Origin of the sequence: Pseudomonas sp. 37 R 15 (assembly GCF_900004865.1) — a bacterium.
GTDB classification, from domain to species: Bacteria; Pseudomonadota; Gammaproteobacteria; order Pseudomonadales; family Pseudomonadaceae; genus Aquipseudomonas; species Aquipseudomonas fluorescens_AM.
Window position 1 is genome coordinate 556,370 of sequence record NZ_CVTV01000049.1, and the last position, 56,252, is coordinate 612,621.

At 60.2% G+C, this 56,252-nt stretch carries 51 protein-coding genes and 2 pseudogenes (2 of these 53 running past the window's edge); 24 read left to right on the forward strand and 29 right to left on the reverse strand.

Translation table 11 applies throughout. From position 1 onward, the window contains the following. From kdsA to ispD, 4 genes are all read left to right on the forward strand, one after another. On the forward strand, nucleotides 1–652 hold the 3' portion of the coding sequence (gene kdsA / locus BFQ04_RS17900) for a 3-deoxy-8-phosphooctulonate synthase (RefSeq protein WP_065951945.1). It extends 194 nt beyond the left edge of the window; the window shows 652 of its 846 coding nt (coding positions 195–846); its start codon lies beyond the left edge, outside the window; its stop codon occupies nucleotides 650–652. 156 nt (nucleotides 653–808) lie between these two features. After that, nucleotides 809–2,098, forward strand: coding sequence for a phosphopyruvate hydratase (eno, locus tag BFQ04_RS17905; RefSeq protein WP_065951946.1), 1,290 nt, complete (start codon nucleotides 809–811; stop codon nucleotides 2,096–2,098). Between the two features lie 171 nt (nucleotides 2,099–2,269). Beyond that, complete coding sequence (ftsB, locus tag BFQ04_RS17910; protein WP_057723188.1) at nucleotides 2,270–2,548, forward strand: cell division protein FtsB; 279 nt, start codon at nucleotides 2,270–2,272, stop codon at nucleotides 2,546–2,548. Continuing rightward, nucleotides 2,545–3,255: a 2-C-methyl-D-erythritol 4-phosphate cytidylyltransferase gene (gene ispD, locus BFQ04_RS17915; RefSeq protein WP_065951947.1), complete on the forward strand. Its 711-nt coding sequence runs from the start codon at nucleotides 2,545–2,547 to the stop codon at nucleotides 3,253–3,255. Before ftsB ends, ispD begins: the two co-directional genes overlap by 4 nt. 260 nt (nucleotides 3,256–3,515) lie before the next feature. On the opposite strand, the gene BFQ04_RS17920 is transcribed toward ispD, so the two are convergent. Continuing rightward, nucleotides 3,516–6,299, reverse strand: a complete 2,784-nt coding sequence (locus BFQ04_RS17920; protein WP_256544588.1) for a membrane-targeted effector domain-containing toxin — start codon at nucleotides 6,297–6,299, stop codon at nucleotides 3,516–3,518. 68 nt (nucleotides 6,300–6,367) lie between these two features. Further along, nucleotides 6,368–7,264, reverse strand: coding sequence for a LysR substrate-binding domain-containing protein (locus BFQ04_RS17925; protein WP_065951948.1), 897 nt, complete (start codon nucleotides 7,262–7,264; stop codon nucleotides 6,368–6,370). Between the two features lie 109 nt (nucleotides 7,265–7,373). Between BFQ04_RS17925 and BFQ04_RS17930 the strand changes: the two genes are divergently transcribed. The 8 genes from BFQ04_RS17930 to rpoS all read left to right on the forward strand — a co-directional run bounded on the left by BFQ04_RS17930 (nucleotide 7,374) and on the right by rpoS (nucleotide 14,575). Then, nucleotides 7,374–8,486 (forward strand): S-(hydroxymethyl)glutathione dehydrogenase/class III alcohol dehydrogenase, encoded by a 1,113-nt coding sequence (locus tag BFQ04_RS17930; RefSeq protein WP_065951949.1) that lies wholly within the window; start codon nucleotides 7,374–7,376, stop codon nucleotides 8,484–8,486. 89 nt (nucleotides 8,487–8,575) lie between these two features. Next, nucleotides 8,576–9,421, forward strand: a complete 846-nt coding sequence (gene fghA, locus BFQ04_RS17935; protein WP_065951950.1) for an S-formylglutathione hydrolase — start codon at nucleotides 8,576–8,578, stop codon at nucleotides 9,419–9,421. Nucleotides 9,422–9,475: 54 nt separating this feature from the next. Beyond that, on the forward strand, nucleotides 9,476–9,949 hold the full coding sequence (gene ispF / locus BFQ04_RS17940; protein ID WP_065951951.1) for a 2-C-methyl-D-erythritol 2,4-cyclodiphosphate synthase: 474 nt from the start codon (nucleotides 9,476–9,478) through the stop codon (nucleotides 9,947–9,949). Further along, nucleotides 9,946–11,004 (forward strand): tRNA pseudouridine(13) synthase TruD, encoded by a 1,059-nt coding sequence (gene truD, locus BFQ04_RS17945; protein WP_065951952.1) that lies wholly within the window; start codon nucleotides 9,946–9,948, stop codon nucleotides 11,002–11,004. Before ispF ends, truD begins: the two co-directional genes overlap by 4 nt. After that, on the forward strand, nucleotides 10,992–11,741 hold the full coding sequence (gene surE, locus BFQ04_RS17950) for a 5'/3'-nucleotidase SurE (RefSeq protein WP_065951953.1): 750 nt from the start codon (nucleotides 10,992–10,994) through the stop codon (nucleotides 11,739–11,741). Before truD ends, surE begins: the two co-directional genes overlap by 13 nt. A 41-nt stretch (nucleotides 11,742–11,782) precedes the next feature. Then, nucleotides 11,783–12,418: a protein-L-isoaspartate(D-aspartate) O-methyltransferase gene (locus tag BFQ04_RS17955; protein WP_170827533.1), complete on the forward strand. Its 636-nt coding sequence runs from the start codon at nucleotides 11,783–11,785 to the stop codon at nucleotides 12,416–12,418. Nucleotides 12,419–12,625: 207 nt separating this feature from the next. Beyond that, nucleotides 12,626–13,462 carry a peptidoglycan DD-metalloendopeptidase family protein gene (locus tag BFQ04_RS17960; RefSeq protein ID WP_065951954.1) on the forward strand — a complete coding sequence of 279 codons (837 nt, stop codon included), beginning with the start codon at nucleotides 12,626–12,628 and terminating at the stop codon, nucleotides 13,460–13,462. A gap of 105 nt (nucleotides 13,463–13,567) precedes the next feature. Then, complete coding sequence (rpoS, locus tag BFQ04_RS17965; protein WP_065951955.1) at nucleotides 13,568–14,575, forward strand: RNA polymerase sigma factor RpoS; 1,008 nt, start codon at nucleotides 13,568–13,570, stop codon at nucleotides 14,573–14,575. Between the two features lie 220 nt (nucleotides 14,576–14,795). Here rpoS and BFQ04_RS17970 read toward each other — a convergent pair whose 3' ends face one another. Next, the gene (locus tag BFQ04_RS17970; RefSeq protein WP_002554837.1) at nucleotides 14,796–15,005 is read right to left on the reverse strand and encodes a cold-shock protein; all 210 of its coding nucleotides are present in this window, start codon (nucleotides 15,003–15,005) and stop codon (nucleotides 14,796–14,798) included. A 388-nt stretch (nucleotides 15,006–15,393) separates the two neighbouring features. Between BFQ04_RS17970 and dcd the strand changes: the two genes are divergently transcribed. Beyond that, nucleotides 15,394–15,960, forward strand: a complete 567-nt coding sequence (dcd, locus tag BFQ04_RS17975) for a dCTP deaminase (protein WP_003189215.1) — start codon at nucleotides 15,394–15,396, stop codon at nucleotides 15,958–15,960. Between the two features lie 108 nt (nucleotides 15,961–16,068). Further along, nucleotides 16,069–16,266 (forward strand): hypothetical protein, encoded by a 198-nt coding sequence (locus BFQ04_RS17980; RefSeq protein ID WP_065886112.1) that lies wholly within the window; start codon nucleotides 16,069–16,071, stop codon nucleotides 16,264–16,266. 22 nt (nucleotides 16,267–16,288) lie between these two features. Here BFQ04_RS17980 and pdeM read toward each other — a convergent pair whose 3' ends face one another. The 14 genes from pdeM to BFQ04_RS18050 form a co-directional block, all read right to left on the reverse strand. Then, nucleotides 16,289–16,939: a ligase-associated DNA damage response endonuclease PdeM gene (pdeM, locus tag BFQ04_RS17985; RefSeq protein WP_065951956.1), complete on the reverse strand. Its 651-nt coding sequence runs from the start codon at nucleotides 16,937–16,939 to the stop codon at nucleotides 16,289–16,291. Beyond that, nucleotides 16,939–19,419 carry a ligase-associated DNA damage response DEXH box helicase gene (locus BFQ04_RS17990; RefSeq protein WP_065951957.1) on the reverse strand — a complete coding sequence of 827 codons (2,481 nt, stop codon included), beginning with the start codon at nucleotides 19,417–19,419 and terminating at the stop codon, nucleotides 16,939–16,941. Before BFQ04_RS17990 ends, pdeM begins: the two co-directional genes overlap by 1 nt. Nucleotides 19,420–19,476: 57 nt before the next feature. Beyond that, on the reverse strand, nucleotides 19,477–20,241 hold the full coding sequence (locus BFQ04_RS17995) for an ABC transporter ATP-binding protein (protein ID WP_065951958.1): 765 nt from the start codon (nucleotides 20,239–20,241) through the stop codon (nucleotides 19,477–19,479). Between the two features lie 13 nt (nucleotides 20,242–20,254). Then, nucleotides 20,255–21,373, reverse strand: a complete 1,119-nt coding sequence (locus BFQ04_RS18000) for a succinylglutamate desuccinylase/aspartoacylase family protein (protein ID WP_065951959.1) — start codon at nucleotides 21,371–21,373, stop codon at nucleotides 20,255–20,257. Between the two features lie 9 nt (nucleotides 21,374–21,382). Next, on the reverse strand, nucleotides 21,383–22,093 hold the full coding sequence (locus BFQ04_RS18005; RefSeq protein WP_065951960.1) for an ABC transporter permease: 711 nt from the start codon (nucleotides 22,091–22,093) through the stop codon (nucleotides 21,383–21,385). Then, nucleotides 22,090–22,818 (reverse strand): ABC transporter permease, encoded by a 729-nt coding sequence (locus BFQ04_RS18010; RefSeq protein ID WP_065951961.1) that lies wholly within the window; start codon nucleotides 22,816–22,818, stop codon nucleotides 22,090–22,092. Before BFQ04_RS18010 ends, BFQ04_RS18005 begins: the two co-directional genes overlap by 4 nt. 56 nt (nucleotides 22,819–22,874) lie before the next feature. Next, a complete protein-coding gene (locus BFQ04_RS18015; protein WP_065951962.1) occupies nucleotides 22,875–23,654 on the reverse strand; it encodes a transporter substrate-binding domain-containing protein in 780 nt (259 codons plus the stop codon). Between the two features lie 249 nt (nucleotides 23,655–23,903). Beyond that, nucleotides 23,904–25,538: an ATP-dependent DNA ligase gene (locus BFQ04_RS18020; protein WP_065951963.1), complete on the reverse strand. Its 1,635-nt coding sequence runs from the start codon at nucleotides 25,536–25,538 to the stop codon at nucleotides 23,904–23,906. Further along, on the reverse strand, nucleotides 25,535–26,539 hold the full coding sequence (locus BFQ04_RS18025) for a ligase-associated DNA damage response exonuclease (RefSeq protein ID WP_065951964.1): 1,005 nt from the start codon (nucleotides 26,537–26,539) through the stop codon (nucleotides 25,535–25,537). The genes BFQ04_RS18020 and BFQ04_RS18025 overlap by 4 nt, the downstream gene beginning before the upstream one ends. Before the next feature lie 182 nt (nucleotides 26,540–26,721). Further along, entirely contained in the window at nucleotides 26,722–29,163 is a 2,442-nt protein-coding gene (locus BFQ04_RS18030; protein ID WP_065951965.1) for a penicillin acylase family protein, read from the reverse strand. A gap of 201 nt (nucleotides 29,164–29,364) precedes the next feature. Further along, complete coding sequence (locus BFQ04_RS18035) at nucleotides 29,365–29,571, reverse strand: SEC-C metal-binding domain-containing protein (RefSeq protein WP_065951966.1); 207 nt, start codon at nucleotides 29,569–29,571, stop codon at nucleotides 29,365–29,367. Next, nucleotides 29,568–30,050, reverse strand: coding sequence for an LEA type 2 family protein (locus tag BFQ04_RS18040; protein ID WP_065951967.1), 483 nt, complete (start codon nucleotides 30,048–30,050; stop codon nucleotides 29,568–29,570). The genes BFQ04_RS18035 and BFQ04_RS18040 overlap by 4 nt, the downstream gene beginning before the upstream one ends. Before the next feature lie 22 nt (nucleotides 30,051–30,072). Beyond that, nucleotides 30,073–30,543: a YchJ family protein gene (locus BFQ04_RS18045; protein WP_065951968.1), complete on the reverse strand. Its 471-nt coding sequence runs from the start codon at nucleotides 30,541–30,543 to the stop codon at nucleotides 30,073–30,075. Between the two features lie 4 nt (nucleotides 30,544–30,547). Then, a complete protein-coding gene (locus BFQ04_RS18050; protein ID WP_065951969.1) occupies nucleotides 30,548–31,045 on the reverse strand; it encodes a DUF6231 family protein in 498 nt (165 codons plus the stop codon). A 188-nt stretch (nucleotides 31,046–31,233) separates the two neighbouring features. Between BFQ04_RS18050 and BFQ04_RS18055 the strand changes: the two genes are divergently transcribed. Beyond that, nucleotides 31,234–31,992 (forward strand): collagen-like triple helix repeat-containing protein, encoded by a 759-nt coding sequence (locus tag BFQ04_RS18055; protein WP_065951970.1) that lies wholly within the window; start codon nucleotides 31,234–31,236, stop codon nucleotides 31,990–31,992. A gap of 102 nt (nucleotides 31,993–32,094) precedes the next feature. On the opposite strand, the gene BFQ04_RS18060 is transcribed toward BFQ04_RS18055, so the two are convergent. After that, nucleotides 32,095–32,559, reverse strand: a complete 465-nt coding sequence (locus tag BFQ04_RS18060) for a CopD family protein (RefSeq protein WP_065951971.1) — start codon at nucleotides 32,557–32,559, stop codon at nucleotides 32,095–32,097. Between the two features lie 99 nt (nucleotides 32,560–32,658). Here BFQ04_RS18060 and dinG point away from each other — a divergent pair, with 99 nt between their 5' ends. From dinG to BFQ04_RS18090, 6 genes are all read left to right on the forward strand, one after another. Next, nucleotides 32,659–34,803, forward strand: a complete 2,145-nt coding sequence (dinG, locus tag BFQ04_RS18065; protein ID WP_065951972.1) for an ATP-dependent DNA helicase DinG — start codon at nucleotides 32,659–32,661, stop codon at nucleotides 34,801–34,803. Between the two features lie 88 nt (nucleotides 34,804–34,891). Then, on the forward strand, nucleotides 34,892–37,189 hold the full coding sequence (locus tag BFQ04_RS18070) for a beta-galactosidase (protein WP_065951973.1): 2,298 nt from the start codon (nucleotides 34,892–34,894) through the stop codon (nucleotides 37,187–37,189). A gap of 83 nt (nucleotides 37,190–37,272) precedes the next feature. Further along, on the forward strand, nucleotides 37,273–38,418 hold the full coding sequence (locus BFQ04_RS18075) for a serine hydrolase domain-containing protein (RefSeq protein WP_065951974.1): 1,146 nt from the start codon (nucleotides 37,273–37,275) through the stop codon (nucleotides 38,416–38,418). Nucleotides 38,419–38,560: 142 nt separating this feature from the next. Then, a complete protein-coding gene (locus tag BFQ04_RS18080) occupies nucleotides 38,561–39,697 on the forward strand; it encodes an OmpA family protein (protein ID WP_065951975.1) in 1,137 nt (378 codons plus the stop codon). 27 nt (nucleotides 39,698–39,724) lie between these two features. Then, nucleotides 39,725–40,372 carry a pyridoxamine 5'-phosphate oxidase gene (gene pdxH, locus BFQ04_RS18085; protein ID WP_065951976.1) on the forward strand — a complete coding sequence of 216 codons (648 nt, stop codon included), beginning with the start codon at nucleotides 39,725–39,727 and terminating at the stop codon, nucleotides 40,370–40,372. Nucleotides 40,373–40,628: 256 nt separating this feature from the next. Beyond that, a complete protein-coding gene (locus BFQ04_RS18090) occupies nucleotides 40,629–41,093 on the forward strand; it encodes a glycine zipper 2TM domain-containing protein (protein ID WP_003189251.1) in 465 nt (154 codons plus the stop codon). A 729-nt stretch (nucleotides 41,094–41,822) separates the two neighbouring features. Here BFQ04_RS18090 and nhaA read toward each other — a convergent pair. After that, the gene (gene nhaA, locus BFQ04_RS18095; protein WP_065951977.1) at nucleotides 41,823–43,007 is read right to left on the reverse strand and encodes a Na+/H+ antiporter NhaA; all 1,185 of its coding nucleotides are present in this window, start codon (nucleotides 43,005–43,007) and stop codon (nucleotides 41,823–41,825) included. A gap of 216 nt (nucleotides 43,008–43,223) precedes the next feature. Between nhaA and BFQ04_RS18100 the strand changes: the two genes are divergently transcribed. Further along, nucleotides 43,224–44,318 (forward strand): PLP-dependent cysteine synthase family protein, encoded by a 1,095-nt coding sequence (locus tag BFQ04_RS18100; RefSeq protein WP_065951978.1) that lies wholly within the window; start codon nucleotides 43,224–43,226, stop codon nucleotides 44,316–44,318. Between the two features lie 61 nt (nucleotides 44,319–44,379). On the opposite strand, the gene BFQ04_RS18105 is transcribed toward BFQ04_RS18100, so the two are convergent. From BFQ04_RS18105 to BFQ04_RS18145, 10 genes and pseudogenes are all read right to left on the reverse strand, one after another. Next, nucleotides 44,380–45,993 carry an NAD(P)/FAD-dependent oxidoreductase gene (locus tag BFQ04_RS18105; RefSeq protein WP_065951979.1) on the reverse strand — a complete coding sequence of 538 codons (1,614 nt, stop codon included), beginning with the start codon at nucleotides 45,991–45,993 and terminating at the stop codon, nucleotides 44,380–44,382. A 105-nt stretch (nucleotides 45,994–46,098) separates the two neighbouring features. Continuing rightward, the gene (locus BFQ04_RS18110) at nucleotides 46,099–46,770 is read right to left on the reverse strand and encodes a COG3650 family protein (RefSeq protein WP_065951980.1); all 672 of its coding nucleotides are present in this window, start codon (nucleotides 46,768–46,770) and stop codon (nucleotides 46,099–46,101) included. Between the two features lie 95 nt (nucleotides 46,771–46,865). Beyond that, a pseudogene (locus BFQ04_RS28700) lies at nucleotides 46,866–47,018 on the reverse strand (short chain dehydrogenase); the annotation flags it as partial. Continuing rightward, nucleotides 47,014–47,226: pseudogene (locus BFQ04_RS28705) on the reverse strand (DUF692 family multinuclear iron-containing protein); the annotation flags it as partial. The pseudogenes BFQ04_RS28705 and BFQ04_RS28700, both read right to left, overlap by 5 nt. A gap of 22 nt (nucleotides 47,227–47,248) precedes the next feature. Further along, nucleotides 47,249–47,545, reverse strand: a complete 297-nt coding sequence (locus tag BFQ04_RS18120; RefSeq protein WP_065932827.1) for a BufA1 family periplasmic bufferin-type metallophore — start codon at nucleotides 47,543–47,545, stop codon at nucleotides 47,249–47,251. Nucleotides 47,546–47,785: 240 nt separating this feature from the next. Next, nucleotides 47,786–48,487: an ABC transporter ATP-binding protein gene (locus BFQ04_RS18125; RefSeq protein ID WP_065932826.1), complete on the reverse strand. Its 702-nt coding sequence runs from the start codon at nucleotides 48,485–48,487 to the stop codon at nucleotides 47,786–47,788. A 1-nt stretch (nucleotide 48,488) separates the two neighbouring features. Next, nucleotides 48,489–49,256: a high-affinity branched-chain amino acid ABC transporter ATP-binding protein LivG gene (gene livG, locus BFQ04_RS18130; protein WP_065893410.1), complete on the reverse strand. Its 768-nt coding sequence runs from the start codon at nucleotides 49,254–49,256 to the stop codon at nucleotides 48,489–48,491. Then, a complete protein-coding gene (locus BFQ04_RS18135; RefSeq protein ID WP_065886144.1) occupies nucleotides 49,253–50,506 on the reverse strand; it encodes a high-affinity branched-chain amino acid ABC transporter permease LivM in 1,254 nt (417 codons plus the stop codon). Before BFQ04_RS18135 ends, livG begins: the two co-directional genes overlap by 4 nt. Next, nucleotides 50,503–51,426 (reverse strand): high-affinity branched-chain amino acid ABC transporter permease LivH, encoded by a 924-nt coding sequence (gene livH / locus BFQ04_RS18140; protein WP_065951982.1) that lies wholly within the window; start codon nucleotides 51,424–51,426, stop codon nucleotides 50,503–50,505. The genes BFQ04_RS18135 and livH overlap by 4 nt, the downstream gene beginning before the upstream one ends. 225 nt (nucleotides 51,427–51,651) lie before the next feature. Continuing rightward, nucleotides 51,652–52,779, reverse strand: a complete 1,128-nt coding sequence (locus BFQ04_RS18145) for a branched-chain amino acid ABC transporter substrate-binding protein (RefSeq protein ID WP_065951983.1) — start codon at nucleotides 52,777–52,779, stop codon at nucleotides 51,652–51,654. Nucleotides 52,780–53,120: 341 nt separating this feature from the next. Here BFQ04_RS18145 and BFQ04_RS18150 point away from each other — a divergent pair, with 341 nt between their 5' ends. Both BFQ04_RS18150 and BFQ04_RS18155 read left to right on the forward strand, forming a co-directional pair. Beyond that, complete coding sequence (locus BFQ04_RS18150; protein WP_017530446.1) at nucleotides 53,121–53,423, forward strand: DUF2288 domain-containing protein; 303 nt, start codon at nucleotides 53,121–53,123, stop codon at nucleotides 53,421–53,423. Nucleotides 53,424–53,798: 375 nt separating this feature from the next. Further along, a protein-coding gene (locus tag BFQ04_RS18155) for a dermonecrotic toxin domain-containing protein (protein ID WP_065951984.1) crosses the window boundary here: on the forward strand, nucleotides 53,799–56,252 show its 5' portion. 282 nt of this gene lie beyond the right edge of the window; only the first 2,454 of its 2,736 coding nucleotides appear in the window; its start codon is at nucleotides 53,799–53,801; its stop codon lies beyond the right edge, outside the window.

The window sequence follows — 56,252 nt, forward strand, 5'->3', positions numbered from 1 at the left end:
CGTGACCTCCTATCGCGGCCCGGGCCTTGAAGAAGGCATGCGGATCTTCCAGGACATCAAGCAAGCCTTCGGCGTGCCGATCATCACCGACGTCCACGAGCCTGAGCAGGCTGCCGTGGTTGCCGAGGTGTGCGACATCATCCAGCTGCCGGCCTTTCTGTCGCGCCAGACCGACCTGGTTGTCGCGATGGCCAGGACCGGCGCTGTGATCAATATCAAGAAAGCCCAGTTCCTCGCACCTCAGGAAATGAAGCATATCCTGAGCAAATGCGTGGAGGCAGGTAACGACCAGTTGATCCTCTGCGAGCGTGGTTCGAGCTTCGGCTACAACAACCTCGTGGTGGACATGCTCGGTTTCGGCATCATGAAACAGTTCGAATACCCGGTGTTCTTCGACGTGACCCACGCGCTGCAAATGCCCGGTGGTCGCTCGGATTCCGCCGGTGGACGTCGTGCCCAGGTCACCGACCTGGCCAAGGCGGGCATGAGCCAGTCCCTGGCCGGCCTGTTCCTGGAAGCCCACCCGGACCCGGACAACGCCAAGTGCGACGGCCCCTGTGCCTTGCGCCTGGACAAGCTGGAGCCGTTCCTGGCCCAGCTCAAGCAGTTGGACGAGCTGGTCAAGAGTTTTCCGACGGTAGAAACCGCGTAAGCGGCGTTTCTCCGGTAGAATTTCCCACGCTTTATGCTCAGGCCCCTGGCCTGAGCCTTGTCGTCTGCAAGCCTGCCCTGTTGTTCCACCCTTGCGGTCGGTCAAAAGATTTCCTTCAGCTGCGTCGTTTTCGTCAACTTTGGAGTGTTTACAACAATGGCAAAAATCGTCGACATCAAAGGTCGTGAAGTTCTCGACTCCCGTGGCAACCCAACCGTCGAAGCCGACGTGCTTCTCGATAACGGCATCATCGGCAGCGCCTGCGCGCCGTCCGGTGCTTCCACAGGTTCCCGTGAAGCGCTGGAACTGCGTGATGGCGACAAGAGCCGTTACCTGGGCAAGGGTGTACTCAAGGCGTTAGCCAACATCAACGGCCCGATCCGCGACCTGCTACTGGGCAAGGACCCGCTGGACCAGAAAGCCCTGGACCACGCGATGATCAAGCTCGACGGCACCGAAAACAAAGGCAGCCTCGGCGCCAATGCGATCCTGGCTGTATCCCTGGCCGCCGCCAAGGCTGCTGCCCAGGACCAGGACCTGCCGTTGTACGCGCACATCGCCAACCTGAACGGCACCCCGGGCGTGTACTCGATGCCGGTGCCGATGATGAACATCATCAACGGTGGCGAGCACGCTGATAACAACGTCGACATCCAGGAATTCATGGTGCAGCCGGTGGGCGCCAAGACATTCTCCGAAGGCCTGCGCATGGGCACCGAGATCTTCCATCACCTCAAGGCTGTACTGAAGGCCCGTGGCCTGAGCACTGCCGTGGGTGACGAAGGTGGTTTCGCGCCGAACCTGGCCTCCAACGAAGATGCACTGAAAGTGATCTCCGAAGCCGTGGCCAACGCCGGCTACAAGCTGGGCACCGACGTGACCCTGGCCCTGGACTGCGCTGCCAGCGAATTCTTTGAGGACGGCAAATACAACCTGTCCGGCGAAGGCCAGGTGTTCAACTCCGAAGGTTTCGCCGACTACCTCAAAGGCCTGACCGAGCGCTACCCGATCATCTCGATCGAAGACGGCCTGGACGAGTCCGACTGGGACGGCTGGAAAATCCTCACCGACAAGATCGGCGAGAAAATCCAGTTGGTGGGCGACGACCTGTTCGTGACCAACACCAAGATCCTGAAAGAGGGCATCGACAAGAAGATCGCCAACTCGATCCTGATCAAGTTCAACCAGATCGGCACCTTGACCGAAACCCTGGAAGCCATCCAGATGGCCAAGGCTGCGGGCTACACTGCCGTGATCTCCCACCGCTCCGGCGAAACCGAAGATTCCACCATTGCCGACCTGGCCGTGGGCACTTCGGCGGGCCAGATCAAGACCGGTTCGCTGTGCCGTTCCGACCGCGTTTCCAAGTACAACCAATTGCTGCGCATCGAAGAGCAATTGGCGGGTAAAGCCAAGTACAACGGTCGCGGCGAGTTTCGCGGCTAAGCAGTAAATGGTAAAAAGTCGGCGGATTGCGTCGGAAATCTCACGACAGTGGGCATTTCGGCGCTAATCTGCTGACTGACAAGCACAAGCCTGGTTTTTCCAGGCTTCGTGCTATCAGTTGCTGCAAAAGGTTTGCATGACTGTCTTTTTTCACTGGATACCCGGATTTCGATGCGCAGTCCCAATTGGTTGTTCCTCGTCTTGCTCTTGTTGCTGGCTGGCCTGCAGTACCGCCTATGGGTCGGTAATGGCAGCTTTGCGCAGGTGGAAGAGCTGACCCAGCAAATTGCCGACCAGCACGCCGAAAACGAACGTCTGCTGGAGCGCAACCGCGTCCTCGATGCTGAAGTGCTGGAGCTGAAAAAAGGTACGGAGACCGTCGAAGAGCGGGCTCGCCATGAGTTGGGCATGGTCAAGGAGGGCGAGACCCTCTACCAGTTGGCCCAATGAACGCTGATCTACCGGCCTTCTGGGCCGTGATTCCTGCCGCGGGCGTCGGTGCCCGTATGGCCGCGGACCGTCCCAAGCAATACCTGCAACTGGGCGGGTGCACTATTCTCGAACACAGCATCGGCTGTTTTCTCGACCACCCATCGCTCAAGGGCCTGGTGGTCAGTCTTGCTGTCGACGATCCTTATTGGCCCAGCCTGGCGTGCGCCACTGACCCGCGTATCCAGCGTGCGGACGGCGGCTCGGAACGCTCGGGCTCGGTGCTCAACGCGCTGCTGCATCTCAACGCCCTGGGCGCCAGTGATGACGACTGGGTGTTGGTGCACGACGCGGCGCGGCCTAACCTGAGCCGTGATGATCTCGATAAACTCCTGGCTGAATTGGCCGATGATCCAGTGGGTGGCCTGCTGGCGGTGCCGGCTCGCGACACGCTCAAGCGCGTCGACAAACACGGCCGCGTGGTGGAAACCGTCGACCGCAGCCTGATCTGGCAGGCGTATACGCCGCAGATGTTCCGCCTGGGCGCCTTGCACCGCGCCTTGGCCGACAGCCTGGTCGCCGATGCCTTGATCACCGACGAAGCCTCGGCCATGGAGTGGTCCGGCCAGGCGCCGCGGCTGGTAGAAGGGCGTGCGGACAACATCAAGGTCACCCGCCCCGAAGACCTCGAATGGCTGCGCCAGCGCCGCACTTATCAAGCGCCCTGAGCATCAGCCACTGACCTGCTCCTGCCCGGCCTGGGTGTTCAGCGCGTTCACCAATGCTTGAATGCTCTCCAAGGGTGTCTCGTCGACTGCCCGCCGGTCACGTTGATCAGGTAGTGGCCCCCCTGTTGATGAATCCTGAAATTACGCAGCTCCCCGCGCGTCGCGAGCGATAGTGAATGTGCGATACCGTGCGGGTCGTGTCCTGGGTGAGCATGAACTGTCCAGGTTTGGTTGGCCGTGTTTGCGGGCACCCAACCTGATTAGATGCCGGGGCCAGGAAGTGTTTGCACCGAGTGCTGCAAGTCGGCGGTGTTAACGCGCAAGAGCAGGTTGGCCTTGACCGTGCCTTCGCCCCTGGCGATCCCCAGACTGGCGGTGCGTCCGGAATCGGCTTGGATCCCCAGGCTTTGGCCGGCCCCGGCATCTTCGATCCGCAAGCCGATGCTGCCGGTGAGTTCGGCTAGCCCGGGCACGTCCTTGTAAGTGTTGGTATGGCTGTCGCCCACCAGTGCCACCCATTTTCCCGGGCGACGCTTGGTCGTCTGGATCCACTGGATTATTTCGGTGGCATAGAAGTTCATCATCCGCTGACGCAAGGTGCCGCCCCGGTCTGGCAAGTCGCGAAGAATGTAGCTCACGGTGCAGTCTATCGGCTGGATCTTGATCCCCGCGTCACGCGCTTTGATGACGATATTGGCGAATGAGTAATAGTTATTGTGCAGGGGCGGGTAGATCCCGTTGAGGTAGTTTTTCAGCTCATCGGCCATTGGTACGGTCTTGGAGCGGTAAAACGCCTTCAGCAACGGAACGTGCACATCCGTCAGCAAATGTTCGAAGTAGATGCGTTTCACGCCGAGGCTGGCGAGCAGTGGCATGTTGTCGATCAGAAAGGCCTTGCTCGATTCTGCCCCGTGGCTTTCACCGATAACCAGGCCGTCACTGGCGTGCAGCAATGTCTCGATAATGGTCTGTTGAGGGGCGTTCAGGCTGAGCCTGGGCAGCACTGGCTGCATGGGCGACAGTGCCAGGTCATTAAAGAACGTGGCCGAATCCTTCTGCAATTTGTCGCGCTTCTCGAAGAATACTTGCCGGGTTTCCTTGATCGACTCTGCGCCCTCGCCAACAGGTTCGAGGTCCTCCGAAAACGAGCTGATGTCGGTGAGCATGCTCGAGAGGGTGTCGCGCTGGGGCGGCGGTATCTGGTAAAGGCTGAAGAAACTCGGGTGCTGCTCGCCGCCGAATGTGTTGTAAATCCGTTGCCAGGCATTGCGAAAGGCTCCGCCGCCGGCCAACCCCGCTCGCCGCCAGTTGAGGTCTGCACTTTGAATGGCGTAGAGGCCGGTGGCCTGGATTCTCTGGGGGGCTTTGGGGTCTGTCACAAAGAGTTCAAAAGAGCCCCAGGCATTCGGTGTCTTGTAAGTCAGGAACACCTCGCCCTGAATCTTGATGGTCTGCAAGCCACTGGGGGAAGGGGCGGTGGCCAGGGGGCGAGTCTTGGTGGGGGGCGACGCAGTGGCGTCGTTTATAACCGTGACACTGATCTGGCCCTCGTTATCACGTGCAGCCTTGCCTAAGGTCGGGCGCAGGCTTTCAAGGTTGTCGGCACCTGTGGGAATGCCGTGGATTACCGCCGGAATCGCATTGAGCACGCCAAATACGATGCGTTCCATGGCGTGTGGTTTGCCTTTGAACAGGTCGTCGGCACCAATGACCATGTCGGTCATACCCGAGATTACGAAACAGAACTCTGCCAGCAATGCGGTCCCCATCGTCAGCGCTACGGGGATCGCCAGCAGGCAGGCTTTTTCCATGGCATCGAGGGTGTCGGCTTTGAAGGTGTCCAAGGGCGAGACAATTGTTTTTGCCGCCATTTTTGCAATGCGCGCTCTGATCTGCCTCGCCATGAATTCAAAGGGGTTGCTGTTCAGTGCCGGGTACATCGGGTTATTTATGTACTGCTCGGGGTCCCAATAGCCGTTGTGCAACAGGCTATTGAAAAAACCGGCAGGGTTGGCCGGTTTCGGGTACAGCGCCATGCCGATCAGCGCTTCCTCGACGCCGCTGTAGATCAGGCCGGAGTCGATGGCGTCCGGTTCAAAGTGGTTGACCAGAGCTTTGCGCTGGGTCGGATCTTTTGCCACGCTCACCAGTGCCTTGCGCATATCCGCCGGGGAGTTGAAGCCATGGAAGGGCGAAGAGTTTCCCGAAATATACAGCAGGGTGATCTGGCTCTGATTGTCAGTGATCGTCAGGATGTCGGTGGCTTCGGCCTGATGAATGCGCAGCAGGCGCAGCGACAGGTTTTTATCGAGTAGGTAGGGCGCCTGCAGGTCTTCAAGGGTCAGATTGCTATAGTCCTTGTTGGCGCCCAAGCCTGCCGCTCGCGCCGCCAGTAGCCGTTCTGCCGCGGTAAGGGTGAACTCCTCGAACTGTTCCAGGTAAGCCCGGGTGAACGCGATGCGGATCAGGGTGTTGTAGTTATCCCGGTGTTTGCTCCAGAACTGTGTGATTGCTGTGTCGTAGGCTTGTTCGAACTGGCTGGTGTCAATGATGTTTCTGAGCGTGGAGGGGGCGATGTCCAGTTGGGTGCTCGGGTTGTAGACTTGCGGCTCACTCTGTCGATACAGCGCCTCATACCGTCTGGGCGGGATCCAGCCAGAGGTGATGAACTCTTCGTTGAACATTTCCGGGATGCGGTTATCCATCAGGCGCGGCAGTTCACTGACAATGTTGAAGTACGGCGCGATGGCGGAAAAACCGGTGGTGTTGAGAATGCCACCAGGGGCATGTGGTGCGTTGTTGATCATGGCCTCGGTCAGGCTCATGGATTGGACGACCACCCCGGTATAGCCTGAGTTGGGTTTGTCGGTGTTGTAATCGATGGTGGTCAGGTAGGTGTTGTCCGGGTCCAGTTGTTCCTGGCTGAAGGCTTGCAAACGCTCGCGCAGTAATTGGGCGGCGATTTCTGCGGGTACCGGGAAGTCGGCCAGCACCTTGCGGACAAAATGATTGATGCGTTGCAGTTGGGGGGCGTTGGCTGTCATGGCTTGCCTGAATGTGCAGTAAAAATGACTATTTACCGGCAATCAGGCGTTGGGTGAGCGGTAGCTGTTTATGGTCGGTAGACCGGATTGTCACCCAGGCCCTCTTTGAGAAAGTCCACCAGCTTCCTGACCTTGGGCGATAAATGCCGCTGCTGTGGGTACAGCGCCCACACCGCCGTATTCGGCGGCTGATGAGCTTCCAGCAACGATACCAGCGCGCCACTGTGCAAATGCTCCAGCACATAATAGTCCGGCAACTGGCATATCCCTACGCCTTGCAGCGCCGCGTCCAGCACCGCTTGCCCACTGTTGCAGCGCCAATTTCCCTGCACGCGCTGGGAAAACTCCCGCCCGTCCTGGGCCAGTTGCCAGATATCCGAACTGCCGATCAGGCAGTTGTGCCGACTCAATTCCGACAAGCTATGTGGCCGGCCATAGCGTTCGAGGTAGGAAGGCGACGCGCACAGGTACATGCGCCGAGGGGCGAGGCGACTGGCGACCATGCGTGAGTCTTGCAGGCGCCCGAGGCGAATCGCCAGGTCGAGCCCTTCGTGCACCAGGTCCAACTGGCGGTTGCTCAGCTCGATATCGACCCGCAACTGCGGATAGAGCGCCATGAACCTTGTGACGAGGGGCACGATAAATCGCTCGCCATAGGCCACGGCGCAGGTCATGCGCAACATGCCCTTGGGTTCACTGGTGAGGTCGCCCACTGCGCGCAAGGCTTCTTCGCGACCATCCTGCAAGCGTTGGCAGTGTTGCAGGAAGGTCTGGCCCGCTTCGGTCAGTGTGACCTTGCGCGTACTGCGATACAGCAGGCGCGTTTGCAGGCGTTCTTCCAGGCGTGCCACCTGGCGGCTGATATGGGACGACGATACCCCCAGGCGCTCGGCCGCCGCCGTGAACTGGCTGCATTCGGCCACGGCGACGAATTCATCGATGCCTTCCCAGCGATTCTCCAACACGATGATTGTCCCTATGCGGCAATAATGTTTTGCTTTTGCCTGGATTATTAATCAATAAGCCATGGTTTACACTCATTCCATCAATTTTCAACTCCATGGAGAAACCCGGATGATCAAGTCCCGCGCCGCCGTAGCCTTCGAAGCCAAGAAACCCCTTGAGATTGTGGAAGTCGATGTCGCCATGCCCAAGGCCGGTGAAGTGCTGTTGCGCGTGGTCGCGTCCGGTGTGTGTCACACCGACGCCTACACGCTGTCGGGTGCGGACCCGGAAGGCATCTTCCCGTCGATTCTTGGTCATGAAGGCGGTGCAGTGGTCGAGGCCATTGGTGAAGGCGTGACCTCGGTTGCCGTTGGCGATCATGTGATCCCGCTGTACACCCCGGAATGCGGCAAGTGCAAATTCTGTCTGTCAGGCAAGACCAACCTGTGCCAGGCCATTCGTTCGACCCAGGGCAAAGGCTTGATGCCTGACGGCACCACGCGTTTCTCCTACAAAGGCGAGCCGATTTTCCACTACATGGGTACCTCGACGTTTTCCGAGTACACCGTGCTGCCGGAGATCTCCGTGGCCAAGATTTCCAAGCAAGCGCCGCTGGAAAAAGTCTGCCTGCTCGGTTGTGGCGTCACCACCGGTATCGGTGCGGTGCTCAACACCGCCAAGGTCAAGCCGGGCGACACCGTGGCCATCTTCGGCTTGGGCGGTATCGGTCTGTCGGCGGTGATTGGCGCGGTGAAAGCCAAGGCGGGCCGCATTATTGCCATCGACATCAACCCGGCCAAATTCGAAATCGCCAAGCAACTGGGCGCTACCGACTGCATCAACCCGAAAGACTATGATCGTCCGATCCAGGACGTGATTGTCGATTTGACCGATGGCGGTGTGGACTTTTCCTTCGAATGCATCGGCAATGTTCAACTGATGCGTGCGGCCCTGGAATGCTGCCACAAAGGTTGGGGTGAGTCGGTGATCATCGGTGTGGCCGGCGCCGGCCAGGAAATTTCCACCCGTCCTTTCCAACTGGTGACCGGTCGCGTCTGGCGCGGGTCCGCATTCGGCGGCGTGCGCGGACGCAGCGAATTGCCAAGCTACGTGGACATGGCCCAGACCGGCGAGATCCCGCTGGATACCTTCATCACCCACACCATGGGCCTGGAAGACATCAACAAGGCGTTTGATCTGATGCATGAAGGCAAGAGCATTCGTACCGTCATCCATTTCTGAAGCAGCGGTAAGTGACAAGCTAAAAGCTGCAAGTGGCTGTACGCCTTCTTGCCGCTTGAAGCTTGCAACTTGCAGCTGGGAGAATTCCCATGCCCCTGGAAAATATTTCCTGCCAGAAAAGCTTCGGCGGCTGGCACAAACGCTATAAGCACCACTCCGATGTGCTCGATTGCGACATGACCTTCGCGGTCTACCTGCCGCCGCAAGCGGAGCAGGGCGGCAAACTGCCGGTGCTGTATTGGCTGTCCGGCCTCACCTGCACCGACGAAAATTTCATGCAGAAGGCCGGCGCCCAGCGCCTGGCCGCCGAGCTGGGCTTGATCATCGTGGCGCCGGATACCAGCCCCCGAGGTCCCGGTGTGCCGGACGATCCGGACAACGCCTGGGATTTTGGCCTCGGTGCCGGTTTCTATCTGAACGCCACCCAGGAACCCTGGGCCAAGCACTATCGGATGCACGACTACGTGGTGCAGGAGTTGCCGGCCTTGGTGCAAGCGCATTTCCCGGCCTCGGATAAACGCGGCATCAGCGGTCACTCGATGGGCGGGCATGGTGCGCTGGTGTGCGCGCTGCGCAACCCGGGACGCTACCAATCGGTGTCGGCGTTTTCGCCGATCAACAATCCGATGGATTGCCCCTGGGGCCAGAAAGCCTTCTCCCGTTACCTGGGAGAGGAGCGCTCGAAGTGGCGTGAATGGGATGCCTGCGTGTTGATCAGCGAAGCTTCGGAACAGTTGCCGCTGTTGGTGGATCAGGGCGATCGCGACGATTTCCTCGCCGTGCAGCTCAAGCCCGAGGCCCTGCAGCAAGCGGCCAGGGCCGCCGGCCATCCGCTGGAACTGCGCCTGCAACCTGGCTATGACCACAGCTACTTCTTTATCGCCAGCTTCATTGACGACCATTTGCGCCATCATGGTCGTGCTTTGCTCGGTTAATGTGAGGCAAAAGTAGGTAGAATCACGCCCTGAATTAAATCGGGGCGTTTTTTTATGCGTATTGGCCACGGCTACGATGTGCACCGTTTCGCTGAAGGCGATTTCATCACTCTGGGCGGCGTGCGTATCGCGCACCATCATGGGCTGCTGGCTCATTCCGACGGCGACGTTGTCCTGCATGCCTTGAGCGATGCGTTGCTCGGCGCAGCCGCGTTGGGTGATATCGGCAAGCATTTTCCGGACACCGATCCAACCTTCAAGGGCGCGGACAGTCGTGTCCTGCTGCGCCATGTCGTGGGTTTGATCCATGCCAGGGGCTGGAAAGTGGCAAACGTCGATAACACCATCGTGGCCCAGGCGCCAAAAATGGCTGCGCATATCGACGCCATGCGTGCCCTGATTGCCGCAGACCTGCAAATAGAACTGGACCAAGTCAACGTGAAAGCCACCACCACCGAAAAGCTCGGGTTCACCGGTCGTGAAGAGGGCATCGCCGTGCACTCCGTCGCCTTGTTGCTGCGCGCATGAACGAATTTGAATTGCTCGGCCCACGTGCCTATGGCGAGGCCTTGGGCAGCGCGGTGCTGAAGGCCACTGCCGAAGATTTCCAGGTAGACGAGGTGCTTGACATCCCGCTGACCGGCGAGGGCGAACACCTGTGGCTGTGGGTGGAGAAGCGCGGCCTGAATACCGAGGAAGCGGCGCGGCGTATCGCCAAGGCGGCTGGCGTGCCGTTGCGCACCGTCAGCTATGCCGGGCTCAAGGATCGCCAGGCATTGACCCGTCAGTGGTTCAGCGTGCAATTGCCCGGCAAGGCCGACCCGGACATGCGTGCCGCCGAGAACGACACCCTCAGGATCCTGAAAACCGCCCGGCACAAACGCAAGCTGCAGCGCGGCGCCCATGCCGCCAACGGCTTTACCTTGCGCCTGACCCAGTTGGCCGGTGACACCGCTGCCATCGATGCGCGCCTGCAATTGATTGCCCGGCACGGCATCCCCAACTATTTCGGTGCCCAGCGTTTTGGCCATAACGGCGGCAATGTCGTCGATGCCCGTGACTGGGCTGCGCGCAAGGCCTTGCCGGAACAGCGCAATGTGCGTTCGCGGCTGCTGTCCACTGCCCGTAGCTTTCTGTTCAACAACGTGTTGGCGGCACGCGTCGCTGACGGCTCCTGGCAACGCGCCCAGGTCGGCGACCTGCTCGCTTTCACCGACAGCCGCAGCTTTTTCCCGGCCGGGGAGGCTGAATGCAGCGACCCGCGCCTGGCGATCCTGGACCTGCACCCCACCGGTCCGCAGTGGGGTGAGGGCGACTCGCCGGCGAAAGGTCCTACATATGAACTGGAACAATCTGTCGCCGCCGCAGAAGCTGACCTGCGTGATTGGCTGGTGAATGCGGGCATGAGCCAAGAACGTCGCATTCTGCGACTGCCCATTGGCGGGTTGACGTGGCATTATCCCGGGCCTGACATTCTGCAATTGGAATTCGTCCTGCCGGCCGGATGCTTTGCCACTGTATTGGTGCGCGAGCTTGTTGATCTGGTGCCGGTGGGGCCGACGGACAACCCATGCGTATTCTGATATCAAACGATGACGGTGCCACCGCACCCGGTCTCGCCGCGCTTCATGCTGCGCTGGCGGATTACGCCGAGTGCGTGGTGGTTGCCCCGGACCAGGACAAGAGCGGCGCCAGCAGTTCGCTGACGCTCGACCGTCCGTTGCACCCCAAGGTCCTGGCCAATGGCTTTATCAGCGTGAACGGCACGCCCACCGACTGCGTGCACCTGGCAATCAACAGCCTGCTGGAGCACGCGCCGGACCTGGTGGTGTCGGGCATCAACCTGGGCGCGAACCTGGGCGATGATGTGCTGTATTCCGGCACCGTGGCGGCAGCCCTCGAAGGGCGCTTTGTGGGTGGGGTCGGGTTCGCGTTTTCGTTCGCCTCCCGGCAACTGGATAATTTGGCCACGGCGGCGTACTACGCGCGCAAACTGGTAGAGGCGCACGGTTCCCTGGACCTGCCGCCGCGCACCGTGCTCAACGTCAATATTCCCAACCTGCCTCTGGACCATATTCGCGGAATCCAACTGACGCGGCTGGGGCACCGTGCCCGTGCGGCGGCCCCCTTGAAGGTGGTCGACCCGCGTGGCAGGGAAGGCTATTGGATCGCAGCGGCCGGTGACGCCGAGGATGGTGGCGAGGGCACGGACTTTCATGCGGTGATGCAAGGTTATGTATCTATTACCCCGTTGCAATTCGATCGCACCTTCAGTGATGCCTTCAGTGGTCTGGATGGCTGGCTGGAGGGACTGCGCTGATGGCTCGTGAACAAGACGACCTGCTGCGTCGTGGCATCGGGATGACCTCCCAGCGCACCCGCGAGCGTTTGATCCAGCGTCTGTACGAAGAAGGCCTGTCCAATGCGCAGGTGCTGGAAGTGATACGGCGCACGCCTCGGCACCTGTTTGTCGACGAAGCCCTGGCGCACCGCGCCTATGAAGACACCGCGCTGCCGATCGGCCACAACCAGACCATCTCCCAGCCTTATATGGTCGCGCGCATGAGCGAACTGTTGCTGGCCGCGGGGCCGCTGGACAAGGTGCTGGAAATCGGCACCGGCTCCGGCTACCAGACCGCCGTGTTGTCCCAACTGGTCGAGCGGGTGTTCTCGGTTGAGCGCATCAAGGTGCTGCAGGACCGCGCCAAGGAGCGCCTGGTAGAGCTGAACCTGCGTAATGTGGTGTTCCGTTGGGGAGATGGCTGGGAAGGCTGGCCCGCATTGGCACCCTACAACGGCATCATTGTGACTGCAGTGGCCACCGATGTGCCGCAGGCGTTGCTGGACCAGTTGGCGCCTGGCGGCCGCCTGGTCATCCCGGTGGGCTCCGGCGAAGTGCAACAATTGATGCTCATCATTCGAGAGGATGACGGCTTTTCCCGGCATGTACTTGGCGCCGTGCGGTTCGTGCCGTTGCTCAACGGCCCGCTGGCCTGACATTTATTCCCTGATAGTGAATTCCATAGACGCGGATGTGTCTTACAGCGGGGTCTATAGATTCAACAGTGGTGGAGCGGGAATTGAACGCGGTGAGTTTTTCGTTTCAGCCGTGTGCCGGTAAAAAGCCAATGCCCAGTTATACTTGCGTCATATTTCAAGCCTGATACAGGCGTTAACGTTCAGCCACCACAAAGGGAGCGGCGGGTGAGTCTCACAGGTCCTGCGCAGCGAATGAGTAAAACAAGCTTTCAGCGACTGGTGCTTGGCCTTGTCTTGAGTTCCTTACTGGCCGCCTGCTCGAGCACGCCTTCCGGTGGTGCGCGGGTGGTTGACCGCACGAATGCGGCACCGCAAAAGCCGATGGTTACCACGGGCCAGTATGTTGTACGCAAGGGCGACACGCTGTTCTCGATTGCCTTCCGTTACGGTTGGGATTACAAGGCGCTTGCAGCTCGTAACAATATTCCCCTGCCTTATACGATACATCCGGGACAGACGATTCGTTTCGACGGTCGCACCGGTTCGACGTCTACGGCAGTTGTGACAAAGTCCGGTTCTTCGTCTTCCTCTTCGAGTAAAACCACCGTCTTCACCCGTCCGGCAGGCACCGCCGCGCCTTCGGTTGCGAGCAAGCCGGCGCCCGCGCCATTGCCCCCTGCGGGGCCTGCGCCAACCGGTTGGGGATGGCCCTCAAACGGCGTGTTGATTGGAAAATTCTCTTCAAACGGCAGTTTGAATAAAGGCATTGATATCGCCGGGGATTTGGGACAGCCTGTTTTGGCTGCGTCTGATGGGACAGTGGTGTACGCCGGGAGTGGTCTACGGGGCTACGGCGAGCTGGTCATCATCAAACACAGCGATACCTACGTCAGTGCCTACGGTCATAACCGCAGGTTGTTGGTTCGGGAGGGGCAGCAGGTCAAGGTCGGACAGACGATTGCCGAAATGGGTTCAACGGGTACAGACCGGGTGAAACTGCACTTTGAGATTCGCCGTCAGGGCAAGCCTGTAGATCCACTGCAATTCCTACCCCGCCGTTGATGTGTTGCCAGCCTGTTCCCTCACGTAGAAGGAACAGGCTCCAGCGTTGCCAAGGATAAAGGCGTCGCTTGAGCTTGAGGTCGAACTCACCAAAGGACTATAACAATGGCTCTCAGTAAAGAAGCGCCGGAGTTTGACATCGACGATGAGGTTCTCCTTATGGAGGCCGGCATCGCTACGGAAACGATGTCAGATAATGAGGGGGCTTCACCACCCTCAGTTCGCACCAAATCCAAGAACTCCTCCGCGTTAAAGCAACACAAGTACATCGACTACACCCGGGCGCTCGATGCGACCCAGCTGTACCTCAATGAAATCGGCTTTTCCCCTCTGCTCACCCCCGAAGAAGAAGTCCATTTTGCGCGTCTGTCGCAGAAGGGTGATCCGGCTGGGCGTAAACGCATGATTGAAAGCAATCTGCGCCTGGTGGTTAAAATCGCCCGACGCTACGTCAATCGCGGATTGTCGCTGCTGGACTTGATCGAGGAGGGCAACCTGGGCTTGATCCGGGCGGTGGAGAAGTTCGACCCTGAGCGCGGCTTTCGCTTCTCGACCTATGCCACCTGGTGGATTCGCCAGACCATCGAACGTGCGATCATGAATCAGACCCGTACGATCCGGTTGCCGATCCATGTGGTCAAGGAGCTCAACGTCTACCTGCGCGCAGCGCGGGAGCTGACACAGAAACTCGATCATGAACCTTCGCCCGAAGAAATCGCCAACCTGCTGGAAAAACCGGTAGGGGAGGTCAAGCGCATGCTCGGCCTGAACGAGCGCGTGTCTTCGGTTGACGTCTCGCTGGGTCCGGATTCGGATAAAACCTTGCTGGACACCCTGACGGATGATCGTCCGACGGATCCTTGTGAACTGTTGCAGGACGATGATTTGTCCCAGAGCATCGACCAGTGGCTGTCGGAGCTCACCGACAAGCAGCGTGAGGTGGTGATTCGCCGCTTCGGCCTGCGCGGCCATGAGAGCAGCACGCTGGAGGACGTAGGCCTGGAGATCGGCCTGACCCGTGAGCGGGTTCGGCAGATTCAGGTGGAAGGTCTCAAGCGCTTGCGCGAGATCCTTGAGAAGAACGGCTTGTCGAGCGAGTCGTTGTTTCAATAACCACCCTGCTTGAACGCTTGAACGCTTGAATGTGGGAGGGGGCTTGCTCCCGATAGCGGTGTGTCAGTCAATGCCTATATCGACTGAAGCGCCGCCATCGGGGGCAAGCCCCCTCCCACATTTTTTTGCGTCGCGCATTTGCCTGGCAGCAGCGTCAACTCCCAGGCATAAAAAAACCCCGCTTTTGAGGGCGGGGTCTTTTTGACTAAGTCAGTACAAGTTAGATAACTTGAACTTCTTCAGCTTGCATGCCTTTCTGACCGCGGGTAGCGATGAAAGAAACCTGTTGGCCTTCTTTCAGGCTTTTGAAGCCGTCGGATTGGATAGCTTTGAAGTGAACGAACAGGTCGTCACCGGATTGTGGAGTGATGAAGCCGAAGCCTTTTTCATCGTTGAACCACTTAACGGTACCAGTTTGGCGATTAGACATGGTGTAACTCCTTGAACAAAGTTAACTGCGACTCAGGAAAAGCCCTGGCCGAGACTGAGTGCAAAGAGCAGGAAAAATTCTTGGAGATGGTTGGATCGAAATTCAACATATCGTGTAGAGATTCTCAGTGACACAAGCAACACAGTGACGCCACCTTAACCCTTTTTCCGGAACGTGCCAATGGTATTTCCGCAGGTTTCTCTAATTTCGTGATTGGCGGTGGTATTTATTGTCCCGCACAACCGCGCCAGGACCCCCGGCCACGCTGGCTGGGGGTTATGGGCGCCGGTGCATTCGTGATTAAAAGCCGTGCGCCCTTTGAACCCCACCGTCGGCCCCGGTAAGATGCCTCACAGAATTTTTCCACCTCGCTATTCAGGACACCGCCATGAGCATCAAATCGGACAAGTGGATTCGCCGCATGGCGCAGGAACACGGCATGATCGAACCGTTCGTTGAGCGCCAGATTCGTGGCGAAGGCGACGAGCGCGTGATTTCGTACGGGGTCTCCAGCTATGGCTACGACGTGCGTTGCGCCGATGAATTCAAGGTGTTCACCAATATCAACTCGGCGATCGTCGATCCGAAGAACTTCGACGAAAAAAGCTTCGTCGACGTCAAGAGCGACGTGTGCATCATCCCGCCAAACTCCTTCGCCCTGGCCCGCACCGTGGAATTCTTTCGTATTCCTCGGGACGTATTGACCATCTGCCTGGGTAAAAGCACTTATGCCCGTTGCGGCATCATCGTCAACGTGACCCCGCTGGAACCCGAGTGGGAAGGTCACGTGACCCTGGAGTTCTCCAACACCACCACCTTGCCGGCGAAAATCTACGCCAATGAAGGTGTGGCACAGATGCTGTTCCTGCAGTCCGACGAGGCGTGTGAAGTGTCCTACAAGGACCGTGCGGGCAAGTATCAAGGTCAGCGTGGCGTTACTCTCCCACGCGCTTGATCGAAAGCTCCTACGCTTCAAGGGAATTAGTCTGCAGAAAGTGACTCTATCTAGGTGTACTGCCTCGGCGCGTGTAAAACGCGTCGAGCCACGCTTGAGGAGTGCCCTATGAAGATCAACCCGCGAATCAGCGCAGAACTTGCCCGGCTTGAACCCAACCAGATTGGTGTTCTGGCCTGGTCCTTGATGGCCGATCCCGCTTATGCGGGCGGTATCCCCGGTCAACCTGAGCCGGACTATCCGCAGCCGACGGAACCGGGTGAACCGACCCTGCCGGATGAGCCACCACCCGCGCCCGTGGCCTGAGCCATAGACGCCCAACCGGCGTTCACTGAACCGGCCATACCGCCTGATCGCCGATCACAAAGATTCGGCGTTCACTGTCCTGTTCCACTGCATACCCACCGGTGAATGCGCCAAACGCCGGCAGCAGGCTGATGCGTTTGCCCACCTGGAAGCACGGCAGGCGCAGACTCTGCCGACCTCTGCCGCGCAGGCGATAGACAGGATGGACATGCCCGGCCAGCACATGATGGCTGGGGTGGGCGTCCGGTTCGTGCTGCAGCGCGAACGGCCCCATTAGCAGAGGCTCCGGCACAACGTCTATGCGCAAATCGGCAGGCGGATCGCCGGCGCGTTGATCGTGATTGCCGCGAATCAATGTGATCGGCAACTCGGCATGCCGCGCCCGCCAGGCCCTGAGCGCGCCCAGGGTGCCGCTGGCGTGGGAGCCGGGGCCGTGGAGGAAGTCTCCGAGAAAAATCAGATGAGTGCAGGGAAACGCCGCCAGCAGCCGGTCCAGGCGCTGCAGGTTTTCGCTTGTGGTGCCCTGGGGGACCGGTTGCCCGAGGTTGCGGTAGGCCGAGGCCTTGCCAAAGTGAGCGTCGGCGATCAACAGGCTCTGGCGCGCTGGCCAGTACACCGCTTTGTCCGCCAGTAACCACAACTGCTCATCTTCGAGCGTGATCGAACAGACCATTAACCTTTTCCTTTGTCCGCGATTTTTTCCAGGTCCTTGACCATCCGCGCAATGCGCTCCGAGAGTTTTTCCGAACTCAGGCTTTCGCGCATCCGCTCCACCAATAACGGGAAAGCCAGCGGCGTAGGCCGTTGGATCACATGCAGGTCCAGTTGCAGCGCCGACAGGCGCAGCAATGTCTCCTCCAGGCGCTGGATGTCCAGTTCGTTGCGCAGCACTTCTTCCCCGGCCTGGGCCAGCAACAGGTTCTGCGGGTCATATTGCTTGAACACTTCGAAGAACAAACCGCTGGAAGCCTGGACCTGGCGAGTACTTTTCGGCGCACCGGGATAACCGGCGAACACCAGCCCGGCAATGCGCGCGATTTCGCGAAAGCGGCGCAACGCCAGTTCACCGGCATTCAGGCTGGCTGCCACATCCGTCAGCAGATCCTGCGGGCTGAGCAGTGCCTCGTTGAAGATATCCGGCCAGTGCACCTCGGTGGCGCTCAGCAGCTCCAGCCCGTAATCATTGACCGCGATGGAAAAGGTCACGGGTTGCCGCCGGCTGACGCGCCACGCCAGCAAACTTGCGAGCCCCAGATGCACCTGACGCCCGGCGAAGGGGTAGAGAAACAGGTGCCAGCCCTCGCGCGATTTGAGAAATTCCGCCAGCAAGTGGTTGCGGGTCGGCAGGCCGGACCAGCGCAATTGTGTCTGCAACAGCGGCTGCACCGCACGCATCTCCGGCCCTTCGAAGCGACCCTGGGCCGCCGCGTCAAAGCGCTCGATCACCGCCTGCGCCAACTCGTTGGAAAGCGGCATACGCCCGCCATTCCAGCGCGGCACGGCGGCTTTTTTCGCGGTGCTGCGGCGTACATAGGCGGTCATGTTTTCCACGCGCACCAGCTCCAGCAGGCGCCCGGCGAACAGAAAGCCATCTCCCGGCTTGAGCCGTGCAATAAAGCCTTCCTCGACACTGCCGAGGTTCTTGCCGCCACCGCCTTTGCTCCAGTACTTCAGATGAATACTCGCATCGCTGACGATGGTACCCACGCTCATGCGATGGCGGCGTGCCAGGCGCGCATCGGGGACGCGCCAGATGCCCTGTTCGTCAGGCTCGACGCGGCGGTAATCCGGATAGGCGGTGAGCGACAGCCCGCCATGGCGCACAAAGGCCAGGGCCCAGGCCCAATCGGCGTCGGTAAGATCGCGGTAGGCCCAGGCACCGCGTACCTCCGCCAGCAACGCGTCGGGAGTAAACCCACCGCCCAGGGCCATGCTGACCAGATGCTGCACCAGCACATCCAAGGGTTTGTGGGGCGATTCGCGGGCTTCGATGCGCCGCTGGGCAATCGCATCCTGTGCGGCGGCGGCTTCCACCAGCTCCAGGCTGTGGGTCGGCACCAATGTCACCCGTGACGGCCGCCCCGGTGCATGCCCCGAGCGGCCGGCGCGTTGCATCAGGCGCGCCACACCCTTGGCCGAGCCGATTTGCAGCACTCGTTCCACCGGCAGAAAGTCCACGCCCAGGTCCAGGCTGGAGGTACACACCACCGCCTTGAGTTGGCCTTCTTTCAACGCACGCTCCACCCAGTCTCGGGTCTCCCGCGACAGCGAACCGTGATGCAGCGCAATCAGGCCGGCCCAGTCCGGCCTGGCCTCCAGCAACGCCTGATACCAGATTTCCGATTGCGCACGGGTGTTGGTGAATACCAGGCAACTGCTGCTCGAGTCCACTTCAGCCACGACTTGCGGCAGCATCTTCAAACCGATATGCCCGGCCCAGGGAAAGCGTTCGGCAGTGGGCGGCAGCAGTGTGTCCACTTGTAGCTGTTTGGCTGTCTGCCCCTGCACGTTTATCCCGCCACCCTGTGGCACCAACACCTCCAGCGCGTGGGCCTGATTACCCAAGGTCGCTGAAATCCCCCACACCAGCAAATCCGGATGCCAGCGCCGCAGCCGCGCCAACGCCAATTGCAGTTGCACACCGCGTTTATTGCCGATCAGTTCGTGCCATTCATCCACCACCACCATGCGCAGATGCCCCAGGCTGACCTCGCTGTCGGCGCGCGCGAGCATCAGCGTCAGGCTTTCCGGCGTGGTGATCAGCGTGGTGGGCTGGCGGCGGGTCTGGCGCGCACGTTCGCTGCTGCTGGTGTCGCCCGTGCGCAGGCCGACGCTCCAGGGGATCTGCAGGGCCGCCAACGGCGCCTCGAGGGCGCGCGCGGTGTCGGCGGCCAAGGCACGCATCGGGGTGATCCACAGCACGGTCAGGGGTTCGGCCGGGGCTTTGCGCTTGCCGGTAGCGGGTGGGCGCGCTACGGCGAAACGATTGAGGGCCGCGAACCACAGCGCGTAGGTTTTACCCGCGCCGGTACTCGCATGCAATAAGCCTGACCGACCCGCCTTGATGGCCTTCCACACGTCTTTCTGAAAGGCGAACGGGCGCCAGCCGCGGGTGGCAAACCATTGTTTGGCGAAGTCGACGGGTTTTGCCATGCGGCAGCGGACGCTCTGGAGGCTCTAATGCACAGACCCCCCAGGCGGTCTAAAGGTTTACTTCAAGTTACCGCTCAGGAATTGCTGCAGGCGCTCGCTCTTCGGATTGCCCAGCACGTCCGCCGGCGCACCTTGCTCTTCCACTCGGCCCTGGTGCAGGAACAGCACCTGGCTTGAGACTTTGCGCGCGAAGCTCATTTCATGGGTCACCATGATCATGGTGCGGCCTTCTTCGGCCAGGCCCTGGATGACTTTCAACACTTCACCCACCAACTCCGGGTCCAGCGCCGAGGTGGGTTCATCGAACAGCATCACCTCGGGTTCCATCGCCAACGCGCGGGCAATCGCGACCCGTTGCTGCTGGCCGCCGGAGAGGAACGCGGGGTATTGATCAGCCACTCGCGCGGGCAGGCCGACTTTATCCAGGTAGCGACGGGCGCGGTCTTCGGCGTCTTTCTTGCTGCACCCCAGCACGCGGCGCGGGGCCATGGTGATGTTTTCCAGCACGCTCATGTGGCTCCACAGGTTGAAGTGCTGGAATACCATGGCCAGCCGCGTGCGCAAGCGTTGCAACTCGGCATCGTCGGCCACGCGCATGCCGTGGCGGTCGCTGACCATGCGGATCGTTTGACCATCCAGGGTCATGGCGCCGTCGTTGGGCGTTTCCAGGAAATTAATGCAGCGCAGGAAGGTGCTCTTGCCCGAGCCGCTGGCGCCGATCAGGCTGATCACGTCGCCGGTCCTGGCCTTGAGCGAGACACCTTTGAGCACTTCATTGTCGCCATAGCTTTTATGCAGGCCTTCAACGGTCAATTTGTACATGGGGCGTGCATCCTCAAGGCGAAAGTAGGTAGCCGCTGCGGTAGGCCTCTGCGCCAGCGACATGGCTGATCACCATCCCGGCGGTGGCCATGCGCCGCAGCGAGCGCGCGTAAAGCAGGCCGGCATTGCGGCAATGCACGGGCGTTACGCGGTCGGTGATGGGGTCGATGATTTCGGCGATAAGCTGCCCGGCCTCCAGGTATTCCCCCGGCAAGGCGTGGAACACCAGCAAGCCGCCCACCGATGTGGTCACAGGCTCCACACCGGCCAGTGGCGTGGCCGGGTAGGGCAGCGCGGGCAGTGGCGGCGCGTCGCCTTCAATTGCGCCGCAGTGGGTCAGGTAATCGATGATCGCCTGGCAGTCCAGGGCAGCCAGGCCGTGGTTGACGTCGCCTTGGCCGCGCAATTCGACGGTCACGGAAAAACTGCCCAGGGGTATCGGGAAGCGCTTGGCGAAGCGTTGCTGCAACTGCCACCACACCAGGGTGAAACATTCATCGAAGGACTGCCCGCCGGAATCGGTGGCCAGCAGGTTGGCCTCCGAACCCAGGTAGCGCGCCAGCGGCTCCACCTGCGGCCAGGCCTCGGGCGTGGTGTAGAGGTGCGCCACGGCTTCGAAATCGCAGTGCAGGTCCAGCACCACGTCGGCATCGCACGCCAGGCGCTGCAGCACCAGGCGCTGGGATTGCAATTGAGTCGACGCCGTTTGCGCGGCCAGGGCGCCGGATAACGCGGTGCGGATCAACCGGGCGTTGTGTTGGGGATCATTGCCCAGCAAGTCTTCGACCTGATCCCCGACCGCGTCGCTGAGGTCGACAAACAGGCGATTGAAGTTCTGTCCGCTTTCCAGCTCATAGCGGCCCAGGGGGATGTCCATCAGCACCTGTTCCAGCCCCACTGGATTGGCGACCGGCACCAGGACGATTTCGCTGCGCACCCGCCCGTTCGCCGCCAACTGTGCCAGGCGCGCCTTCAAGTGCCAGGCCACCAGCATGCCCGGCAGTTCATCGGCGTGCAGTGATGATTGGATGTAGACCTTGCTTTTGGCCTGTTCCGGGCCGAAGTGGAAACTGTGTATCTGTCGCGCCGTGCCGGGCACCGGCGCAATCAGGTCATGTCGCTGATGACGCATGAGCGCTCCTTAATGGCTCGGCCCGAGAAAGGCCAGCCAGCGGCGTTCCGCCAGTCGAAACAGGCCGACCAGGGCGAAGGTCACGGCCAGGTAAATCAATGCCGCGATGCCGAATGATTGAAAAGTCATGAAGGTGGCCGAGTTGGCGTCCCTGGCGACTTTGAGGATGTCCGGAATGGTTGCGGTAAACGCCACGGTGGTCGAATGCAGCATCAGGATCACTTCGTTGCTGTAGTAGGGCAACGACCGGCGCAGTGCAGACGGCATGATCACATAGGCGTACAGCTTCCAGCCGCTGAGGCCGTAGGCCTTGGCCGCTTCGACTTCGCCGTGGGCCATGCTGCGGATCGCTCCGGCGAAAATTTCCGTGGTGTAGGCGCAGGTATTGAGGGCGAAGGCCAGGATTGTGCAGTTCATCGCATCGCGAAAGAACGCATCGAGGACCGGTTGCGCGCGCACGGCGGCGATGCTGTAGATGCCGGTGTAGCAAATCAGCAACTGGATATACAGCGGCGTGCCGCGAAACAGGTAGGTGTAGAACTGCACCGGCCAGCGCACCAGGCGCCTGCGCGATACACGGGCGATAGACAGGGGAATCGAGACTATGAAGCCGATCACCAGTGCTGCGCTGAGCAGCCAGAGAGTCATGGCCAGGCCGGTGATGTGCTGGCCGTCGCTATAAAGGAACGGGCGCCAGTATTCCTGCAACAGCTCGATCATCGCACGGCCTCCCGTGAACCTGCGGCGTAGCGACGTTCAAGACGGCGCAAGACAAAATTGGAGGCGCTGGTGATCAACAGGTAGATCAGCGCGGCGAGTACCAGGAAGTAGAACAGTTGGTAGGTGCTCTTGCCGGCATCCTGGGCCGCTTTCACCAGATCAGCCAGGCCGATGATCGACACCAGCGCCGTGGCCTTGAGCATCACCATCCAGTTATTGCCGATGCCCGGCAGGGCAAAGCGCATCATTTGCGGGAAGGTCACGTAGCGAAACCGTTGCCCGCGCTTGAGCCCGTAGGCGGTGGCGGCTTCCAGCTGGCCACGGGGCACGGCCAGAATCGCGCCTCGAAAGGTCTCGGTGAAATAAGCACCGTAGATAAAGCCCAGGGTGATGACCCCGGCGCTGAAGGGGTCGATCTCGATGTATTCCCATTCCATAAAGTCGGTCAGGCCGGTCAGCCAGGTTTGCAGGCTGTAGAAAATCAGCAGCATCAGCACCAGGTCGGGGACGCCGCGAATCAACGTGGTGTAGAGCTGGGCGGGGATACGCAGCAAGGGCAGGCTGGACAGTTTGGCGCTGGCGCCGAGCAGGCCCAGCAACACGCTGACGGCCAGGGACAGCACCGACAATTTGAGGGTCATCCAGGTGCCTTGCAGCAACAGCGGGCCGAAACCCTTCAAGCTGAACGCGCTCAGCCCGAGGGTCTGCAACAGATCTTCGAACATAAATCAGGACCTATGGCGATAAAAAAGCGCCCCTTGAAAAAGGGGCGCCCCAGGCATTATTTGCCGCTGTACAGGTTCAGATCGCCAAAGTGTTTCTTCTGAAGGGTGGCGTAGGTGCCATCATCGTGTAACGCTTTGATACCTTTATCCAAAAGCGCCTTGAGCTCAGTGTTACCTTTTTTGATACCGATCGCGGTTTTCGCTGGCAGCAGCGGGTCGTCGATGGCGGCGCTGACTTCGTAGCCGGCACCGGCTGGCGACTTGAGGAAGCCCAATTCGGCTTGCAGCATGTCCTGCACGGAAGCGTCGAGGCGCCCGGACGTCAAATCGGCATACACCTGGTCCTGGTTGGCGTAGGCCTTGGTGGTCACACCGGCCTTGTCCAACACGGCCTTGGCGTAGGCTTCCTGGATGGTGCCTTGCTCATAGCCCACGGATTTGCCCTTGAGCGATTCAGGCGTCGAATACCCTGCACCTTTTTTGAACACCAGCGAGGTAGGGCCCGAGAACAGCTCGTTGGAGAAGTCGATAGCCTTCTCGCGCACCGGGGTCACGGTCATGGAAGAAATCACACCGTCGAACTTGTTGGCTTTCAGGCCCGGAATCATGCCGTCAAAGTCGCTTTCAACCCATTTGCACTTGACCTTCAGTTCCGCGCAGATGGCGTTGCCCAGGTCAATGTCGAAGCCCACCAGGCTGCCGTCGGCGGCCTTGGATTCGAATGGTGCGTAGGAGGGATCGACACCGAAACGCAATTCCTTGTATTCCTTGGCGGTTGCAACACCTGCAGCCATGCACAGAGCCAGTGCAGAAAGGGTCAGCAATGCTTTTTTCATTATGTGTTCCCTGGAAACCAAGATAAGCGCTTGTGGCGCGTTTAGGACTGTTACTGAACGGTGTCAGACGCAGCACAAGTAGCAATTTCTGCACCATAGTTCCGAATGATCGTTTTAAAAGGTGGGATAAGGGATTTCTAAGCGTAGGAAATGCCCACTAGTGGGCATTCGGAAAAGGTTGCACCATTACAGGTCATATGGAGATTCCAATGTGGGAGGGGGCTTGCCCCCTCCCACAATTGATTTCTGTCAGGCCAGTAAGTCCTGCAGCGTAGCCAGACTATCGGCTTCCTCCACCGGCTTATCCTGGCGCCAGCGCAACATCCGCGGGAAGCGCACCGCAATGCCGCTCTTGTGCCGCTTGGACAGGGCGATGCCTTCGAAGCCCAACTCAAACACCATACTCGGCGTGACGCTGCTGACCGGGCCGAATTTTTCCACGGTGGTCTTGCGCACGATTGCATCGACCTTGCGCATTTCTTCATCAGTCAGCCCCGAATACGCCTTGGCGAACGGCACCAGTGTGCGCTCGCTGCCCGGCGGGCCATCCCAGACCGCGAAGGTGTAATCGCTGTACAGGCTGGCGCGCCGGCCATGGCCGCGCTGGGCGTAGATCAACACTGCGTCGACGCTGAACGGGTCGACCTTCCACTTCCACCACAGGCCCATGTCCTTGGTGCGGCCCACACCGTAGAGGCCTTTGCGATCCTTGATCATCATGCCTTCGACACCGAGGCTGCGGGAGGCTTCGCGTTGCACGGCCAACGCCTCCCAGGTGTACCCCTCGAGCACTGGCGAGGGCAACAGCACGGGTTGATTGCACTGCGCGATCACGCGTTCCAGCTGCGTACGGCGTTCAGCCAGGGGGTGGTTGCGCCAGTCATCGCCCTGGTATTCGAGCAGGTCGTAGGCGAGCACCGCCACCGGCGCGTCCTCAAGCACTTTTTTACTCAGTGTCTTGCGGCCGATCCGCTGTTGCAGCAGGGCGAAGGGTTGCACCGCGTCCTTCCAGACCACGATTTCACCGTCGATCACGGTGCCGTCCGGCAAGCCGCTGACCAGGTTGTGAAGCTCGGGGAAACGCTCGGTCACCAGTTCTTCGCCGCGCGACCAGACCCACAAGCGGCCCTCACGCTTGACCAATTGCGCGCGAATGCCATCAAACTTCCATTCCACTTGCCAGTCGGCGGGGGAGCCGAGCAGCGCGTCAAACTGCTCCAGCGGTTGCGCCAAGCCATGGGCGAGAAAAAACGGATACGGCTGCCCGCCGCGTTGCGCATGCTCGTCGGATGATTCGGGGGCAATCAGTTTGAGATAGCCGGCGGGAGTAGGGCGATTGGACAGGTCGGTGTAGCCCACCAGCCGTTGGGCCACGCGCTTGCTGTCGAGCCCGGCCATGGCGGCAAGCGCGCGGGTCACCAGCAGTTTGGACACGCCGACGCGAAAGCTGCCGGTGATCAATTTGATACACACCATCAGGCTCGGTTGATCCAGTTGCGCCCACAGCGCTGGCAGGCGCTCGGCCAGTTCAAGCGGCGCAAGGCCACGCAGCGGTAACAGTTTGTCTTCCAGCCACACCGCCAGGCCATCTTCAGAGGTGTAGGTGGATTCGGGTAACAGCAGGGAAATGGTCTCGGCCAGATCGCCGACGGACTGATAGCTTTCTTCGAACAACCACGGCTCGATGCTCGCCGCTTGCGTCGCCATGTCCCTGAGCAGGCGGGTCGGCACCAATTGTCGCGGCCGCCCGCCTGAAAGGAAGTACACCGCCCAGGCCGCATCCTGCGGCGGTGCCTGCTGGAAATAGTCTTGCAGTGCCGCCAGCTTGGCGTTGCTGGAAGTCGTGGCGTCGAGGTTGGCGTACAGCTCGGCGAAGGCTTTCATGCGCTGGCCTCTTCGTCGTCGTCGCCGTATTCGGTGCTGAACCCTTGAGCGTCCAAGCCTTTCTCGCGCAGATGGCGTACCAATACGCCGACCGAACCGTGGGTAACCATCACCCGCTCGGCGCCGGTCTGCTCAATCGCCCACAACAGTCCGGGCCAATCGGCATGGTCCGACAGCACAAAGCCGCGGTCGACCCCGCGGCGCCGCCGCGTGCCGCGCAGGCGCATCCAGCCGCTGGCGAAGGCGTCGCTGTAGTCGCCGAAGCGGCGTATCCAGGTGCTGCCACCGGTGGAGGGCGGGGCGATGATCAGGGCCTGGCGCAGCAGCGGGTCGTTTTTTTTGAAGTCGCCGGCGTACAGCGTTTCGGGAATGTAGATACCTGCTTCGCGGTAGACCCGGTTCAGTGGCTCGACGGCGCCATGGCTGAGGATCGGGCCGATGCTGGCATCGATACCATGCAGAATGCGCTGTGCCTTGCCAAAGGAATAGCAGAACAACACGCTGGCCTTGCCGGCGGCGATATTGGCCTGCCACCAGTCGTTGATGCCGGAGAAAATCTGCGCCTGCGGCTGCCAGCGGTAGATCGGCAGGCCAAAGGTGGATTCGGTGATAAAGGTGTGGCAGCGCACCGGTTCGAAAGGCGCGCAGGTACCATCGGGCTCGACCTTGTAATCGCCGGACGCGACCCAGACCTCACCCTGATATTCCAGGCGCACCTGGGCCGATCCGAGGACATGCCCGGCCGGGTGGAAACTCAGTGTGACACCGTGGTGAACGAGTTTCTCGCCGTAGGCCAGCGTCTGCAGGTTGATGTCCTGGCCGAGGCGCGAGCGCAGAATGCCTTCGCCGGGGGCGGCGGCCAGGTAATGCTCATTGCCGGTGCGGGCGTGGTCGCCGTGGGCATGGGTGATCACGGAGCGTTCCACCGGGCGCCAGGGATCGATGTAGAAATCCCCAGCGGGGCAATAGAGGCCTTCGGGTCGGGCGATGACGAGGTCCATGGGGTGACCGGGGAGATGGGCTTGTTACTTATGAGGCGGGGGGCTGTGCAGAAGTTCTATCAGAATGCATGGGGCCAAATGTGGGAGGGGGCTTGCCCCCGATAGCAGTAGTTCAGTCAATGAATGTGTTGACTGTCACACCGCTATCGGGGGCAAGCCCCCTCCCACATTTGAAAACCGGGTTACTTGCCGGGTGTCAGGGTCAACCTGGTTTTGCCATACACCTTGTCAAAGTTCTGCGGCTGCATCGGGAAGCTCAGGTAGTGCGCCTTGAGTGATGGATCGATGCCGTTGGCATAGTTCGGGCTGGCCGGGTTGCCCGACTGGCCGGTGCCGCCCTGGCCCATCATCGGTTCGGGCTGGCCGAAGTCGACAATCATGCGCAGCGCCGACGTCTGGGCCACATTGAAATCCTGCCCCCAGGTGTAGGGGGCCGGGTTCAGGGTGTTGTGGTCGCCGCCGCTGGCGAAAGGCCCACGGATAACCTGGCCGCTGGCGTTTTTCCAGGTGGTGGTGTGCAGCTTGCCCCATTGCCAGGCCTTGTGATCGGCGCCCAGCAGGCTGTCGCCGGTGCTGATCGCAGCGGCCAGGGTGCGTGCGAGAATCGCCGGCTTGTCTTCTTTTTGCGGTGTGCGCGTGTCATCCCAGAGCGGGCTGTCTTCACGGCCCAGCAAATGGTCTGCGGTGGCTGAGTAGGACAGGCTGGCGTTGCTGACAAAGGCTTTCCAGCTGGCGCTGTGTTCCGGACCGAGTTTGTCGAGGAAAATCTGTTTGGCGCTTTCCTGCAGGAACAGTTCGTAGACCGCCGCGTCGGCGGACGTCGGTGCAAGGCGACCCTCAAAGGCCATCAAGCGGCCCAGTGCTTCGCGCGCCTTGGCCTGTTCGGCGGCGGGCAGCGCATCGATTGCCTGTTTCAACGGCTGGGCCATGCCCGGCGTCTGGAACATACCCTTGAGTTTGGCGGCAAAGGTGGTGGTCTGGTCGTATTGCATGGCGATCACGCTGCGGCTGTCGTGTTTGCCGGCGTTGGCCAGTTGCGCCAGGCGCTCGCTGCGCTCCGGCGCGTCCCAGGAATTGGACAGCTGCATGCCATAGCCACGCGGAGCAGTGCGCTGGTTGGCGGTGCCGATCCAGCCTTGAGCCGGGTCCTGGTCATAGGGGTGCAGCATGGCGTCGGCGTAACCGTCCCAGTCAAAGCGCGTATCCCAGCCCGGCGAGGGCAGCAGGCCTTCGCCTTCGCGGCGGTTGGGAAAGCGGCCGGTGACTTGCCAGCCGATGTTGCTGGCGTCGGCGAAGATCATGTTCAGCGCAATGGCGCGAATTTCGCGTGTGGCGTCCGAAGCCTTGCCGGCATTCTGTGCGCGGGACAGGTCGAAGAACGCATCCAGGCTCTTGTCGTCTTTCAAATCGGCGGTTTGCAGGGCCAGGCCAAAACCGCTGGTGAGCGCCTGGCTGCTGTTGAGCAAGGCGCCGTGGCGGGTTTCGTACACCACGTCGCGAATCGAGCGCTGGCCTTTGATGAAGAAGGTCTCGTTACGCACGCCGGCCGCTAGCCATTTGCCGTTGTTTTCGTAGTACAGCGCGCTGCCCTGGCGTTTGACCTTTTCCAGGAACAGGTCCTGGGTGTCGCCCTTGACCGCGCTCATGCTCCACGCCACCTTGCCGTTGAAACCCGACAGCAGGGTCGGCAGGCCGGCAATCGACGCGCCGACCGCCTGATATTTCGGTGCACGGATCTGCACATAGCTCCAAGGCGTGGGTGCTTGCGGCTGGGCGGCGATGTCGTTGGCCAGCAGGCTTTTGCCGCTGCGGCTGCGTTGCGGCCCGATGGCCCAGTTGCTCGACGTGGTCACGCCCAGGGCATTGAGGCTGTTGAGTTGCTGGCTGACCGTGTCCAACCCGGCAAGACCCGTGACCTGGCTCAGGTTCACGCCCTTGAGCTTGTCGGCCTCGGCCAGCGGGATCGCCTCGTCCGGCGCGCTGGGGATAAGCCAGGCGAGCTTGTCGACGCCGACTTTTTGCGCCAGCACCAGCGACGAGATTTCTTCCTGCAGGTTGCTCGACTCACTGAAATTCAGCAGGCAGAACAGCAGCGCCGAATCTTCCGGTTTCCAGTACTCGGGTTTATAGCCGGTCTGGGCCAGGTCTGTCGGCAGCTTGTCGCGGTAGCGGAACAGGTAGGCGTTGACGCCCCGCGCGTAGACTTCGAAGAAACGCTTGAGCCGCGGCGACGACGCGGTGTAAAGCTCGCCGGCGCTCTTTTTCAGGTTGACCGCGCGCATGAAGCGGTCGACATCAAGCACCTCGGGACCGGACATTTCCGCCAGGCGGCCCTGAGCCAGCAGCCGCAGGGTGACCATCTGGGTGATCCGGTCGCTGGCATGCACGTAGCCAAGGCTGAACAGCGCGTCGTGGAAGGTGTTGCTTTCGATCAGCGGCATGCCCTGGGCATTACGGCGTATCGACACGTTTTGTGCCAGGCCTTTGATCGGCTGTACGCCGGCTGCGGGGGGCAGAGTGTCCTGGGTGTTCTGGAGCTGGCAACCGGACAGGCTCAACGCACTGACCACTGCCGCGGCAACGCCGAACCGGGGAAGAAAATGTGTAAGGGCTGGCGAGGCCATGGCAAAGCTCCTGCGGGGGGTAGCGTCATTAAAGGCGCTACGTTAGTGAGCGCGGCGAAACGACGCAAGCGGGAGTTGTGTAATTGGATGAGTACCCATGTGGGAGGGGGTTGCCCCCGATAGCGGTGGGTCAGTAACAAATAGGCTGACTGACACACCGTATCGGGAGCAAGCACCGTCCCACATTGAGTTTCGAGTGGCTTAAGCGCCGTGGCACTTCTTGAATTTCTTCGCGCTGCCGCATGGGCAAGGATCGTTGCGACCGACGTCTTTCAACGCGTTGCGCACCGGCTCCTGGTGAGCGTGGCCGCAGTTCGGGCCGTGGACATGGCCGTGGTCGTGATCCTGGTGATCGTGATCGTGATCGTGGTTGCAGTCAGGACCATGGACATGGGGTTGCTGAGTCATCGATGTCGCTCCGGAATAAAATCGCCGGGGATTATCTCGCCATTGTGGGCCACCTGCACGTCATTACCGATGAATAAGCCGGTTTTCAACTCGCCTTCAAGACGATAAGGCACGGGACGCTCGGGGTTTTTCAGCAGTTGCACCACGTCGCGTATTCGCGGCCACAGGTTGGTACGCACCGACACCCGGAAGTATTTATGGCTGTGCGGCGGTACGGTCAGCCATTCGTTGGACTCGCCTTCGGTCAGCACCAGGTCGCCGAGGGTGACCTTGTAGATCAGGCCACGCACGGTCAAGTCCGCATCGTCGCGGTTGTCCACGCGAAAGTAGAGCTTGAACTTCTGCTCCAGCAACTTGGCACGCACCACTTCGACTTTCACCAGCGATACGTGGGGCGGCGGCGAATCGTCCTCGAACCAGGAGGCGCATCCGCTCAGGCCCAGGGTTAACGCCAGCATCAGGCTGAATGTGCGAAGCATTGGCGTTATCCCTGTCAGGTCGTTAAAAATAGCTGGAACAGCACTTCTTGAACTTCTGCCCGCTGCCGCACAGGCATGGGTCATTGCGCCCGGCCTTCACTTCCACCGTCGGGTCGATGAAGTACCAGCGCCCCTCATTCTGTACGAAAGAAGACCGTTCGCGGTGGCTATGTTCACCGGTACTGTCATGCCAGCGCGCCGTGAAGGTCACGAAGGCATGTTCCGGTTGGCCGCCGAAGACCTCGGAATTTTCCACCTCCAGCCCAAGCCAGGTGCTCTGGGCACTCCAGGCGGTAATGGCCTCGCGGTCCAGGCCGGCCTGTTGCGCCGGCAAGGTGGTAGCCACCAGATAGTCGACCAGGCCCAGCACATAGGCGCTGTAGCGCGAGCGCATCAATGCGCTGGCACACGGCGCGGGGTGGCCGGCGTGGTAATGGCCGCAGCAGGCATCCAGCAGATTGCCACTGCCGCAGGGGCAAATGGATGTACTCATTGTGTTACCACCAATACTTGCCAAAATTTTCCGGGTTGGCCCAGAAGCGGGCGTTGAGCCAGTCGGGTACTTGTTTATAGTCAAGCAGATCATAGGTAAACAGCGTCAGCACCTGCTCATTGCGCTCAAAGCGTTCGCCGGCCTGCAGGGCCAGGGAGAAAAAATCGGTGTCCTTCCAGTCGCAGGCGCCCAGGTCCACCAGCACTGCGATGCGGCTGGCATTGAGGTTGCGAATGCCGCCCAGCAACGTCAGACCCTGGGATTTGGGCAGGTGTTCAAGGCAATCGACCACCAGCGCCAGGTCAAAACGCTGCGCCGCCAGTTCGGCGGGCAACGGTCCGGGTGGGGCAATGCTGACACGCACATCGGGATGCGCCGTCTTAAACGCATCCAGTGCGGGAAACTGGCTGGCGCCCAACAACAACAGGCGTTTGGGGGCGTGCAGGTCCAGCAGCGCGGCCAACGCTTGCTGGGGTGTACGGGAAGAAATTCCAGCGGTCATTTAAGATCCTCACATCAGGACCCTAGAGACTAGCGCGGCTGGGCGTGCGGGCCTAGCGCATCAGTGCCAATAGCGCCGGTGCCTGAGCCGGGCCTTCTGAAGTTTTTTGATCCTTCACTGGCAAATCGCCTGTAGAAGTCGTTACTGTGCGTCCAAAGAAAAATTCGGAAACACTCGGGAGCCCCATGATGCGTAAGGTTTTTCTGCTGGCCCTGTTGGTCAGCCCCGTTGCCCTGGCCCAGAGTGTCAGTGTTGAAACCCATTCGTTGATGCGCCTGCCCAGCAGCACCAGCGTGTTGCAGCTCGAGCGCCTGGACGTGGCGGACTACGGCACCCTGTTGATTCCGGCCACCATCAGTCAGATCGCGGTGGAGGAACTGCATTTGGGACGTGAAGCACGTATCGCCATCGTCCCCGGCACTACCGCGCTGCAGTTGCAGGTGCGCCAGGCTCAACTGGATCACGGCAGCCAGATCACCTCTCGCGGCGCGCCCGGCACCCATGAAAGGCCAGCCAAGCCGGGGCGTGACTTGACCTTGCGTATCGAGTCGCTGACTGCAGAAGAACTGTCGGTGGATGCCCGCGGTGGCGCCGGTGCCCAGGGGTATGCCGGCCTGGATGGCGCCAATGGCGTCGATCCGGGTTGCACCTGGGGTTCGGCCGGGCGTGGGTTCAATGGCGATAACGGCGGCGATGGGTTACCGGGTGCGTCGGGTGCGTTAGTGCGCGTGGAGTTGCCGCAGGCCTTCCCGGCTGATCAGATCAAGGTCCTGGTGGACGGCGGGCCTGGGGGCTTGGCCGGTGTTGCGGGTAAACCCGGCAAGGGCGGTCAGTCCAAGGGCTGCCTGGTGTACCGCGCCGATGGCGGTGAAAAAGGCCGCTCGGGCTTGGAAGGGCAGCCGGGGCCGGCCGGGCCTGCGGGGGCGGTGACCATTCAGCGGCTTTAATAGAACTGTAGCCGCAAGTTACAAGCTGCAAGCTGCAAGTGAAAAGCCTTGTGGCTTGTAGCTTGTGGCTTGTAGCTTGTAGCTTGTAGCTTGTAGCTCCATTCAAACCATCGGCCGAGCCGAAGCAATTGCCACCACCACCAACCCCACAATCAAGTTGATCCCCACCAACTTGCGAATCTGCCCCAATGCAGCCGCGCCCGCCGGCCAGTCCTCAGCCGCCACCGCCGCCTTCAATGCCGGAAACTTCAACGCCTGGATGCGGATAAACAGCGCCGTCATCACCAGATACAAGCCCATCATCACCTGCACATAGCGCGGCGCCGTTTCAAAACCGTTGAAGCGCAGGTGCAGCAGGCCGACGCCGCTGATCGGCAAAATCAACACCGCCACCCACACCCATACAAAAAAACGTTGAAACACATTTGCCCACAACTTCAGCCGGGCAGGGCCCTCAAGGGCCGCCATGGCGGCGGGGCGCAGGATCATCCAGGCGAAAAACATACCGCCGACCCAGATCAGGGCGGCCACTACATGCAGGGTGTAAGCGAGGCTAAACGCGGTCATTGTGGTACTCCGTTCTGCGCGGGATTAATTAGCGGGGTATGATAGCGGCCGATCCGAACCACTGAAAATTTATCCAGCGTTTTTTGCGCCCGACTATCCATGATCAGCACTGAACTCAAAACTACGATCCAGGGCGCCTACACGCGTTTTCTCGAAGCCAAGAGCTTGAAACCGCGCTACGGCCAACGCCTGATGATCGCCGAAGTGGCCAAGGTCCTCGGGGATATCGACACCGACGACGAAGGCCGGCGCAGTGGCGACCCCGCGATCGTGGCCGTCGAGGCCGGCACCGGTACCGGCAAGACTGTAGCCTACAGCCTGGCCGCGATCCCTACCGCCAAGGCCGCCGGCAAACGCCTGGTGATTGCCACCGCGACCGTCGCCCTGCAGGAGCAGATTGTCTACAAGGACCTGCCTGACCTGATGCGCAACAGCGGGCTGAATTTCACATTCGCGCTGGCCAAGGGCCGTGGCCGTTACATGTGCCTGTCCAAGCTTGACGTGCTGCTGCAGGAAGGCCATGCGCAGACCGCCACCGCCTCGCTCTTCGAAGAAGAAGGCTTCAAGATCGAAGTCGACGAAGTCAGCCAGAAACTGTTTACCAGCATGATCGAAAAACTTGCCGGTAATAAATGGGACGGCGACCGCGACAGCTGGCCCACCGCCCTGGAAGACTCCGACTGGGCGCGCCTGACCACCGACCACAGTCAGTGCACCAACCGCCATTGCCCCAACTTTGGTCAGTGCGCCTTCTACAAGGCCCGCGAAGGCATGGGCAAGGTCGATGTGATCGTCACCAACCACGACATGGTGCTGGCCGACCTGGCCCTGGGCGGCGGCGCGGTACTGCCGGACCCGCGTGACACCCTGTATGTGTTCGACGAAGGCCATCACCTGCCCGACAAGGCTATCGGACACTTCGCCCACTACACACGCCTGCGCTCCACCGCCGACTGGCTGGAGACCACCGCGAAGAATCTCACCAAGTTACTGGCCCAGCACCCGCTGCCCGGCGACCTGGGCAAATTGATCGAGCAAGTCCCGGAATTGGCGCGGGAGATCAAGACCCAGCAGCAGTTCATGTTCAGTGCCTGCGAGCAGGTGGCCGACTTCAAGCCCGGCGAAGACGTGGAAGGCCGTGAGCGGCCGCGTCACCGGTTTGTGGGCGGGATGATTCCCGAGCATATGCGCGAAATGGGGATTGAGCTGAAGAAAGGCTTTTCCCGTCTCACCGACCTGTTCACCCGTCTGACCGACCTGCTCAAGGAAGGCATGGACGGCGAGGTCAACATCGGCATCGCCAGCAACCAGGCCGAAGAATGGTACCCGCTGTTCGGCAGCCTTTTGTCCCGCGCCCAGGGCAACTGGGAGTTGTGGACGGCCTTTACCGTCGAAGACCCGGAAGACAACCCGCCGATGGCGCGCTGGCTGACCTTGGCGGAAAGCGGTGCGCTGTTCGATATCGAGGTCAATGCCAGCCCGATCCTCGCCGCCGAAATGCTGCGCCGCAATCTGTGGAACGTGGCCTACGGCTGCCTGGTGACGTCGGCCACGCTGACCGCCCTAGGCACCTTCGACCGCTTCCGCATGCGCGCCGGCCTGCCGAAAAAGGCCGTCACTGCGGTGGTGCCGAGCCCGTTTCATCACGCCGATGCTGGCGTCCTGCGGGTGCCCGACCTCAAGGCCGACCCACGGGACGCGGCGGCGCACACGGCGGCGATCATCCGCGACCTGCCCGAGTTGGTGGAAGGCTCGCGGGGCACCCTGGTGCTGTTTTCGTCGCGCAAACAGATGCAGGATGTGTTTGACGGTCTTGACCGCGACTGGCGTAAACAGGTGTTCATCCAGGGCAACCTGTCCAAGCAGGAAACCTTGAACAAGCACAAGGCGCGGGTCGATGGCGGTGATTCCAGCGTGTTGTTCGGCCTGGCGAGCTTTGCCGAGGGCGTGGACTTGCCCGGTGCCTACTGCGAGCATGTGGTCATCGCCAAGATCCCGTTTTCGGTGCCGGATGATCCGGTCGAAGCGGCGCTGGCCGAATGGATCGAAGCACGCGGCGGCAACCCGTTCATGGAAATCTCGGTGCCCGACGCTTCGCTCAAGCTGGTGCAGGCCTGCGGGCGCTTGCTGCGCACCGAGCAGGACCGGGGCACCATCACGTTGCTCGATCGCCGCCTGGTCACCCAGCGCTATGGCAAGGCAATCCTGAATGCCTTGCCGCCTTTCAGGCGCGAAATTTCTTAAGCCACGGTGGGCGAACTCGTCCACTTCGTGGTCTATCTCAAGTATGTCATCAGGCCATTCACCGGCCGTCTGGGAGAACCTTGTTCGTATGATTCGCACGCTGCCCGCTCTTTTTGCCCTGCTGTTCGCCGCGCCCTTGATGGCCGCGCCGGCCGGGCAACAAACGCTGTTCAACTTCGTCCGGCCCGCCGATGTGGTCAAGGTGGCGACTCAGGACGCCAGCCTGCCGCAATACAACGCCGAACAAACCCCGGAGGGCGAGGTGCTGCGCCGCATCACCTTCAACCCGGCGGCCGAGCCGAGCCTGGTGCTCAGCCCGCAAACCGGCGTGTGGGACTGGTCGCAATCGGGTGCCATGAGCCTGCGCATCCAGAGCGCCATGAATTGGGCGTTGACCCTTTACGTAAAAGTACAAAGTGCCGACGGCAGGACTCTGGTCAGCCGCATCGACTTGCCGGCCGGCCCGGCCCAGACCTTGCTGGTGCCACTGCAAGCCAACTCGCCGCTGAGCCAGGGCATGAAGGCCGGCCCGCCGATGCCGATGACCATGGACGGCCAGCGTGTCTTGCTGGCCGCCAGCGCCGGGGAAGTCGACCGCAGCCAAGTGGTGTCGGTGACGCTGTCGATGATCAAACCCAATGCCGCCCAAAGCATCCTGCTGGAGCGCTTTGGCGTGCAGGACAGCGAACCGGTGATGAAGGCCGCCTACAGCGAACTGGTGGACGCTTACGGTCAGTCCACCCGCGCGCGCTGGCCAGAAAAAGTCAGCAACGACGAACAGCTCAAGGCCGCAGCCGCCAAGGAGCAGCAACAACTGAAGGGATGGCTTGCCGAGCGTGACAAATCCGCCCTGGATCAGTACGGCGGCTGGAACAAAGGCCCGGCGTTCGACGCCAGCGGCTTCTTCCGCACTGAAAAGCGCGACGGTCGCTGGTATCTGGTCACGCCGCAGGGCCATCCGTTCTACTCGCTGGGCGTCAATACCGTGGCTGCGGACAACAGCCAGACCTACGTGGCGGGGCGGGAGTGGATGTTTGCGGCGCTGCCCAAGGCCGGTGAACCCTTCGACAAGTATTACGGCCGTGGCGACAACCGTACCGGTAACGGCGCGGGCGAGGGTCGCGGTTTCGGCGCGGGGCGCTGGTATGATTTTTATGGCGCCAACCTGCAGCGCACCTACGGCGGTGACGGCTTCGATCAGAAACGCTGGGTGACCCATACCCTCGACCGTCTGCAAGCCTGGGGCTTCAACACCGTGGGCAACTGGAGCGAGCCGGACCTGGCCAAGGCCGACCGTGTGCCTTACACCTTGCCGCTGTCGATTGTGGGTGACTACGCCAGCATCAGCACCGGCACCGACTGGTGGGGCGGCATGCCCGACCCGTTCGACCCACGCTTCGCCATGGCCACTGAGCGCGCCGTGGCCATCGCCGCTCGCGATCATCGCGACGACCCATGGCTGATCGGCTTCTTCGCCGACAACGAACTGGCCTGGGCCGGCCCTGGCGACGACGCAAAATCGCGCTATGCCCTGGCCTACGGCACCTTGCGCATGACCACCGACGTACCGGCCAAGCGTGCTTTCCTCAAGCAACTGCGCGACAAGTACCGCAATGAAGACGGTCTGTCGAAAGCCTGGGGCATCCATCTGGCCGGTTGGGAACTGATGGAAGACCCCGGCTTCGAGCCGCCGATGCCTGACCCGGAACACCCTGAAATCGAGGCCGACTTCAAGTATTTCCAGAAGACTTTTGCCGATACCTACTTCAAGACCATCTCCGACTCGCTGAAATGGCACGCCCCCAACCAACTGCTGCTGGGCGGGCGTTATGCCGTGAGCACCCCCGAAGCCGTGGCGTCGTGTGCACAGTATTGCGATGTGCTGAGCTTCAATATGTATACCCTCAAGCCCCAGGACGGTTATGACTTCGCCGCCCTGCGCGCACTCGACAAACCGGTATTGATCACCGAATTCAACTTTGGCTCGACCGACCGTGGCCCGTTCTGGGGCGGTGTGACGCAGTTGGCCCGTGAAGAAGAGCGGGGCGCGGCCTATGCCGCCTTCCTCAAGCAAGCCATGGCGGAGCCGTCGATTGTCGGCGTGCACTGGTTCCAGTACCTTGACCAGCCCGTGACCGGACGCCTGCTGGACGGTGAAAACGGCCATTTCGGCCTGGTGGGCATGACTGATGTGCCCTTTCAGGGGTTTGTCGACAGCGTGCGTAAAAGCAATCTCGCGGCGGTCGACCAGTTGGGTAAGGAGGCTGAAAAAGCCAGGGCGACCGGTGCGGCCCGTGAGAGCGAAGGCGGCCGCTCGGGCCAGGCGGGCAAAGATGCCGGCCAGGGCGCCGGGCATGCTGGCGGGCACTCCGGAAATGGTCATTGATTCGTCGTTGACGGGTTCACAAATCCTACAATGGCTGGAACAATGTCGGCCACTTTTCATGCAGTTTTCTTGAGGTCGTTCCGGTGCAGATTCAGGGTCATTACGAGCTCCAGTTCGAAGCGGTACGTGAAGCGTTTGCCGCATTGTTCGATGACCCTCAGGAGCGCGGTGCCGGGCTTTGCATCCAGATCGGCGGCGAGACGGTTGTCGATCTGTGGGCCGGTACCGCCGATAAGGACGGCGCCGAAGCCTGGCACAGTGACACGATCGTCAATCTGTTCTCCTGCACCAAGACCTTCACTGCGGTCACCGCCCTGCAACTGGTGGCCGAAGGCAAACTGAAGCTGGATGCGCCCGTGGCCGATTACTGGCCGGAATTTGCCGCGGCGGGCAAAGCGTCCATTACCTTGCGCCAGTTGCTCTGCCATCAGGCCGGGCTGCCGGCGATCCGCGAGATGCTGCCCACCGAAGCCTTGTACGACTGGCAGCTGATGGTCGATACCCTGGCGGCTGAAGCGCCGTGGTGGACACCCGGCCAGGGCCATGGCTACGAGGCAATCACCTATGGCTGGCTGGTCGGTGAACTGTTGCGCCGTGCCGATGGGCGCGGGCCTGGCGAGTCTATCGTGGCGCGGGTGGCGCGGCCGTTGGGGCTGGATTTCCACGTGGGCCTGGCGGACGAAGAGTTTTACCGTGTCGCCCATATAGCCCGCAGCAAAGGCAATATGGGCGATGCCGCGGCACAACGGTTACTTCAAGTAATGATGCGTGAACCCACGGCGATGACTACGCGTGCATTTGCCAATCCGCCGTCTATTCTGACCAGCACTAATAAACCCGAATGGCGGCGTATGCAGCAACCCGCGGCAAATGGTCACGGTAATGCACGCAGCCTGGCCGGGTTTTATAGTGGTTTATTGGATGGTAGTTTGCTGGAAAGCGAGATGCTCGAACAATTGACCCGTGAACACAGTATCGGAGCGGATAAAACCTTATTGACCCAAACCCGTTTCGGCCTGGGTTGCATGTTGGATCAACCGCAGGTGCCCAATGCTACGTTCGGCCTTGGCCCGCGCGCATTCGGGCATCCCGGGGCAGGGGGCTCGGTAGGGTTTGCCGACCCTGAGCATGATGTAGCCTTCGGTTTTGTGACTAATACCCTGGGGCCCTATGTACTTATGGACCCACGGGCTCAGAAGTTGGTCGGAATATTGGCCGGTTGTCTATAAATCCCTTGCTGTTTCACAATTTTTTGTTACAAAGACACGTATAAGAAGACGCTGAACGCAATGATGTAACTTCAATGTTCTTTAAGCGTCTGGTTAACGGGGCATTTGGCCCCTTGGTTTTTTCTCATTTTGTGGATATCTCATGTTATCGAACAAGTCCTTGGCACTGGCGCTGTGCCTCACTATTACTGGCTGTGCACAAACTCCACAAAATGATGCCGAAGGTGGGCACTGGTGGTCATTTGGATCAGATAAGGCTGCTACCAAGGACGCAGTGACCCAGACCGACGCCAAACCGGATGCCAAGCCTGCTGCCGATGCCAAGCCTGTTGCGCCTGTCGCCGCGGCGCCTGCTCCGGCAGCCAAGAGCGACACCGGTTTCAACTGGTGGCCATTCGCCGCCAAGAGCGCCGACGAAAAGGCCGCCGAGGCCAAGGCCGATCTGAAAGCGGACCTCCAGGCCGCCACCCCGGCTCCCGTGGCCAAGACCGACACCGAAGCCCATTGGTGGTGGCCGTTCGATACCAAGCCCAAGCCACTGGCCAAGGTCGATGTGACCAACGTGCAGATGCCCGATCCGAAAATCACCCAGGCCTGGCTGGACGATTACGAGCCGCGCCTGCGCGCCGCGATCAAGGACAGCAACCTGCAATTGGAACGTCGCGACAACGTACTGGTGGTGATCGCCCCGGTAGACGGTTCATACAACCCGAAACGCCCGGCGATGCTGCTGCCGGTGACCCTGGGCCCGTTCACGCGCGTTGCCAAGGCCGTTGAAGCGGACCCAAAGACCGCCGTACTGGTTCTGGGCCACGTTGATGCTACCGGCAGCGCTCCGGCCAGCCAGGCGCTGAGCAAGGAACGTGCGCAGTCGATCGCTTCGATTTTCAGCCTCAGCGGTTTGAAGCAGGATCGCCTGATGCTGCGTGGCATGGGCGACCTGATGCCGCGCGCCGCCAATGACAGTTCCCAGGGCCGTGCGCTGAATCGTCGCATGGAAATCATGTTCACTCAGCGTTCAACTATGTTGGCGCTGCTGAGCCAGTACAACTCGGGCAAGACCCCGCCTGTGGCTGAAATGGTTGCCGTGCAGGACGTTCCCGCACCGGCCCCGGCGGCAAAAGCTCCAGCGAAAAAAGCACCGGCCAAGAAAGCTGCCGCCAAGCCAGCCGCCAAGTCAGCCGCTAAAAAGGCTCCGGCCAAACCGGCTGCGAAGAAACCGGCTCCGGCCAAAGCCAAGGCTGCTGCACCGGCAAGCAACGACCAGGCGAAAAACTGATCCGTTGAACCACAAGGATAAAGCCGCATGACCCAGGCACTGGCCGATATGCGCCGTGACTACACACGGGACGGTTTGAGCGAGGCCCAGGCCCCGGACGAGCCGTTTGCCTTGTTCCACCAATGGTTCGCCGATGCGGTGAAAACCGAGCAGGCACCGGTGGAGGCCAATGCCATGACCCTGGCGACGGTCGACCAGGACGGTCGGCCGCACTGTCGCATCCTGTTGCTCAAAGGCCTGGATGCACAGGGCTTTACCTTCTTTACCAACTATCAGAGCGCCAAGGGTGAGCAACTGGCGGCGCGGCCGTTCGCGGCCATGACTTTTTTCTGGCCGACCCTCGAGCGCCAGGTGCGTATTGAAGGGCGCGTGGTCAAGGTCACGCCTGAAGAGTCGGATGCTTATTATCAGGTGCGCCCCCTGGGCAGCCGCCTGGGTGCGTGGGCATCGCCGCAGAGCCAGGTCATTCGTGATCGCGAAGAACTGCAGCAACTGCTCAAGGCGACTGAACAACGTTTCAGCGACACCCAGCCCGATTGCCCCGAGCATTGGGGAGGCTATCGTTTGCTGCCGGAGCGCATCGAGTTCTGGCAAGGCCGCGCCAGTCGCCTGCATGATCGTCTCGACTATCGGCTGCAAGCGGGCCAATGGACGCGCGCGCGTCTTGCGCCTTGAGCGTCTCCTTTCGTCATTCCATCTGAATCATGCCCTGCGCGCCGAAGTCTTTATGTACGAGATTTCGGCGTTTTCGGCTGTATGGCTACACTGATCAACCAGGCTATGGCATGGTGCGGCTTAGCAACCGTTCGTCGAATCTTGTGGTGTCGGAAGTCTGTACTCAGGCTGAATGAAAGCACTTTTCTGCCTGGCTTGCCGTGACAGGCGCCAAGCCGCAGCGTTTAATGAATACCTGTCCTTTGGAGTTGATGCTATGCGTAAGTCCGTTTTACTAGTTGCCTGCTTTACTACCCTGTCCTTGCTGTTGGGTGGCTGCGCCTCGAGTCTGACCGGCGACTCCTACTCCCGTGACGAGGCGCGTCGTGTACAGACCGTTCGCATGGGCACTATCGAATCCCTGCGTCCGGTGAAAATCGAAGGCACCAAAACCCCAATCGGCGGCGCTGCCGGTGCAGTCATCGGCGGCGTTGGCGGCAGCGCCATCGGCGGCGGTCGTGGCAGTATCGTCACCGCTGTGATCGGCGCGGTAGCCGGCGGCCTGCTGGGTTCGGCCACCGAAGAAGGCCTGACCCGCACCCAGGGCGTGGAAATCACCGTTCGCGAAGACGACGGCAGCATGCGCGCCTACGTACAAGCCGTGCAGGAAAATGAAATTTTCCGCATTGGCGACCGCGTACGCATCATGACGGTTGACGGTACCAGCCGCGTTACCCGCTAAGCGGTCAGCGAAAGGCAAAGAAAAACCCCAACCGGGTGACGGGTTGGGGTTTTTTGTTTAATAGGCCATGAGCTTGTCGTTTAGAAAAAACTTAATCGCACATAATAAAAAACCGCCTTAGTAGGGCGGTTTTTTATTGCAAGCCCACTTTGGCACGGGCTTGCGGTCTCACGGGAGCACTGACGTGTTCACGATACTACTGCTTTTTCAGCGCGCAGAGCAAGGCTTGAGGATCAGTGGTTCTCATTGATGTAATGATCTTTTTTGTAGATTTTAATCTGCAAAAACGAGCAACAACTCCATAGTGTAATCAGCTTTTGTCTGTCACACCTTGGCGCGACAGTTGGCCTAGTATCGCCGTCGTTCTGCGCTCTTCGTGAAGTAGGTTGGCCGGGTTCGCGCGCAAATTTTGGACCGACTACCACGGGCTAGTAATCCGTGCCGGATTGATGCACGGGGACCATAAACCCGGCCCGCCTCACAGGAGCACTGACGTGCACCCGAAGGCTCACATGTTCCGGTAAGTGCGCTGGAGGTAAGGCCCAACGCTTGGAGGGCCGAGTATGTCTAAGTTTGCACGACGTACGTGGAACCTCGTAGTGAATGCCCTGCGTGTTTATCTCGTATGGGTATTCCTGCGGGACAGTTTCGATGATCTGTAAGGTCTGAGAAGCGGAGCCGCCTCGATTCAGTTCGAGGCGGCTTTTTGGTGTTTGGCTATCGCCTCAACTAGGAAATGACGGCTTTCTTGCGACTCGCCAGCGCCGTCACCGCATAACCGATACACGCCGCCACTATCGAACCGGTCAGAATCCCCATGCGATCTTCGCCGGCAAACTCGCTGACGCCCGGTACGAAGGCCAGTGAGCCGACAAACAGGCTCATGGTAAAGCCGATACCACAGAGAATCGCTACCCCCAGCACCTGGCCCCAGTTCGCGCCGCTGGGCAGTGAGGCAATACCGGTCTTGATGGCCAGCCAGGTCAGGCCGAACACACCGATGGTCTTGCCGATCAACAGGCCGGCGGCGATGCCCATGGGCACAGGGTGGGTAAAGCTTTCGAGGCTGACGCCGGTGAGGGACACCCCGGCGTTGGCAAACGCGAACAGCGGCAGGATGGCGTAGGCCACCCACGGGTGCAGGGCATGTTCCAGGGTCAGCAGGGGCGAGGTTTCGGCGTTCCGGGTGCGCAGTGGAATGCAGAACGCCAGGGTCACCCCGGCCAGGGTGGCGTGCACGCCGCTCTTGAGCACGCACACCCACAGGATCAGGCCGATGATCATATACGGCCCGAGCTTGACCACACCCAGGCGGTTCATCGCAATCAACGCGATCAAGCATGCCGCTGCGCCTGCCAGGGAAGCCCCGGACAGGTCGGCGGAATAGAACAGCGCAATGACGATAATGGCGCCCAGGTCGTCAATGATTGCCAGGGTCATCAGGAACAGTTTCAGCGACACCGGCACGCGTTTGCCCAGCAGTGCCAGGACGCCCAGCGCAAAGGCGATATCCGTGGCCATCGGGATTGCCCATCCGGCGAGGGCCGCAGGGTTGTCCTTGTTCAATGCCCAGTAGATGAGCGCGGGTACGACCATGCCGCCGATAGCCGCCGCACCCGGAAGGACGACCTGCGACGGTTTGGACAGGTGACCGTCGAGCAGCTCGCGTTTGACTTCGAGGCCGATCAGCAGGAAGAACAACGCCATCAGGCCATCATTGATCCAGAGCAAGGCGGGCTTGGCGATTTGCAGCGCGCCAACCTGGGCCACCACGGGCGTGTCGAGAAAGGCGCCGTACAGGTGTGACAACGGTGAGTTGTTGATAATCAGCGCCAAGGCGGCAGCCGCGATCAGCAACAGGCCGCTGGCGGCCTCCAGCTGGAAGAAACGGGTGAAAGTGCTACGCAGAGGCAAGGGATGCTCTCCAATCCAGGTTCAATAGGTGGGTACCCTAACCCGTACCGTTAGTTGTTAAAACAAAAGTTATATTCTTATTTGTTATAAGCGTCGGGTAGAGCTGGCGTTGCGTCTAAGCCTAGCAATTGTGTGTCCAATTGAGTCGTTACTGTATCTGTGTGCAGTGTAGGAAACCCCCTAATATCAGGCCCAAATCCTTAGAGAAGCCTCGTCATGAGCGACCACCGTCCCTGGGCCCGCGAAGCCATTCGTATCATTGAAGCGGATTTCCAGCGCAGCGCCGACACCCACCTGATCCCGTTGCCATTGCCGGGCTTGCCGGGTATCGAGTTGTATTTCAAGGATGAGTCCAGCCACCCGACCGGCAGCCTGAAGCACCGGCTGGCGCGTTCCCTGTTCCTGTACGCGTTGTGCAACGGCTGGCTGAAGCCGGGTGCACCTGTGATCGAGGCTTCCAGCGGTTCGACGGCCATCTCCGAAGCCTATTTCGCGCGCCTGCTCGGCCTGCCGTTCATTGCCGTGATGCCCGCCACCACCTCCCAGGAAAAGATCGCCCAGATTGCCTTTTATGGCGGCAAGAGCCACCTGGTGCAGGACCCTACGCAGATCTATGCCGAGTCCGAACGGCTGGCGCAGGAAAGCGGCGGCCACTTCATGGACCAGTTCACCTACGCCGAGCGCGCCACCGACTGGCGCGCGAACAACAACATCGCCGAGTCGATCTTCCAGCAGTTGCGCTTCGAGCAGCACCCGGAGCCCAGTTGGCTGATTTCCAGTCCGGGTACCGGCGGCACTACCGCGACCCTGGGACGCTATGTGCGCTATCGCCAGCATCGCACCCGCGTGCTGTGTGCCGATGCCGAACGTTCGGTGTTTTTCGATTATTACCTGAGCGGCGACGCCAGCCTGCGCCTGGACTGTGGTTCGCGGATCGAAGGTATCGGTCGGCCACGGGTCGAAGCCTCGTTTTTGCCTGCTGTGATCGATGCGATGGTCAAGGTGCCGGACGCGCTGTCCCTGGCGGCCATGCATTACCTGGCCGAGCGGTTGGGGCGGCGAGTGGGAGGCTCCAGCGGGACGAACCTGATCGGTGCCCTGGTGGCTGCGCAACAGATGAAAGCGGCGGGGGAGTCGGGGTCGATCGTGGCGATTCTATGTGATGGGGGAGAGCGCTATGCCACGACTTACTATGATCCGGCGTGGCTGGCGGGGCAGGGGTATGACTTGCAAGGGTTGATCGCGGCCGTTGCGGCAAGTGTCGAGCAGGGTGAGTCACTGCCGGACAGCATCCTGCGCGCCAATATCTGACACACCGCAAACCAAATGTGGGAGGGGGCAAGCCCCCTCCCGCAGGTTTACAACAGCGTTCTCAGGCTTCGATGCCCAGCATGTCCCGCGCCAGGGCCTCGGCAATCCGAATGCCATCGACGCCTGCCGAGAGGATGCCCCCGGCATAACCCGCGCCTTCACCGGCTGGAAACAAGCCTTTCACATTCAGGCTCTGCATCGATTCGTTACGGGTAATTCGCAGCGGCGATGAGGTGCGCGTCTCGATACCGGTCAAGACCGCATCGTGCAGCGAATAGCCTTTGATCTGCTTCTCGAATGCCGGCAAGGCTTCGCGGATGGCTTCGATGGCGAAGTCCGGCAGGGCCAGGGCCAGGTCACCCAGCGATACCCCCGGCTTATAGGACGGTTCCACGCTGCCGATGGCCGTGGACGGTCTGCCTGCGATGAAATCGCCGACCAACTGCGCCGGGGCCTCGTAATTACTGCCGCCGAGCACGTAAGCATGCGACTCCAGGCGCTCCTGCAGTTCGATACCGGCGAGCGGCCCGCCCGGGTAGTCAACCTCGGGCGTGATGCCGACCACGATGCCTGAGTTGGCGTTGCGCTCATTACGCGAATATTGGCTCATGCCGTTGGTCACGACGCGATTGGGCTCCGACGTCGCTGCCACTACGGTGCCGCCGGGGCACATGCAGAAGCTGTAGACCGAGCGACCGTTTTTGGCGTGATGCACCAACTTGTAATCGGCGGCACCGAGTTTCGGGTGCCCGGCATATTTACCCAGGCGTGCGGCGTCGATCAACGATTGCGGGTGCTCGATCCGGAACCCCACCGAAAACGGCTTGGCTTCCATGTACACGCCACGGCTGTGAAGCATGCGGAAGGTGTCGCGGGCACTGTGGCCCAGGGCAAGGATCACGTGCCTGGAAAGGATGTGCTCGCCGCCATCGAGGACTACGCCATTCAACTGGCCATCTTCGATCAGTACGTCGGTGACCCGTTGCTCGAAGCGTACTTCACCGCCCAGGGCGATGATCTGCTGGCGCATGTTTTCCACCACGCCGGTCAGGCGGAACGTGCCGATATGCGGTTTGCTGACATACAGAATCTCCTCCGGCGCGCCGGCCTTGACGAACTCGTGCAGCACCTTGCGCCCGTGGAATTTCGGGTCCTTGATCTGGCTGTACAACTTGCCGTCGGAGAAGGTCCCGGCGCCGCCTTCGCCGAACTGCACGTTGGACTCGGGGTTGAGCACGCTTTTGCGCCACAGGCCCCAGGTGTCCTTGGTGCGTTGGCGCACTTCCTTGCCACGCTCGAGGATGATCGGCTTGAAACCCATCTGTGCCAGCAGCAACCCGGCGAAGATTCCGCAGGGGCCGAAACCGACCACCACCGGCCGTTCGACCAGGCCTTGCGGTGCCTTGCCCACCACGTGGTAGCTGACATCCGGCGCCGGATTGACGTTGCGATCATCGGCAAACTTGAGCAGCAGGGCGGCTTCGTTCTTCACATTGAGGTCGACGGTGTAGATGAAGCACAGTTCCGAGGACTTCTTGCGGGCATCATAGCTGCGCTTGAACAGGGTGAAATCGAGCAGGTCATCACTGGCGATGCCCAGGCGCTGCACGATGGCAGGCCGCAGGTCTTCTTCGGGATGGTCGATGGGCAGCTTGAGTTCGGTGATTCGTAACATGACAGGATCCGGTAGGCGGCGGGCAAGAAGCCGGCTGTTTTGCAAACCGGCGATTATAAGCCCCAATAGGGTTTTTCCGTCAGGTTAAAACAGTGCGGGTGACAATCAGTCGTCCCGCGAGCCGCCAAATGCCGCGCAACCACGCTGTACCTGGCCGTTGACACGCAATTCGGCGCTCATGTGTTGCAGGCTGCCGCTTACGCTGTCGACGCAGCGCTGCGGGGCGACCCACAATTCGATGTGCTGGTTATTGGCGTCGGTCATCAGGTTGAAGCGCCCATCACCCAGTTGCTCTTCAACATAAGGCACCGCCAGTGGGGGTTGGCCTTCGCGCTCCAGCACCATGCCCTTGGCCGTGACGCTCATCGCCCAGGCCGGCTTATGGCCGTTTGCCCGCAGGATCATGCGTTTGAAGTCCGCATCGTTGCAGGCCGATGTCGAGCGCTCGACGCGGTACAGCTGTTGCAGGTCCACCGAGCCCTGGGTGCCGCTGGCGACGCCGGAGAACTTGCCACGCAAGTCGGCGAACAACGTGCCTTGCTGGCCCGCCAGGGAGGCGGCTTCCTGCAGGATGCTGGTACCGGCGGTATCGTTGACCACGTAGTTGCGCTGGTCGCCGCAGGGCTGGAACAGCAGCTTGCCGTCAACCGCTGTCAATTCGCCCTGCATGCGGGTCAGCCCGGCGGTAGACAGCTTGGCCGGCTCGCTGTCGAACATCTGGCACGCGGCGAACAAGGGGAACAGGGCTAGCAAGGTAAGGGTCGAGGCGGCACGCATTTTCGGTCTCCAGACAAGTGCCGTCACGTTACGCAGGCTCGCGCCGCATCACAAGCCCGCAGCCCAGCTTCAGGCGATTCTTACAACGCTGAAACTCAGCCCACGATAAAGGTCTGACCGGTCTGCAAGCCCTCGACACTTTTCGCGTAGGCTAAAGCCACTTCGGCGCCGGCCACCGGTTTGAACCCACGGAAATACGGGGCGTAGCTGTCCATGGCTTCCACCAGTACCGTCGGGCTCACCGAGTGGGTAGCGTTCGCGGATCAAGCCCAGGTGGTGGTGGAAAGGCCCGCCGGCAACCATGTAGTTTTCGGCGTGCACTTCAAAGAAACCGATGTCGGGGCGGGTCTCAAGCACTTCCTGGAGGTGCTCGGTCTTCAGCCCCAGCCCGGCCCTGTGGGGGAGGCCGGGCACCTGAGCTGGTGAGACCGTGGGAGAGAGTGAAAGCGTCATCATCAGTCCTCAGGGTTTTCGGGATTCAGGACTTGGCGGTAAAGGCTGCTTCCTGACCGAAACCGGTCGGCGAGGTGGTGCTTGGGGTTTTGAGGCAGGTACCGGCTGGGACCAGTTTCCAGGCGTTGGCCTGGTCTTTGGTTTTAGAGGTACCGGCGCATGAAGTACCGGCGCCTGCGGCGCAATCGTTCTTGCCGGCCTCGGCGACGCCGAAGCATTTCTGCATGTCGTCGGCGGCATGGGCGGTGGTGGTCAGGGCAGACAGGCTCAGGGCCGAACCGAGGGCCAGGACGAGGGTGGCGGCGGACAGTTTGGTGGTCATGGTGTGTCTCCAGCAGTGGGTTGAAAGAGCAGGCTCGATTGCCTGCTTGCACCACTAGAGAGAGAGGGGAGGGGTTCGTTACAAGATCAGTCGGAATTTTTTCACGTTACGCAAAACAAAATGTGGGAGGGGGCTTGCTCCCGATGACAGTGTGTCAGGCACAGGACATGTGACTGATATACCGCTATCGGGGGCAAGCCCCCTCCCACGTTTAGATCCAGTTTACTCAGTAACCGGGTCTTAGCCGCCCAGGTACGCCTCCCGCACCTTCGGATCCGTCAGCAGCTGCTCGCCAGTGCCCTGCATCACCACCCGGCCGTTCTCCAGCACATAGGCGCGGTCGGCGATTTTCAGTGCCTGGTTGGCGTTCTGTTCCACCAGGAACACGGTCACTCCGTCCTTGCGCAGTTGTTCGATGATGTCGAAGATCTGCTGGATGATGATCGGTGCCAGGCCCAGGGAGGGCTCGTCCAGAAGCAACAGCTTGGGCTTGCTCATCAATGCGCGGCCGATGGCGAGCATTTGCTGCTCGCCGCCGGACATGGTGCCGCCACGCTGGCTGAAGCGTTCCTTGAGACGCGGGAACAGGTGCAACACCTTGTCCATCTGTTCCTGATAATCGCCCTTGTCGGTAAAGAACCCGCCCATGGCCAGGTTCTCTTCCACGGTCAGGCGCGAGAACACGCGACGGCCTTCCGGTACCACCGCAATGCTCTTGCGCATGATTTCGGCGGAGTGCTTGCCCACCAGTTCTTCACCCATGTAGCGGATGCTGCCGCTGTGGGCCTGGGGCGACCCGCACAGGGTCATCAGCAGGGTGGACTTGCCGGCACCGTTGGCGCCGATCAGGGTCACGATCTCACCCTGGCGCACTTCCACGTTGACGCTGTGCAGGGCCTGGATCTTGCCGTAGAAAGTGGAAACGTTTTCGAATTGCAGCATTTTACGCTTCCCCCAGATAGGCTTTGATCACTTCGGGATTGTCGCGGATCTGCTCCGGCGTCCCGTCGGCCAGCGGCGTGCCCTGATTGATCACCACGATATGGTCGGAAATGCTCATGACCAGTTTCATGTCGTGTTCGATCAACAGCACGGTGGCGTTGTTTTCCTCACGCAACACGCCGATCAGCGCCTTCAGGTCTTCGGTTTCCTTGGGGTTCAGGCCGGCCGCCGGTTCGTCGAGCATCAGGATCCGCGGGCGGGTCATCATGCAGCGGGCGATTTCCAGGCGACGTTGCTGGCCGTAGGCGAGGGTGCCGGCCGGACGGTTGGCGAACTCGGTGAGGTTGACCTTGTCCAGCCAGTATTCCGCGTACTCCATGGCCTCGCGCTCGCTCTTGCGGAACGCCGGGGTCTTGAACAGGCCTGCGAAGAAGTTGGTGTTCAGGTGACGATGCTGGGCGATCAGCAGGTTCTCGACCGCCGTCATGTCCTTGAACAAACGCACGTTCTGGAAGGTGCGCACCACACCCTTGCGGGCAATCTCGTGACCGGCCAGGCCCTGGATCGGCTGACCGTCCAGCAGGATATTGCCGCCGCTCGGCTTGTAGAAACCGGTGAGGCAGTTGAACACCGTGGTCTTGCCGGCGCCGTTCGGGCCGATCAGCGCCACAACCTGTTTCTCCTTGACGGTCAGGGCAACGCCATTGACCGCCAGCAATCCGCCGAAGCGCATGCTCAGATTTTCGACTTTCAGGATCTCGCGGCTCATTTGCGCAGCTCCATGTGTGGACGTTGCATGGGCAGCAGGCCTTGAGGGCGCCAGATCATCATCAGCACCATGAGGGCGCCGAACATCAACATGCGGTATTCACTGAAGTCGCGCATCAGTTCCGGGAGCAACGTCATTACCACGGCAGCCAGAATAACGCCCAGTTGTGAACCCATTCCGCCCAATACGACAATCGCCAAAATGATTGCTGACTCGAGGAAGGTAAACGACTCAGGTGTAACCAGCCCCTGACGTGCAGCAAAGAAGCTGCCGGCAAAACCGGCGAATGTCGCCCCGAGGGTGAATGCCGAGAGTTTGATTACTGTCGGGTTCATACCCAGCGCCCGGCAGGCTATTTCGTCCTCACGTAATGCTTCCCAGGCTCGGCCGATCGGCATGCGCAGTAAGCGATTGATCACGAACAAGGTCGCAAGCACCAGCAACAGCGCAATCAGATAGAGAAACACTATCTTGTCAGATCCGCTGTAAACCAAACCGAAGTACTCATGAAACGTCTGTCCGCCATCAGGCGCAGTTTTATCGAGCGGAAGACCGAAAAACGTTGGCTTGGGAATGTTGCTTATGCCGTTCGGCCCACCGGTGAGGTCGGTCAGGTTGCGAAGAAACAGACGAATTATTTCCCCGAAGCCGAGCGTCACGATTGCCAGGTAGTCGCCGCGCAGTCGCAACACTGGGAAACCCAGAAGGAAACCGAAGGTGGCAGCCATCATTCCGGCAATTGGCAGGCAGATCCAGAAGCCCCAGCCGAGGTAGTGCGACAGCAGTGCGTAGGTATAAGCGCCAACAGCGTAAAAGCCTACGTAACCCAGGTCGAGCAACCCCGCCAGGCCCACCACAATGTTCAACCCCAGCCCAAGCATCACGTAAATCAGGATCAAGATACCGATATCCACCGCACCTCGGGAGCCAAAAAACGGCCATACAAGGGCGGCGGCGATCAGGGCGATGATGATGTAACGCTGTGTACGCGGGAGGGTCAGGAATTGGCTGACCTTGGGTGAAACCAACGGACCACGATTGCGTTTGAATAACCCACCAAGCTGGTGGGTAAACAGTACCCGCAAAAACATCAGAACCGAACACACCGCGATGATGCTCAACGTCAGCGGCCCGGTGCCATGCACTTCCAGGTTGATGCCGACAATGCTCAGCTTGAGGCCGAGTACCGGAAAGGCCACGGCCCATACCAGCAAGGCGCTGAAAAACGCCGATTTAAGATATCTGCTCATACTTTCTCAACCTCCGGACGGCCCAGGATGCCGGTCGGACGGAACAACAACACCAGAACCAACAAGCCGAATGCCACGACGTCCTTGTACTGGTCACCGAAGATATCGGCACCGAAGGCTTCGGCCACGCCCAGCACCAGCCCGCCGAGCATGGCGCCCGGAATGCTGCCGATGCCGCCCAGTACCGCCGCGGTAAAGGCCTTGAGGCCTACCAGGAAACCGGCGTTGGGGTTGATCACGCCGTACTGCATGCTCAGTAGCACGGCAGCGACCGCCGCCAGCGCAGCACCGATCACGAAGGTCAGGGCGATGATGTTGTTGGTGTTGATGCCCAGCAGGTTGGCCATCTTGATGTCTTCGGCGCAGGCCCGGCAGGCGCGCCCCAGGCGGGAGCGGGAAATGAACAGCGTGAGGCCGAGCATGGCCACCAGGGTGACGATGAAGACCAGGATCTGCATGTAGGAGATCAGCACTTCCTGCGCACCACCGGGGCCGAAGGAAATGCTCCCCGGAATCAGGTTGGGAATGGATTTGTCCTTGGAGTCCTGGGACAGCAATACGGTGTTCTGCAGGAAAATCGACATGCCGATGGCGGAAATCAGCGGGATCAACCGGTTGCTGCCACGCAAGGGGCGGTAGGCAACACGCTCGATACTGTAGCCATAGGCACTGGTCACGACGATCGACGCAAGGAACGCAGCGGTCATCAACAGCGGCAGGGAGTGGATACCCATCATGGCCAGCCCGGCGAGGGCGATGAAGGCCACGTAGGAACCAATCATGTACACCTCGCCATGGGCGAAGTTGATCATTCCAATGATGCCGTAGACCATTGTGTAGCCAATGGCTATCAAGGCATAGGTGCTGCCAATGGTCAGGCCATTAACCAGCTGTTGGAAAAAATGATAGATCTCAGGCATTACAGCGCTCCTAAAAACCCGATACGCATTTCACTGGTGGAGTCATTTCCGGCTCGGTGCCCTGTTCTGTGACCAGTTTGCACAAAGCGTGCCAGCGAACCGCTGGTGACGGTTTTAAGATTTTCAGGTGAGCCAGCGCCCGGATCGCGGGTGCCATGGCCCATAAACCTCGTAAAACAAAGCCCACTGCTTGAACAGTGGGCTTGTTGACCAGTAATGCCTGGCTTACTGAGGGGAAACTTCGGTTTTTGGTTTGCCGAAGTGCCATTCGTAGACCACGAACTTGAAGTCCTTCAGGTCGCCCTTGGCGTCGAAGCTCAGGTCGCCGGTAGGGGTCTTGAAGGTACCGGCGTGGATGGCTTCGGCCACCTTGGTGGTGTCTTCGCTTTTGGCGGCCTTGATACCGCCGGCGATCACTTCGATGGCCGAGTAGGCCGGGAACACGAACGGACCGGTCGGGTCCTGCTTGTTCTTGGCAAACTCTTCAACGATGGCTTTGTTGGCAGGGTCGGTGTCGAAGGATTTCGGCAGGGTCACCAGCAGGCCTTCGGAAGCGCCCTGGGCGATTTGCGAGATGGAGTCGTTGCCGACGCCTTCAGGGCCCATGAACTTGGCGTTCAGGCCTTTTTCCTTGGCCTGGCGCAGGATCAGGCCCAGCTCAGGGTGGTAGCCACCGTAGTAGACGAAGTCGACGTTGGCTTGCTTGAGTTTCTGGATGATCGAGGAGAAGTCCTTGTCACCGGCGTTCAGGCCTTCGAAGACGGCAACCTTGGTGCCTTTCTTCTCCAGGGTCTGTTTGACCGCGGTGGCGATGCCTTCACCGTATTGCTGCTTGTCGTGCAGTACGGCCACGGTCTTCGGCTTCACGTGGTCGGCGATGTAGTTGCCGGCCGCCGGGCCTTGTGCGCTGTCCAGGCCGATGGTGCGGAAGATCAGTTTGTAGCCACGGGCGGTGATTTCCGGGCTGGTGGCGGCCGGGGTAATCATGATCACGCCTTCGTCTTCATAGATATCCGACGCTGGCTGAGTGGAGCTGGAGCAGAGGTGACCGACCACGAACTTGACGCCGTCGTTGACCACTTTGTTGGCTACGGCAACGGCCTGTTTCGGATCGCAAGCGTCATCGTATTCCTTGGCTTCAAGCATTTTGCCGTCTACGCCGCCCTTGGCGTTGATGTCGGCGATGGCCTGCTTGGCACCCATGAATTGCATGTCGCCGTATTGCGTTACAGGACCGGTCTTGGGACCTGCGATACCGATCTTGATGGTATCGGCTGCGAACGAATGGCCGGCAACCCCAGCCAGGACCATAGCGGCAAACAGTTTGGAAATCTGCTTAGTAGCCTTATTCATAGTGCTCCACTCTTACTGTTGTATTTTTTATAGTTCTAGCGGCCTTGTGAGCTGCAGAACCGGATCAGATATCGCGGATATCCCCCCGGCATTGCCCCGGCAACTGTACCGGTACAGTGTAGAGCGCCGGTTGATCGCTTGAAAAGCTGGCTGCCGGGGGCAAAACCGAGTTGTGTCGCTTAAATGAAAGAAAAAGACAGAATTGCGGCGGGGTCATGCCAGCCTTTCAAGCATTCCGTGGCTTTTCCGACACTTTCAATCGCCAGCTCATTTGCTACTGGGTTTTTCTGCCTGAGTTACGGGGCTATGATTGCGCCGATTTTTTACTCAGGTGAACTCCCATGACGCAAGAACCTAGCACCCTCTATGCCAAGCTGCTCGGGGAAACCGCGGAAATTTCCTGGAAAGAGCTCGAGCCGTTCTTTGCCAAGGGTGCCCTATTGTGGGTCGACGCCGGCCTTGATTTGATCGAAGCGGCCGAGGGAATGGCCGAAGACAACCGCGACAAAGTCGCTGCCTGGCTGGCTGCGGGGAGCCTTGGCGAAGTGTCTGCGACGCGGGCATTGGACCTGGTTGAACGTGATCCGAGCTTGTGGGCGGTGGTGGTTTCACCGTGGATTCTGATCCAGGAAAGGGCAGCATAAGAAAACACCGCACAAAAAAGGTGCGCGTTTTGCGTTGAAAAAAGTGTGTAGTGCAGTAACTACCAGCGCAGTGATGGCATCTTGCCGTGAAGAAAGGTCACAGCGCACCCTGACGCGCACGTCACGGGAACAGTTAAGCTGAAGGTTATCCTTGAAGTTAATTGTTTCTTGGTGTGAGAGATGCTGAGGTTGCCCCAGGCTATATATAGAGCACCTGCCGGAAGAGGCGCGATGTCACGCTGAGTTTTTAGGTCTTAAGGCTCAGCTATGCAACCTCGGTCATCTTCACCCTCCCTCAGTCTTCTATTGGCTCAGGACAACGATTACCAGACTCACTATCGGACAAGACTCGAGTGGATCGACCAAGAGCTTCTAATGCTCAGGCAGCGACCGTCATTTTTGTCCTTTGTAAATCATTCGTTTAACGCTGCGTTTACCTCCAGCGAGAAACCACTGCAATCCAATCGAATTTTCATCACCAGCCATACTCAGGACGAGGTGGTGATTCCAGCAGACGTCAGCGTTGTTCTGCTGCCCAGCGTGTTGGATGCGGTGGTGCGCAGAATCGTAGATAAACAGCCTGCATCGTTTGCCAGTCGCTTGACTACCTTCAGCTTCGGTCGGGGAGAAGAGGACGATAAAGATTTACCCGCATCGCTGACACCGGCTGCCTTTGACACCTTTGTCGATAACGTTGCAGTTTCGCTGGAGACTGCTTACCAGGCTCATCTTGATACCTTCTGGAATAAAACGCTTGAGGGAAGCGCCCGCTCCTACAAGCAAAAGGTTATTTCAAGGCGTGAGGATCAGCTACGCGTGGAGGCTACGCTGCTCAGGGGGGACGGAACGCTGAACTCGGGTGGCGTGTTGTTGGTTGAAGAGTTTCTGGCATTTTCCGATGCGTCTGCCCGTCAAGGCAGGCCTTACAGGGCCGCTGCCTATGCATTGGCGCTCAACGATGGCAGCCAGTCGCCGAATATGCCCTTGCATGGCGCATTGGTGCTGACCTCTCGGGACCCGTCATATTCTGAGTCAGATATTACCGCGACGCTCCCGCCCCCCAGCATTCGCCCGATCCAGACCGATGCCAATGTTGGTTTTGTCGTGTTGTTCACACCCAACCAAGGGCTGGAGGCATTCGCCTCATTGGCCCTTCTGGATAAGGAACTTCACCGTCGGCTCAATAAGGATCATGAGTTCGAGAGTGTTTTTGCACTTCTGGCGGACAGATACGGTGAACGTGCGACGACCCTTCGCAACAAGGTGCAGCAAGCGGACTGCTTTGACTACACGGAAATTCTGGAGTCGGTGTTCAGCGCCAGTGTGGAGTCTCAATATCAGAAGTTGATTCAAGACTTCATGTTCATGGTGGGCGTGTACCAGGCGCGCGGTGTGCAGACCGACATGAGCCAATTACCGGACAGCCTGGATCTCACGACTGACATGAGCAAGTTGTTCAGCTTGAGCGGCGTGTTGATGGCTCGGGAAACCAAGCGGTCAAAAGCAGAGCTTAACGCGTTTTTGAGGACGGCCTCGGAAACCGATAAAGCCGCGTGGGCGGCAGCGACGCGTGACTATCTGGAGGTGCTGCAAAGTGCTTGCGCCGCAGACGGCTTGCCCTCTATTTCACAGTTTGGTGACCGTACAGCACTATTGGATTACAGCAGGACACGGCTGTCGGAAGTGCTCGAGATCCAATATGGCATTGATGCAGATCCGGACGACATCCGGGTGACCATTCGACGGCCCAATCCTGCCGGTGGCATTTATTTTTCAGGTGCCAGGCCTAATCCTCAAACAGGCCAGGCTCGCTATAAAGTCCAAACGAAGACCCTGACCGAATTGGCAGTGGAGAACGTCGAGTATTTCGACCAGGTCTTTGTTGATAAATCCAGGTTAAGTCTGAACAACCAGCCTTATACAGAACTGACCCCGCAGCACGTCAAAGACTTGGTGCGTGAGCTGGATATTGGCAGCGCCTACGAGGGGTTTCTCACAGCGCGTTTGTTGACGTCTCACGAAGCGCAGAGTTTAAAGAAAGACTTTGTGCGGGTCATGGAAAAGCAACTGAGGGTCGATGCGCTTGAGGCGAAAATTGCCGGAGACTATTCGCCTGATTCGCTGGACCGCGGCTACCACTGGGTCAAAAGTGTACTTGATCACCCCACGCAGACCGATCAGCGGGCCACAGTGGGTGGGCACGGAGTCATTGTATCGGCGTTGGTTATCCGTGATATCGCGGTGCGCGGCGTTTTGGTATTCCGTTCTGCCAGTTCAACGATTCATTCCAAGGTCGTCTATACCCCTCGGGCTCCGGGTGGCCGGGTATTTCACGAGTATGAGAGCAGCACACAGTTGCTTGAGCGGTTTATCAATAACAGCGCCTGGCATGATTATCTGTTCGACAATATGGAAGGTGCCTATCAGCCAAGGTTACGCAGGAAGCTGGCAAGTGGTATTTACTACACCGAATTCGACTATTTGAACATTACCCGCCATGTGTTTGAGCGTGCCTATGACATCGAGGCGCGCAACGCCATCGAAAAGGCTAACCGTAACTCAACCAGTACTCATGAAGCGGATGTCCGCAGCGTCTGGACCATTGTCGAAGGTGTGGTAGAGGTGGCCTTGGCGGTTTTGCCGGTGCGAATCACGTTTGTCATCGGTCTTGTACGAAGCGCGTTTGCCTTGAACCAGGCTGTTGAGGCCTTGCAAAAAGACGACAGTGTGGCGGCGAGCTATGAGTTTGTCAGGGCCTTCAGCCATCTGATCGGTGCGCTGGTGGACGGCGCCATAGGGTTTGCACCGGTGCGTGTGGGCGGGGTGCCT

What these genes read in the sequence shown, in the direction of transcription:
- BFQ04_RS18135 (WP_065886144.1), bottom strand. Translation starts at nt 50,506, where the DNA reads ATGAGCAGATATCTTAAATCGGCGTTTTTCAGCGCCTTGCTGGTATGG.
- BFQ04_RS18035 (WP_065951966.1), bottom strand. Translation starts at nt 29,571, where the DNA reads ATGACTCAGCAACCCCATGTCCATGGTCCTGACTGCAACCACGATCAC.
- BFQ04_RS17990 (WP_065951957.1), bottom strand. Translation starts at nt 19,419, where the DNA reads ATGGCAAAACCCGTCGACTTCGCCAAACAATGGTTTGCCACCCGCGGC.
- BFQ04_RS18105 (WP_065951979.1), bottom strand. Translation starts at nt 45,993, where the DNA reads ATGTTACGAATCACCGAACTCAAGCTGCCCATCGACCATCCCGAAGAA.
- ispF (WP_065951951.1), top strand. Translation starts at nt 9,476, where the DNA reads ATGCGTATTGGCCACGGCTACGATGTGCACCGTTTCGCTGAAGGCGAT.
- BFQ04_RS18090 (WP_003189251.1), top strand. Translation starts at nt 40,629, where the DNA reads ATGCGTAAGTCCGTTTTACTAGTTGCCTGCTTTACTACCCTGTCCTTG.
- BFQ04_RS18100 (WP_065951978.1), top strand. Translation starts at nt 43,224, where the DNA reads ATGAGCGACCACCGTCCCTGGGCCCGCGAAGCCATTCGTATCATTGAA.
- BFQ04_RS18045 (WP_065951968.1), bottom strand. Translation starts at nt 30,543, where the DNA reads ATGAGTACATCCATTTGCCCCTGCGGCAGTGGCAATCTGCTGGATGCC.
- BFQ04_RS17995 (WP_065951958.1), bottom strand. Translation starts at nt 20,241, where the DNA reads ATGTACAAATTGACCGTTGAAGGCCTGCATAAAAGCTATGGCGACAAT.
- BFQ04_RS18080 (WP_065951975.1), top strand. Translation starts at nt 38,561, where the DNA reads ATGTTATCGAACAAGTCCTTGGCACTGGCGCTGTGCCTCACTATTACT.
- BFQ04_RS18040 (WP_065951967.1), bottom strand. Translation starts at nt 30,050, where the DNA reads ATGCTTCGCACATTCAGCCTGATGCTGGCGTTAACCCTGGGCCTGAGC.
- ftsB (WP_057723188.1), top strand. Translation starts at nt 2,270, where the DNA reads ATGCGCAGTCCCAATTGGTTGTTCCTCGTCTTGCTCTTGTTGCTGGCT.
- livG (WP_065893410.1), bottom strand. Translation starts at nt 49,256, where the DNA reads ATGAGCCGCGAGATCCTGAAAGTCGAAAATCTGAGCATGCGCTTCGGC.
- pdxH (WP_065951976.1), top strand. Translation starts at nt 39,725, where the DNA reads ATGACCCAGGCACTGGCCGATATGCGCCGTGACTACACACGGGACGGT.
- BFQ04_RS18055 (WP_065951970.1), top strand. Translation starts at nt 31,234, where the DNA reads ATGCGTAAGGTTTTTCTGCTGGCCCTGTTGGTCAGCCCCGTTGCCCTG.
- BFQ04_RS18020 (WP_065951963.1), bottom strand. Translation starts at nt 25,538, where the DNA reads ATGAAAGCCTTCGCCGAGCTGTACGCCAACCTCGACGCCACGACTTCC.
- BFQ04_RS18025 (WP_065951964.1), bottom strand. Translation starts at nt 26,539, where the DNA reads ATGGACCTCGTCATCGCCCGACCCGAAGGCCTCTATTGCCCCGCTGGG.
- BFQ04_RS18000 (WP_065951959.1), bottom strand. Translation starts at nt 21,373, where the DNA reads ATGCGTCATCAGCGACATGACCTGATTGCGCCGGTGCCCGGCACGGCG.
- dinG (WP_065951972.1), top strand. Translation starts at nt 32,659, where the DNA reads ATGATCAGCACTGAACTCAAAACTACGATCCAGGGCGCCTACACGCGT.
- fghA (WP_065951950.1), top strand. Translation starts at nt 8,576, where the DNA reads ATGCCCCTGGAAAATATTTCCTGCCAGAAAAGCTTCGGCGGCTGGCAC.
- BFQ04_RS17980 (WP_065886112.1), top strand. Translation starts at nt 16,069, where the DNA reads ATGAAGATCAACCCGCGAATCAGCGCAGAACTTGCCCGGCTTGAACCC.
- BFQ04_RS18030 (WP_065951965.1), bottom strand. Translation starts at nt 29,163, where the DNA reads ATGGCCTCGCCAGCCCTTACACATTTTCTTCCCCGGTTCGGCGTTGCC.
- BFQ04_RS18005 (WP_065951960.1), bottom strand. Translation starts at nt 22,093, where the DNA reads ATGATCGAGCTGTTGCAGGAATACTGGCGCCCGTTCCTTTATAGCGAC.
- BFQ04_RS18125 (WP_065932826.1), bottom strand. Translation starts at nt 48,487, where the DNA reads ATGCTGCAATTCGAAAACGTTTCCACTTTCTACGGCAAGATCCAGGCC.
- BFQ04_RS18145 (WP_065951983.1), bottom strand. Translation starts at nt 52,779, where the DNA reads ATGAATAAGGCTACTAAGCAGATTTCCAAACTGTTTGCCGCTATGGTC.
- BFQ04_RS17955 (WP_170827533.1), top strand. Translation starts at nt 11,783, where the DNA reads ATGACCTCCCAGCGCACCCGCGAGCGTTTGATCCAGCGTCTGTACGAA.
- BFQ04_RS18050 (WP_065951969.1), bottom strand. Translation starts at nt 31,045, where the DNA reads ATGACCGCTGGAATTTCTTCCCGTACACCCCAGCAAGCGTTGGCCGCG.
- BFQ04_RS18070 (WP_065951973.1), top strand. Translation starts at nt 34,892, where the DNA reads ATGATTCGCACGCTGCCCGCTCTTTTTGCCCTGCTGTTCGCCGCGCCC.
- BFQ04_RS17970 (WP_002554837.1), bottom strand. Translation starts at nt 15,005, where the DNA reads ATGTCTAATCGCCAAACTGGTACCGTTAAGTGGTTCAACGATGAAAAA.
- pdeM (WP_065951956.1), bottom strand. Translation starts at nt 16,939, where the DNA reads ATGGTCTGTTCGATCACGCTCGAAGATGAGCAGTTGTGGTTACTGGCG.
- truD (WP_065951952.1), top strand. Translation starts at nt 9,946, where the DNA reads ATGAACGAATTTGAATTGCTCGGCCCACGTGCCTATGGCGAGGCCTTG.
- eno (WP_065951946.1), top strand. Translation starts at nt 809, where the DNA reads ATGGCAAAAATCGTCGACATCAAAGGTCGTGAAGTTCTCGACTCCCGT.
- BFQ04_RS18015 (WP_065951962.1), bottom strand. Translation starts at nt 23,654, where the DNA reads ATGAAAAAAGCATTGCTGACCCTTTCTGCACTGGCTCTGTGCATGGCT.
- BFQ04_RS18150 (WP_017530446.1), top strand. Translation starts at nt 53,121, where the DNA reads ATGACGCAAGAACCTAGCACCCTCTATGCCAAGCTGCTCGGGGAAACC.
- ispD (WP_065951947.1), top strand. Translation starts at nt 2,545, where the DNA reads ATGAACGCTGATCTACCGGCCTTCTGGGCCGTGATTCCTGCCGCGGGC.
- dcd (WP_003189215.1), top strand. Translation starts at nt 15,394, where the DNA reads ATGAGCATCAAATCGGACAAGTGGATTCGCCGCATGGCGCAGGAACAC.
- BFQ04_RS18060 (WP_065951971.1), bottom strand. Translation starts at nt 32,559, where the DNA reads ATGACCGCGTTTAGCCTCGCTTACACCCTGCATGTAGTGGCCGCCCTG.
- surE (WP_065951953.1), top strand. Translation starts at nt 10,992, where the DNA reads ATGCGTATTCTGATATCAAACGATGACGGTGCCACCGCACCCGGTCTC.
- rpoS (WP_065951955.1), top strand. Translation starts at nt 13,568, where the DNA reads ATGGCTCTCAGTAAAGAAGCGCCGGAGTTTGACATCGACGATGAGGTT.
- BFQ04_RS18010 (WP_065951961.1), bottom strand. Translation starts at nt 22,818, where the DNA reads ATGTTCGAAGATCTGTTGCAGACCCTCGGGCTGAGCGCGTTCAGCTTG.
- BFQ04_RS18120 (WP_065932827.1), bottom strand. Translation starts at nt 47,545, where the DNA reads ATGACCACCAAACTGTCCGCCGCCACCCTCGTCCTGGCCCTCGGTTCG.
- livH (WP_065951982.1), bottom strand. Translation starts at nt 51,426, where the DNA reads ATGCCTGAGATCTATCATTTTTTCCAACAGCTGGTTAATGGCCTGACC.
- BFQ04_RS17930 (WP_065951949.1), top strand. Translation starts at nt 7,374, where the DNA reads ATGATCAAGTCCCGCGCCGCCGTAGCCTTCGAAGCCAAGAAACCCCTT.
- BFQ04_RS17920 (WP_256544588.1), bottom strand. Translation starts at nt 6,299, where the DNA reads ATGACAGCCAACGCCCCCCAACTGCAACGCATCAATCATTTTGTCCGC.
- BFQ04_RS18110 (WP_065951980.1), bottom strand. Translation starts at nt 46,770, where the DNA reads ATGCGTGCCGCCTCGACCCTTACCTTGCTAGCCCTGTTCCCCTTGTTC.